Origin of the sequence: Kribbella sp. NPDC050820, from assembly GCF_040653975.1 — a bacterium.
Taxonomy (GTDB): domain Bacteria; phylum Actinomycetota; class Actinomycetes; order Propionibacteriales; family Kribbellaceae; genus Kribbella.
On the sequence record NZ_JBFAHB010000063.1, the window covers coordinates 1 to 52,802 of the forward strand.

48 protein-coding genes are annotated in these 52,802 nt (G+C 69.0%); 26 read left to right on the plus strand and 22 right to left on the minus strand.

Features of this window, described 5'->3' with window-relative positions; genetic code table 11:
* Positions 1-294 precede the first annotated feature (294 nt).
* On the plus strand, positions 295-561 hold the full coding sequence (locus AB0H36_RS36495; protein ID WP_360534474.1) for a hypothetical protein: 267 nt from the start codon (positions 295-297) through the stop codon (positions 559-561).
* 65 nt (positions 562-626) lie between these two features.
* On the opposite strand, the gene AB0H36_RS36500 is transcribed toward AB0H36_RS36495, so the two are convergent.
* From AB0H36_RS36500 to AB0H36_RS36515, 4 genes are all read right to left on the minus strand, one after another.
* A complete protein-coding gene (locus tag AB0H36_RS36500) occupies positions 627-896 on the minus strand; it encodes a hypothetical protein (protein ID WP_360534476.1) in 270 nt (89 codons plus the stop codon).
* Positions 897-1,129: 233 nt separating this feature from the next.
* Positions 1,130-1,546 (minus strand): OsmC family protein, encoded by a 417-nt coding sequence (locus tag AB0H36_RS36505; RefSeq protein ID WP_360534478.1) that lies wholly within the window; start codon positions 1,544-1,546, stop codon positions 1,130-1,132.
* A complete protein-coding gene (locus tag AB0H36_RS36510; RefSeq protein ID WP_360534480.1) occupies positions 1,497-1,970 on the minus strand; it encodes a hotdog domain-containing protein in 474 nt (157 codons plus the stop codon). Before AB0H36_RS36510 ends, AB0H36_RS36505 begins: the two co-directional genes overlap by 50 nt.
* A 122-nt stretch (positions 1,971-2,092) precedes the next feature.
* Positions 2,093-2,398 carry a hypothetical protein gene (locus AB0H36_RS36515; RefSeq protein ID WP_360534482.1) on the minus strand — a complete coding sequence of 102 codons (306 nt, stop codon included), beginning with the start codon at positions 2,396-2,398 and terminating at the stop codon, positions 2,093-2,095.
* A gap of 96 nt (positions 2,399-2,494) precedes the next feature.
* Here AB0H36_RS36515 and AB0H36_RS36520 point away from each other — a divergent pair, with 96 nt between their 5' ends.
* Positions 2,495-5,221, plus strand: a complete 2,727-nt coding sequence (locus AB0H36_RS36520; protein ID WP_360534484.1) for a BTAD domain-containing putative transcriptional regulator — start codon at positions 2,495-2,497, stop codon at positions 5,219-5,221.
* Between the two features lie 48 nt (positions 5,222-5,269).
* Here the strand turns inward: AB0H36_RS36520 and AB0H36_RS36525 are convergent, their stop codons facing one another.
* Positions 5,270-5,695, minus strand: coding sequence for a DUF6228 family protein (locus AB0H36_RS36525; RefSeq protein ID WP_360534486.1), 426 nt, complete (start codon positions 5,693-5,695; stop codon positions 5,270-5,272).
* 132 nt (positions 5,696-5,827) lie between these two features.
* On the opposite strand from AB0H36_RS36525, the gene AB0H36_RS36530 reads away from it, so the two are divergent.
* Positions 5,828-6,193, plus strand: a complete 366-nt coding sequence (locus AB0H36_RS36530; RefSeq protein WP_360534488.1) for a hypothetical protein — start codon at positions 5,828-5,830, stop codon at positions 6,191-6,193.
* 692 nt (positions 6,194-6,885) lie between these two features.
* On the opposite strand, the gene glnA is transcribed toward AB0H36_RS36530, so the two are convergent.
* Entirely contained in the window at positions 6,886-8,310 is a 1,425-nt protein-coding gene (gene glnA / locus AB0H36_RS36535) for a type I glutamate--ammonia ligase (protein WP_360534490.1), read from the minus strand.
* A 191-nt stretch (positions 8,311-8,501) separates the two neighbouring features.
* Here glnA and AB0H36_RS36540 point away from each other — a divergent pair, with 191 nt between their 5' ends.
* The gene (locus AB0H36_RS36540) at positions 8,502-8,963 is read left to right on the plus strand and encodes an RDD family protein (RefSeq protein ID WP_360534492.1); all 462 of its coding nucleotides are present in this window, start codon (positions 8,502-8,504) and stop codon (positions 8,961-8,963) included.
* Positions 8,964-8,966: 3 nt separating this feature from the next.
* On the opposite strand, the gene AB0H36_RS36545 is transcribed toward AB0H36_RS36540, so the two are convergent.
* From AB0H36_RS36545 to lipA, 3 genes are all read right to left on the minus strand, one after another.
* Entirely contained in the window at positions 8,967-10,262 is a 1,296-nt protein-coding gene (locus AB0H36_RS36545; RefSeq protein WP_360534494.1) for a cyclopropane-fatty-acyl-phospholipid synthase family protein, read from the minus strand.
* Between the two features lie 315 nt (positions 10,263-10,577).
* A complete protein-coding gene (locus AB0H36_RS36550; RefSeq protein ID WP_360534495.1) occupies positions 10,578-11,276 on the minus strand; it encodes a DUF4191 domain-containing protein in 699 nt (232 codons plus the stop codon).
* Positions 11,277-11,293: 17 nt separating this feature from the next.
* The gene (lipA, locus tag AB0H36_RS36555; RefSeq protein ID WP_360534497.1) at positions 11,294-12,250 is read right to left on the minus strand and encodes a lipoyl synthase; all 957 of its coding nucleotides are present in this window, start codon (positions 12,248-12,250) and stop codon (positions 11,294-11,296) included.
* A gap of 57 nt (positions 12,251-12,307) precedes the next feature.
* Between lipA and AB0H36_RS36560 the strand changes: the two genes are divergently transcribed.
* Together AB0H36_RS36560 and AB0H36_RS36565 are read left to right on the plus strand one after the other, a co-directional pair.
* On the plus strand, positions 12,308-13,696 hold the full coding sequence (locus AB0H36_RS36560; RefSeq protein ID WP_360534499.1) for a sensor histidine kinase: 1,389 nt from the start codon (positions 12,308-12,310) through the stop codon (positions 13,694-13,696).
* Positions 13,693-14,370, plus strand: coding sequence for a response regulator transcription factor (locus AB0H36_RS36565; protein ID WP_360534501.1), 678 nt, complete (start codon positions 13,693-13,695; stop codon positions 14,368-14,370). Before AB0H36_RS36560 ends, AB0H36_RS36565 begins: the two co-directional genes overlap by 4 nt.
* Here AB0H36_RS36565 and AB0H36_RS36570 read toward each other — a convergent pair.
* On the minus strand, positions 14,328-15,512 hold the full coding sequence (locus tag AB0H36_RS36570) for a low temperature requirement protein A (protein WP_360534503.1): 1,185 nt from the start codon (positions 15,510-15,512) through the stop codon (positions 14,328-14,330). The two genes, AB0H36_RS36565 and AB0H36_RS36570, sit on opposite strands and share 43 nt — an antisense overlap.
* A gap of 132 nt (positions 15,513-15,644) precedes the next feature.
* Between AB0H36_RS36570 and AB0H36_RS36575 the strand changes: the two genes are divergently transcribed.
* From AB0H36_RS36575 to AB0H36_RS36595, 5 genes are all read left to right on the plus strand, one after another.
* Positions 15,645-16,385 carry an SDR family oxidoreductase gene (locus tag AB0H36_RS36575; RefSeq protein WP_360534505.1) on the plus strand — a complete coding sequence of 247 codons (741 nt, stop codon included), beginning with the start codon at positions 15,645-15,647 and terminating at the stop codon, positions 16,383-16,385.
* Positions 16,382-16,582 (plus strand): hypothetical protein, encoded by a 201-nt coding sequence (locus AB0H36_RS36580; RefSeq protein ID WP_360534507.1) that lies wholly within the window; start codon positions 16,382-16,384, stop codon positions 16,580-16,582. Before AB0H36_RS36575 ends, AB0H36_RS36580 begins: the two co-directional genes overlap by 4 nt.
* 175 nt (positions 16,583-16,757) lie before the next feature.
* Positions 16,758-17,639 (plus strand): ATP-binding cassette domain-containing protein, encoded by an 882-nt coding sequence (locus AB0H36_RS36585; protein WP_360534509.1) that lies wholly within the window; start codon positions 16,758-16,760, stop codon positions 17,637-17,639.
* Positions 17,636-18,808, plus strand: coding sequence for an ABC transporter permease (locus AB0H36_RS36590; protein ID WP_360534511.1), 1,173 nt, complete (start codon positions 17,636-17,638; stop codon positions 18,806-18,808). The genes AB0H36_RS36585 and AB0H36_RS36590 overlap by 4 nt, the downstream gene beginning before the upstream one ends.
* 109 nt (positions 18,809-18,917) lie before the next feature.
* Positions 18,918-19,883 (plus strand): LysR family transcriptional regulator, encoded by a 966-nt coding sequence (locus AB0H36_RS36595; protein ID WP_360534513.1) that lies wholly within the window; start codon positions 18,918-18,920, stop codon positions 19,881-19,883.
* A gap of 18 nt (positions 19,884-19,901) precedes the next feature.
* Here the strand turns inward: AB0H36_RS36595 and AB0H36_RS36600 are convergent, their stop codons facing one another.
* Complete coding sequence (locus AB0H36_RS36600; RefSeq protein ID WP_360534515.1) at positions 19,902-21,398, minus strand: hypothetical protein; 1,497 nt, start codon at positions 21,396-21,398, stop codon at positions 19,902-19,904.
* A 110-nt stretch (positions 21,399-21,508) separates the two neighbouring features.
* Here AB0H36_RS36600 and AB0H36_RS36605 point away from each other — a divergent pair, with 110 nt between their 5' ends.
* Both AB0H36_RS36605 and AB0H36_RS36610 read left to right on the plus strand, forming a co-directional pair.
* Positions 21,509-22,813 (plus strand): sulfatase-like hydrolase/transferase, encoded by a 1,305-nt coding sequence (locus AB0H36_RS36605; protein ID WP_360534517.1) that lies wholly within the window; start codon positions 21,509-21,511, stop codon positions 22,811-22,813.
* A gap of 47 nt (positions 22,814-22,860) precedes the next feature.
* Positions 22,861-24,243, plus strand: a complete 1,383-nt coding sequence (locus AB0H36_RS36610) for a sulfatase-like hydrolase/transferase (protein ID WP_360534519.1) — start codon at positions 22,861-22,863, stop codon at positions 24,241-24,243.
* 461 nt (positions 24,244-24,704) lie between these two features.
* On the opposite strand, the gene lipB is transcribed toward AB0H36_RS36610, so the two are convergent.
* Positions 24,705-25,418, minus strand: a complete 714-nt coding sequence (gene lipB / locus AB0H36_RS36615; protein WP_360534521.1) for a lipoyl(octanoyl) transferase LipB — start codon at positions 25,416-25,418, stop codon at positions 24,705-24,707.
* Positions 25,419-25,550: 132 nt separating this feature from the next.
* Here lipB and AB0H36_RS36620 point away from each other — a divergent pair, with 132 nt between their 5' ends.
* Entirely contained in the window at positions 25,551-27,788 is a 2,238-nt protein-coding gene (locus AB0H36_RS36620) for a protein kinase (protein WP_360534522.1), read from the plus strand.
* Between the two features lie 163 nt (positions 27,789-27,951).
* Here AB0H36_RS36620 and AB0H36_RS36625 read toward each other — a convergent pair whose 3' ends face one another.
* From AB0H36_RS36625 to lpdA, 3 genes are all read right to left on the minus strand, one after another.
* Entirely contained in the window at positions 27,952-28,842 is an 891-nt protein-coding gene (locus AB0H36_RS36625) for a TIGR01777 family oxidoreductase (protein ID WP_360534524.1), read from the minus strand.
* 515 nt (positions 28,843-29,357) lie between these two features.
* On the minus strand, positions 29,358-31,298 hold the full coding sequence (sucB, locus tag AB0H36_RS36630) for a 2-oxoglutarate dehydrogenase, E2 component, dihydrolipoamide succinyltransferase (RefSeq protein WP_360534526.1): 1,941 nt from the start codon (positions 31,296-31,298) through the stop codon (positions 29,358-29,360).
* Between the two features lie 139 nt (positions 31,299-31,437).
* Positions 31,438-32,817 carry a dihydrolipoyl dehydrogenase gene (gene lpdA, locus AB0H36_RS36635; protein WP_360534528.1) on the minus strand — a complete coding sequence of 460 codons (1,380 nt, stop codon included), beginning with the start codon at positions 32,815-32,817 and terminating at the stop codon, positions 31,438-31,440.
* Between the two features lie 156 nt (positions 32,818-32,973).
* Between lpdA and AB0H36_RS36640 the strand changes: the two genes are divergently transcribed.
* A complete protein-coding gene (locus AB0H36_RS36640) occupies positions 32,974-33,291 on the plus strand; it encodes a hypothetical protein (RefSeq protein WP_360534530.1) in 318 nt (105 codons plus the stop codon).
* Here AB0H36_RS36640 and AB0H36_RS36645 read toward each other — a convergent pair.
* Positions 33,288-34,058: a carbon-nitrogen hydrolase family protein gene (locus AB0H36_RS36645; protein ID WP_360534532.1), complete on the minus strand. Its 771-nt coding sequence runs from the start codon at positions 34,056-34,058 to the stop codon at positions 33,288-33,290. The genes AB0H36_RS36640 and AB0H36_RS36645 overlap by 4 nt on opposite strands.
* Positions 34,059-34,087: 29 nt before the next feature.
* Between AB0H36_RS36645 and AB0H36_RS36650 the strand changes: the two genes are divergently transcribed.
* Positions 34,088-34,726, plus strand: coding sequence for a GntR family transcriptional regulator (locus tag AB0H36_RS36650; RefSeq protein WP_360534534.1), 639 nt, complete (start codon positions 34,088-34,090; stop codon positions 34,724-34,726).
* On the opposite strand, the gene AB0H36_RS36655 is transcribed toward AB0H36_RS36650, so the two are convergent.
* A complete protein-coding gene (locus AB0H36_RS36655) occupies positions 34,713-36,005 on the minus strand; it encodes an MFS transporter (protein ID WP_360534536.1) in 1,293 nt (430 codons plus the stop codon). The genes AB0H36_RS36650 and AB0H36_RS36655 overlap by 14 nt on opposite strands.
* Positions 36,006-36,098: 93 nt before the next feature.
* Between AB0H36_RS36655 and AB0H36_RS36660 the strand changes: the two genes are divergently transcribed.
* Entirely contained in the window at positions 36,099-36,776 is a 678-nt protein-coding gene (locus AB0H36_RS36660; RefSeq protein WP_360534538.1) for a DUF2848 domain-containing protein, read from the plus strand.
* Between the two features lie 2 nt (positions 36,777-36,778).
* Complete coding sequence (locus AB0H36_RS36665; protein WP_360534540.1) at positions 36,779-37,111, plus strand: cupin domain-containing protein; 333 nt, start codon at positions 36,779-36,781, stop codon at positions 37,109-37,111.
* Here AB0H36_RS36665 and AB0H36_RS36670 read toward each other — a convergent pair.
* Positions 37,100-38,596 (minus strand): leucyl aminopeptidase, encoded by a 1,497-nt coding sequence (locus AB0H36_RS36670; protein ID WP_360534542.1) that lies wholly within the window; start codon positions 38,594-38,596, stop codon positions 37,100-37,102. The two genes, AB0H36_RS36665 and AB0H36_RS36670, sit on opposite strands and share 12 nt — an antisense overlap.
* Positions 38,597-38,694: 98 nt before the next feature.
* Here AB0H36_RS36670 and gcvT point away from each other — a divergent pair, with 98 nt between their 5' ends.
* From gcvT to AB0H36_RS36710, 8 genes are all read left to right on the plus strand, one after another.
* Positions 38,695-39,798, plus strand: a complete 1,104-nt coding sequence (gene gcvT / locus AB0H36_RS36675) for a glycine cleavage system aminomethyltransferase GcvT (RefSeq protein ID WP_360534544.1) — start codon at positions 38,695-38,697, stop codon at positions 39,796-39,798.
* Between the two features lie 65 nt (positions 39,799-39,863).
* Positions 39,864-40,070 carry a BTAD domain-containing putative transcriptional regulator gene (locus AB0H36_RS36680; RefSeq protein WP_360534546.1) on the plus strand — a complete coding sequence of 69 codons (207 nt, stop codon included), beginning with the start codon at positions 39,864-39,866 and terminating at the stop codon, positions 40,068-40,070.
* Entirely contained in the window at positions 40,018-40,908 is an 891-nt protein-coding gene (locus tag AB0H36_RS36685; protein ID WP_360534548.1) for a hypothetical protein, read from the plus strand. Before AB0H36_RS36680 ends, AB0H36_RS36685 begins: the two co-directional genes overlap by 53 nt.
* A 404-nt stretch (positions 40,909-41,312) precedes the next feature.
* The gene (locus AB0H36_RS36690; protein ID WP_360534550.1) at positions 41,313-42,320 is read left to right on the plus strand and encodes an ABC transporter permease; all 1,008 of its coding nucleotides are present in this window, start codon (positions 41,313-41,315) and stop codon (positions 42,318-42,320) included.
* Positions 42,321-42,361: 41 nt separating this feature from the next.
* Positions 42,362-44,116: an ABC transporter substrate-binding protein gene (locus AB0H36_RS36695; protein WP_360534552.1), complete on the plus strand. Its 1,755-nt coding sequence runs from the start codon at positions 42,362-42,364 to the stop codon at positions 44,114-44,116.
* Between the two features lie 98 nt (positions 44,117-44,214).
* The gene (locus tag AB0H36_RS36700; protein WP_360534554.1) at positions 44,215-45,207 is read left to right on the plus strand and encodes an ABC transporter permease; all 993 of its coding nucleotides are present in this window, start codon (positions 44,215-44,217) and stop codon (positions 45,205-45,207) included.
* A complete protein-coding gene (locus AB0H36_RS36705; RefSeq protein WP_360534556.1) occupies positions 45,204-46,304 on the plus strand; it encodes an ABC transporter ATP-binding protein in 1,101 nt (366 codons plus the stop codon). Before AB0H36_RS36700 ends, AB0H36_RS36705 begins: the two co-directional genes overlap by 4 nt.
* A gap of 19 nt (positions 46,305-46,323) precedes the next feature.
* The gene (locus tag AB0H36_RS36710; RefSeq protein ID WP_360534558.1) at positions 46,324-47,385 is read left to right on the plus strand and encodes a dipeptide ABC transporter ATP-binding protein; all 1,062 of its coding nucleotides are present in this window, start codon (positions 46,324-46,326) and stop codon (positions 47,383-47,385) included.
* A 43-nt stretch (positions 47,386-47,428) separates the two neighbouring features.
* On the opposite strand, the gene AB0H36_RS36715 is transcribed toward AB0H36_RS36710, so the two are convergent.
* The 4 genes from AB0H36_RS36715 to AB0H36_RS36730 all read right to left on the minus strand — a co-directional run bounded on the left by AB0H36_RS36715 (position 47,429) and on the right by AB0H36_RS36730 (position 52,078).
* Positions 47,429-48,643 (minus strand): low temperature requirement protein A, encoded by a 1,215-nt coding sequence (locus tag AB0H36_RS36715; RefSeq protein ID WP_360534560.1) that lies wholly within the window; start codon positions 48,641-48,643, stop codon positions 47,429-47,431.
* An 87-nt stretch (positions 48,644-48,730) separates the two neighbouring features.
* Complete coding sequence (locus AB0H36_RS36720; protein WP_360534562.1) at positions 48,731-50,035, minus strand: sugar ABC transporter permease; 1,305 nt, start codon at positions 50,033-50,035, stop codon at positions 48,731-48,733.
* A complete protein-coding gene (locus AB0H36_RS36725; RefSeq protein ID WP_360534564.1) occupies positions 50,032-50,847 on the minus strand; it encodes an ATP-binding cassette domain-containing protein in 816 nt (271 codons plus the stop codon). Before AB0H36_RS36725 ends, AB0H36_RS36720 begins: the two co-directional genes overlap by 4 nt.
* Positions 50,848-51,007: 160 nt before the next feature.
* Positions 51,008-52,078: a substrate-binding domain-containing protein gene (locus AB0H36_RS36730; RefSeq protein ID WP_360534566.1), complete on the minus strand. Its 1,071-nt coding sequence runs from the start codon at positions 52,076-52,078 to the stop codon at positions 51,008-51,010.
* Positions 52,079-52,802: the final 724 nt, after the last annotated feature.

Consider the following 52,802-nt stretch of genomic DNA (forward strand, 5'->3'; position numbering starts at 1 on the left):
CGCAACCAGGCGAAGCGCGCGGCCCGCATTATCAGCGCCTGGGCCGACCCCTACCTGGCCGACCAGTGACAGTCAGCCGCGCTGCCTCTCACGACCCAGCCCGTCGGAGTAGTCAGTCCCGCCGACGTGTGCTCAGCCGAGTACCCGGATAGCGACGTGTTACAGCCCATTGAGCCAAGGGCCACATGGTTTCCACGACGCCATCGACTCAGGCAGCGCCTGCCAAGACATCCTCATTTGCCGCCGAGAGTGAAGCCAACCATGCCGACCCGGGCGGGCGGCTAGGCTGCGTCCGTGACGGCCGCACCGGATGCCAGCGTTGGACTCAGGGCCGCGGAACGCCTGGTGCGGCTGGGAACAACCGAGATCCAGCCGGGCCTCAGCGAGACGGAGCTGGCTCGGGTCGAGCAACGATTCGGGTTCGAGTTCGCCGACGACCATCGAGCCTTCCTCACCGCCGGCCTGCCCGCCCCGCCAACTGATTCGCGACAGGCTAGAAGCCTGGCTACCACCAGGACGCCGGCCAACGCACGGATCAGCCGATGTGCGGTCGATGGCTGACCACTCTTTGATTCACGAGCGTGGCCGATCGGTACCTGGCACTACCGAACGACCTGCCTTGGCCGCTACTCCGACTTGCGCCCGAACACTCGCTTGGCGACGGAGCCGGTGCCGATAGCGGCGAACAGGGCGACAAAGACCCCCGAGGGAATGCTGCTGAAACTCGAATCGACGCCGTGGAAGGTCGCCGCGCCTCCATAAACGCCGACGAAGAGCACGGCCACCCACATCGCGACGATCGCCAGCGTGGCCCACATCTCGCGAACAAGGATCCGTGCAGCCCAGCCTCCACGTGGAGACCGAACTGAAGACTGATCTTGCATGGTTGTTGTCATGACTGCCTCCTAAAGGTCCACTCCTAGTCGATCCGGTGGCTAAACCCGCCGGTAGAGCCGGAGGTCAGCCACCGTGTAGGCAGGAGGGCCCAAGCGGCTACGCCCAGAGACAACGAGGCTTCGCGGCTGTCGTGCTGTCGCGCCAAGATCCGCACATGCCGCCGACAGCGAAAGCTCGGAACTGCCGATGAGCGGATAACCTTCTGGAGCCTGGGCGCCGCAGTGGGCGACAGCTATGCGCGAGCTTGCCGGGGTGTCACGTTAGACCTCCGTACGGTGGCTCCAGCCCGGATGGCGCGCGGGATCTCGGCAACGTTGTCGACGTGGTCCAACAGCCGGGCAAGCCCCTGGGCAGAAGCGGGCGAACTCAGCTCGGCGGAGTAGGTGATGCCGGTCGATGTCCACGCTTCGGTGTCGAAGCCTCCGCCGGCCGATACCCGGACTCCGTCAATCTGCAGGCCGAGCGTGGCGGCCTCGCGGTATATGTCATTGAGAACGCACGCAGCTGCAGCGAGGTGCAATAGATGGACTCCGCTGAATGACGCCTCGACGGTCACTCCCCCCGACGTCCAGCGATGCGGGAACTGGATTGCGTGGGCGTCATCCGACCTGAACGGCCCCGTGCCCACTACGACGTCGAACTGGTCCATCGGCTGCCCCTTGTGCGTCCTGCGTCATTCGACCCGGATGTCTGCTGCCGGCCTTGCGCAGGACCGGCCCGGCGGAGGAGAGCTTGGCGACGGCGCGGGCTACAGGTGTGCACCGCGATGGGCGCAACGTCGTGCGGTCGAGCTTGATCACCCGGCGTCCCTCGGCGTAGATGGTCGGCTCGTTGGGGGATAGAAGGCGGAAGTCATCGACGGCAGAGGAGCTGCCGATGTGCTTGAGCCAGAAGTGGACGAGGACGTCGTCTGTCCCGCGAATCGGCGCACAGTAGCTGATGCTGAACTCCTTGACGACGTTGAAGGCGTCTGGAGTGATGGGCCGACCCTCTCGAAACGTGTGGCCACGTTGTTTCCAGAAGGTGGCCAACGCGCGCTCGACGAGTAACGCGTACCGGGCGTTGTGGACCATCCCATCGGGTCGAGGTCGTCGAAGTGCACCGGCAACAGCTCCGCATGCCCGTAGTCGATCGACAGTTCGGTGGCGAAGGCGGCGGTCATCACACGAGCCCCGGCGTCGGATCGAACCACGGATCAGGTCGACTGGACAGATGCGTTCTCGGGTCGCAGCGCGAGCACGACGTCGGCGACGTCACGCATGGATTCCTCGACGCGGTAGACGTCACAGATCGAACGGGCGAGATCGCCGGTCATGAACCGCTCCATCGACGCGGCGGAGTCCCAGACGTACACGCCGCCGTACTCACCGCTCCGAAAGCGCAGATAGTACTTCTGCAGTAGCCCGGGAATGGCGAGGTACTCGCGTGCGCGGAGGTGGAAGAGCTCTGTGATGCGCTCGTCGGACAGCGCGGACCGGAAGCGGACGATGTGGATGACCATGGTTTCCTCCTTGGTCGTGGCACCATCAGCCTGACTGCGCCTCCTGGACTCGGGCTGGAGTCCCGCTGGAGCCGGCGCTGTCCGTACGCTTCGAATATGGACTACCAGGTGCTGGGCCATCTGCGGGTGCTCGACGAAAACGGCGCCGAGGTGCAACTGTCCGCACCCAAGCTGCGGACCCTGCTGGCTCTATTGCTGGTCCACCGGGGCCACCCCGTCAGCGTTGATCGGATCGCGCAGGCCCTGTGGGGCGACCTATTGCCCAGCTCCGCTGCCAACCTGGTCCAGGGCTACATACGTGACCTGCGCCTGCGGCTCGGCGCCGAGGAGGTCGCGACGGTCCCTGGAGGGTATCGGCTCGACGTGAGATGGGGGACGGTCGACGCGGAACGCTTCGAGGATCTGGTGCGCGCCCGCAGGTATGAAGAGGCCCTCGCGCTGTGGCATGGCACTGCCCTAGAGGAGTGGGTCGAACAGCCCTGGGCGCGGGCCCACGCAGCGCGGCTGGAGGAGATGCGCCTTTCCGCCGCAGAGGAACGCTTGGCGCAGGAGGTCGACGCGGGCCAAGCATCCGCGGTGGTTGCCGAGCTCGCGGCGCTCGTCCAAGAGCACCCGTTACGTGAGCGGTTTCGCGTCCTCATGGTGAAAGCGCTCTACGCCTCTGGCCGGCAAGCCGACGCGCTCGCGGCCTACGCTCAGGCTCGCCGCGATCTCGCTGACGAGGTGGGGCTGGAACCGGGGCCAGAGTTGCGTGCCGTGGAAGCCGCCGTACTGGCGCAGGACTCCTCACTGGTGCCCGCACCCATCCGCTCCGCCGCGGCTCCGCCGGCACCGGTGACCGCGCTGGTTGGTCGGGATAGCGAACTTGCCTCTATACGGTCGGCGCTGGCGGTGTCCCGACTCGTGACGCTGAGCGGACCGGGCGGGATCGGCAAGACCAGGCTCGCGGTCGAGGTCGCCGCGGCGCCCCCGGAGTCTGGACCGGTGTGGTTTGTGGAGCTCGCACCCGTCCTGGTCAGCGACGCCGTCGCCAGGAGTGTGGCACGAGCGCTCCAGTTGGCGGAGTCACCAGGGCAGGAGATCGATCTCATTGGCGACTACGTGTCCCGGCGGCCGGGCTTGCTTGTTCTCGATACCTGCGAACACGTCGTCGAGGCGGTGGCGAGGCTGGCGACCCGCGTGCTGTCACGGTGCCCGGACCTGAAGATCCTTGCGACCACCCGCCAGCCGCTACGGGCTCCCGGCGAGCAGGTCGTCCAGCTGAGCGGGCTCGACGAGGTTGCTGGCGCCGACGTGTTCACAGCACGCGCCCGTGCCGCGAATCCCGCGGTGGAGCTAGACCCCGACCGGGTGCGGGCGATCGTCGGCAGACTGGAGGGGGTTCCGCTGGCGCTCGAGTTGGCCGCGGCCAGGATCGCCTCATTGTCGCTGGAGCAGCTCGCCGATAGTTTGAGTCAGCCGCTGGACGCGCTCGCGGGTGACGCCCTCGCGGGTGATCCGAGGCATCGCACAATGCGGGCCGTCATCGGCTGGAGCCACAACCTACTAGACGAACGAGATCGGGAGGCTTTCGCCGCTCTGTCTGTGTTCCTAGGATCCTTCGACCGCGAGGCTGCCGGCGCAGTTGTGGACGACGGTCCGGACGCAGTCGACCACCTGCTGGGGCGCTCGCTGCTCACCCGGGATGTCGACCTGCTCGGACAGGCTCGTTACCGCTTCCTCGGCCCGGTGCGACAGTTCGCCGAAGAGACGGCGACACCGACAATGCGCGACAACGCCCTGCACCAACACCTCGACTACCACGTAGCTCTCGCGGCACGAGTCAACGACCGGATCCAGACCCAGGAGGCGACGGCGTGGGCCGCGGTCGCGCGCGCCAGCGCGGAAGACCTGCGAAAGGCGGCCACCTACGCCATCTCCGAGCGTCTGGCATCCGCGGGTCGCCTCGTAGCCGACCTGTACTGGCCTTGGTTTCTGGACGGCCAACTCTCGGAGCTCCGCTCATGGGCGAGCGCGGTCCTCACCGGCGATACCGACGCTCATGTCCGAGCCCGCCTGCTGCGGATCCTGGCTTCGACTGCCCTCGCCCAAGGCGATACGGCCGTAGCTGTTGGCTATGCGGCCCGTCAGCTCGACGCTGCGATGGCCCTGCGGGATCTGGAGCTGGTGGCCCTGGCACGGAACCTGCTCGGGATGGCCGCCTGGGCCCGGGGTGACTATGCCGCCGCTGGTGGGCACCACCTGGCTGCCATGGACGAGGCGCGGAATTGCGGCCGTCCGTGGACGCTTGCCCTCGTCACAGCGCTGGCCGGTCGGTCCGTGCACGCGACCGGCGACCGAGAGGCCGGCGAGGAGTTGCTTCGAGACGCTGAAGCCCAAGCCGAGAAGGTCGGTGAACCAATGGTGTTGGGGAGCGCGCTGGACTACCGAGCGCATGCGGAGTTCGCACTGGGACGCGACAGGGAGGCCACCCGTTTGGCATCGCGCAGCCTTGCGGCGTACCGAAGCATCGGCTATCAAGAGGGCATTGCCTCGGCCGGCACGTTGGCGGCTCAACTCGCTGTCTTGGCTGGCGATTACGAACAGGCAGAGACCTTGCTGATCCAGGCCCTTGATGTGTCCCGGCGCCTCCGCCATCTCGGCGGCACGGCATCCGTCCTGGAGGCGATGGCCGTGCTGGACTACGACCGAGGTGAGCACCAGCGGGCAGGCCGATACCTTGACGACGCCCGCGCCCTCAGGGATCAAACCGGTACCGTGCCCTCGCCGGCGCTGCACGATCAACTCAGCCGAGTCCAACAATCGCTCGCACTTGAACGATAAACGGACATCCGGTTCTGCCGCCGATCGCGCTTCCGACTTGGGGCCGCGCTACGAGACCAAGTCGCCGAGTTGAGCGACGAGACCTCGCATGTCCTCGCCGGCGTCAAGGGTCACCACGACGGACGCCTCCCACGCGCCTGGTTCGTAGCCCCGTGGGCCACGGATGATGAACCGGAGACTGACGTGACCTCGTCCGTCATGCATAGCGTCGATACGGAGGTCGTGCTCAAGTGACTCCCAGGCGCGTACGCCGTCCCATCCTTGGTACGACTCCGCCAGCCCAGCTGCCCACCACACGATCCCGTCACCATTGAGCGTCCGGACCCAGGCTGCCGCGTTGACGCCATCATCGGCAAGCTCGCACCGAAGGTCGAGCACCTCGTCGTTCCATGGCCTGTCGGCGCTACTCAGACGGGCGGATCCACGCCCTGGTTCGGCGGTGATTTCGACACCGTCGTCCAACTGTCTCAACACGAGGTAGAGCATGCCACTGGTGCCGGCTCGACGCGGGACGGCAGCGCGCTCCCAATGCGGGTGCGATCGTCGCCGAGTTCGGCCAGGATCCGTGCGCCGGTGTTGTCGGCCAGTCCGGGGAAGCTGGTGATGATGGCGTGGTCGGAGTGCTGCTGGAACGCCTCGGCGGGTGGCTTTCCCGAGTTCGTCGACGTTGCGGCACTCGGTGTCGAGGGCCGCGAGGAGGGCGAGTGCCTGGCGGCCCATGGCGTGTTTGACCAGGTCGGGTTGCCGCGGCTGGGGCTCGCGGAGCGCGGCGTGGAGTTGTGCTGCGGTGGTGTCATGCGGTGCTGGCGGCCGGCTCGGCGCAGCGCGGCGGCGATCCGTGCCTTCGATAGCTTGGCTGCCGCGGCGGGGGGTGGTGCGATTGCCAGCAGTGCGCGGGCGTCGTTGTTGGCGAGGTTGCTGGCGTTCTTGCCGGCGACGGTCTCGCTGATGCGCTTCTTCGCGAGCAGTTGACCGGACTCGTCGATCAGGGCGATGTCGTGATGGCCTTCGGCTCAGTCGATCCCGCAGAACACCTTCACCTGTCTGTACCCTCCTCCTAGCCGGTGTTCAGTCCGGTTCGGACCCTGGCGAGAACGCGCGGCGCCCTGATGACGAGACTCTGCGGTCTTCCCTCCGATGAGCCGTTCGCGATCCCAGCGATCCCCACGGCCCCGGTCTGCGGATCAGAGCTCGAAGGCTCCCGATGAACGAGGTATCTACCGTGCGGGCGGGCTCGAACCACGACCAACGCTCCCGGCGTGCAGGCCGGTGTGGCGACGTTCGATCCGGATGTGGAGGTGTCAGGCGAGCGCGGCAGATCCAAGCTCTCGCAACGCTCAGTCCAGCGGTGCAGACCAGTCGGTGGCCCGCACGGCGCCGAGACGTGCAACGGGCCCTGGTCCTCGCCTCGCCAGACGGCCACGATCCTCGCGATCTTGTACTCACGGGCAGTCACCATTGCCGCGATGGCAGCGTGCTCGGCACAGAATCCCGTACCGGAGGCGGTGTCGATACAGACACCGACGTACACCCTGCCGGTGTCAGTACACGTCGGTTACGCATGCCAACGTGAAACGGCGGCGGACCATGGGAGACGTCGGAAGGACGTTCCCAGGTCGGCCGCCGTTTCGGCCACCTACCCGCGGGTCAGCGGGCTACGTGGATCACACGTCGTAGTAGAGCTCGAACTCGTGGGGGTGGGGGCGGAGCTGGATCGGGGCGATTTCCTGCTCGCGCTTGAGGTCGATCCAGGTCTCGATCAGGTCCTCGGTGAAGACGCCACCCTCGAGCAGGAAGTCGTGGTCGGCCTCGAGGGAGTCGATCACGGCCGGCAGCGAGGTCGGCACCTGCGGGATGCTCGCGTGCTCCTCCGGCGGCAGCTCGTAGAGGTCCTTGTCGACCGGGTCGACCGGCTCGATCTTGTTGCGGACGCCGTCCAGGCCGGCCAGCAGCTGGGCCGAGAAGGCCAGGTACGGGTTCGCCGACGGGTCGGGGCAGCGGAACTCGATCCGCTTCGCCTTCGGGTTCGACCCGGTGATCGGGATCCGGATGCAGGCCGAGCGGTTGCGCTGCGAGTACACCAGGTTGACCGGCGCCTCGAAGCCCGGCACCAGGCGGTGGTAGGAGTTCACCGTCGGGTTGGTGAAGGCCAGCAGCGACGGGGCGTGCTTGAGCAGGCCGCCGATGTACCAGCGGGCGACGTCGGACAGGCCGCCGTACCCGGACTCGTCGTAGAACAGCGGGTCGCCGCCGTTCCACAGCGACTGGTGGCAGTGCATGCCGGAGCCGTTGTCACCGAAGATCGGCTTCGGCATGAAGGTCGCGGTCTTGCCGGCCGCCCAGGCGGTGTTCTTGACGATGTACTTGAACTTCATCACGTTGTCGGCGGACTTCAGCAGCTCGTCGAAGCGGAAGTTGATCTCCGCCTGGCCCGCGGTGCCGACCTCGTGGTGGGCGCGCTCGACGATCAGGCCGGACCGCTCCAGGGCCAGCGTGATGTCGTCGCGCAGGTCGCCGAAGTGGTCGGTCGGCGCGACCGGGAAGTAACCACCCTTGTAGCGGACCTTGTAGCCGCGGTTGCCGCCGTCCTCGACCCGGCCGGTGTTCCAGGCGCCGGCGATCGAGTCGATCGAGTAGTACCCGGTGTTCTGCTTCGTCTCGAACCGGACGTCGTCGAACATGTAGAACTCGGCCTCGGGCGCGAAGAACGCGGTGTCCGCGATCCCGGTCGACTTCAGGTACTCCTGCGCCTTGCGGGCGATGTTGCGCGGGTCGCGGCTGTACGCCTCGCCGGTCAGCGGGTCGTGCACGAAGAAGTTGATCGCCAGCGTCTTGGTGCCGCGGTACTCGTCGATGAACGCGCTGGTCGGGTCGGGCAGCAGCATCATGTCCGACTCGTGGATCTGCTGGAAACCGCGCACGGACGAACCGTCGAACGCCAGGCCCTCTTCGAAGACCTCGGGACCGAACGACGACACCGGGACGGTGAAGTGCTGCATGATGCCCGGCAGGTCGCAGAACCGGACGTCGACGATCTCGACGCCCTCGTCCTTGACGTAGGCGAGCAGCTCCTCAGCGCTGGAAAACATTCGTACTCCTCGGGGTGGCTCAGAGATTGCATCTGAACGTAAGGCCCCCCGGTTTCCCGGCGGTGACCCTGATGTTTCGCGGATGTTACGCCCAGCGTGTCCGCGCTGACCCACTGGTGTACGGCGCTTACGCCCTGAGATATCCCGGTCCGCTGTGACCGGTGCCCGGACGTGTCCGTAGGCTAGCCATCATGGCACCATCCGCGCAGCCTGGCACAGGACCCACCGAAGAATTCCGGTTTCCGGGCAACCGCCTGGGACTGCCCGAGGACGGCCCGGGCGCGGTCGCGGGCTGGGGCCGCCGGGTGCTCGCGCTGCTGGTGGACTGGCTGATCGCCGGGCTGGTCGCGTCCGCGATCACGTCCAAGCCGATGTGGGCAGGCGGCAACGACTACAGCACCTCGCACCTGGTCACGTTCTTCGCGATGACCGCGATCCTGACCGGGCTGCTCGGCTACACGATCGGTCACCGGATCTGCGGGGTCCGGGTGGCGCCGGTCCGCGGCAACACGACCCATCCCGGGCCGCCAGGGCTCGTGGCCGGGCTGATCCGTGCCTTCCTGCTCTGCCTGCTGATCCCCGCCGTCGTCTACGACCGCGACCGCCGGGGTCTCCACGACCGCGCGGCCAGCACAGTCGTCGTACGGCGGTAGGCCTCAGCGCCTGGTCAGGCGGATTTGCACGTCGTCGAGGTACCCGGTGCGGAAGCCGGCCTCGGAGTACGCCAGGTAGAACTCCCACATCCGCCGGAACGTGTCGTCGAAGCCGAGCCGGGCGATCTCCGGCCAGCGCTCGATGAACCGGTTCCGCCAGATCCGCAGCGTCCGGGCGTAGTCGGCGCCCAGGTGCCGCAGCACCTCGGGGCGGAGCCCGGTGTGCTGGGCGGTGACGTCCTCGATCACCTTGATCGACGGGATCAGGCCGCCGGGGAAGATGTACTTCTGCACCCAGGTGAAGGTGTTGCGGGTGGCCAGCATCCGCGCGTGTGGCATGACGATCGCCTGCACCACGGCCACCCCGCCGGGCGCCAGCCGCCGCTCGATCGCGTCGAAGTAGACCGGCCAGTACTTCTCGCCGACCGCCTCGATCATCTCCACGCTCAGGACCGCGTCGAACTCGCCGATCTGGTCGCGGTAGTCACGCAGCGCGACCTGCACCCGGTCGCCGACCCCGGCTTCGGCGATCTTGCGCTGCGCCAGCAACGCCTGCTGCGAAGCGATCGTGATCGCCGTCACCCAGGCGCCACGCTGAGCGGCGCGGATGGCGAGACTCGCCCAACCACAGCCGATATCGAGCACCCGGGACCCGGACACCACTCCGGCGGCGTCGAGGATCGCGTCGAGCTTGTTCAGCTGCGCCTGAGTGAGCTCGTCGTACGACGCTGTCGCCAGCTCGGCCGCGGACGTGCCCAGCCCTGGATTGCCGAAGTACGCCGCCGAGTAGGTCAGGGTCGGGTCGAGGAACTCGGAGAACATCGCGTTGCTCAGGTCGTAGTGCCGGCTGACGTTCTGCCGGGCGCCGGCCCGGTCGTTCTCCTGGTCGCCGGGCTGGGACCGGGTGACCAGCCAGCGCAGCGACTGGGCCCACTTCGGCAGCAGGTGCCGGGTCTCCTCGTTGCTGAACCGCTCCGCGAACGGGACCAGCAGGTCGGCCAGGTCGGTCCCGGGCTCCGGATCCCAGTCGCCGGCCAGGTAGGCCTCGCCGAACCCGGACCCGGCGTCGTGCCCGAGCCGGTCCAGGAACGCCGACGTCCGGTGCACGCGCATCGCCGGGCCGCCCAGTCCGTACGAGCGGTTGCTGTCCAGGTGGATCGTGGCCGGCAGGTCCTTCGCGACCATCCGGATCGCGGCCGCGGCGCCCGCCCGGCGGACCGGGTTCGACCGCGGGCGGGCCAGTGTGGGCCACGTCTCGGTCGCCGGCTGGTGCACAGCCACCGGCAGGAGATCCGTCATGGTCGTCAACCTCGTGTCCTCGTTCCGTCCTGGTCGCACCTTAAGGCCAACCAGCCACCCCACTGCGCGACACGAAGGCACACTCGTGCCACGTCACGACAGATCAACTGCTGAGCGGCTGCCGAGTTACCGGCATCTCACCCACAGAGAGCGCTCAGGCACCCTCGGACGCCCGCTGGCCGAGGATCAGCCGGTTCCCGTCCGGGTCCTCGGCCCGCGCGACCCGCTCACCCCACGGCCGAACCGCAGCCCGACGTACGCCGGCTTCCCCTCCGGCGGTCCTTCGACTGACGAACGAGGAGGCGCTGAATCTACTCAGCGGCCCTTCATGGCCTGGCGGGCGCCCTTGAGGCTGGTCGGGATCGGGCCCTTCGGCATCGGCACCTGCGGGCGGACGGCGTCCAGCGCCTTGAGCCGCTGCAGCAGGTCGGTGATCTCGGACGGCTGCAGCGCGGCCGGCAGCTTCATCACGTGCTTGGTCAGCTTGCGGATGTCGATCTCGTCCTCGCCCTGACCGGCCACGATCTGGATCACCGGCGCGCCGCCGGCCACCCGGGTGTGCTTCTTGCCCTCGGCCTGCAGCAGGTTCTTCACCCGGCTCGCCTGGCCCTCGCCGACCAGCACGATGCCCGGCCGGCCCACCACGCGGTGCACGATGTCGGCGTTCTTGGTGACCGCGACCGCGGGCGTCACGTTCCAGCCGCGGCGCAGCGTCTGCAGCGCGGACGCGGCCGCGCCGGCCTGGCCCTCGATCTGGCTGTACGCGGCCTTCTCGACCCGGCGGCCGAAGATGATCGTGGTGGCCAGGAACGCGAGCGCGACACCCAGCGGCAGCCAGACCAGCAGCGGCCCGACGAAGATGGCGAGCGCGACGAACACCGCGACGATGCCGAGGAAGATCCCGGCGAGCACCAGTCCGATCTTCGGGTCGGACTTCTTGGTCAGCTGGTACGCCGACCGGATCTGCTTGAGCCGGCTGGTCTTCTTCTCGGCGGGCGCGTCGTTCTTGGCCATCTCTCCCAGATCCCTGTTTATGCGTTCTGTGCGGCGTTCGGGGCCGCGGAGCTCATCCGCGACTCCACAGCCTGACGGTACAGCCGACCGGCCCGGTACGACGAACGCACGAGCGGACCGGACATGACTCCGACGAAGCCGATCTGCTCGGCCTCGGCCTGCAGTTCGACGAACTCCTCGGGCTTGACCCAGCGCTCGACCGGATGGTGGCGCACCGAGGGGCGCAGGTACTGGGTGATGGTGATGATCTCGCAGCCGGCGGCGTGCAGGTCGCGCAGCGCCTGGCTTACCTCGTCGCGGGTCTCGCCCATGCCGAGGATCAGGTTCGACTTGGTCACCAGGCCGTAGTCGCGGGCCTGGGTGATGACGTTCAGCGAGCGCTCGTAGCGGAACCCGGGCCGGATCCGGCGGAAGATCCGCGGCACCGTCTCCACGTTGTGCGCGAACACCTCCGGCCGCGAGGAGAACACCTCGGCCAGCTGCTCCGGGACGGCGTTGAAGTCGGGCGCGAGCATCTCGACCCCGGTGCCGGGGTTCAGCTCGTGGATCTGGCGGATCGTCTCGGCGTACAGCCAGGCGCCGCCGTCCTCGAGGTCGTCGCGGGCCACGCCGGTCACGGTCGCGTAGCGCAGGCCCATGGTCCGGACCGACTCGGCGACCCGGCGCGGCTCGTCGCGGTCCAGCGCCTCGGGTTTGCCGGTGTCGATCTGGCAGAAGTCACAGCGCCGGGTGCACTGGTCGCCGCCGATCAGGAAGGTGGCCTCGCGGTCCTCCCAGCACTCGAAGATGTTCGGGCAGCCGGCTTCCTGGCACACCGTGTGCAGCTGCTCGGACTTCACCAGCTTCTGCAGCGCCTGATATTCCGGGCCCATCTTCGCCCGGGTCTTGATCCACTCGGGTTTGCGCTCGATCGGGGTCTCCGCGTTGCGCACCTCGAGCCTGAGCAGTTTCCGTCCTTCTGGGGCGATCGTCACGCCCTCCAGGGTACGCGTCCCCAGGACAGCACCGATCGGCCCGTAGGCTGATGGACTATGTCGACCACGGCCGAGTCCCCGGCCGAACGCCGTACCGGGGAAGTGAAGGTGTCCGAGCCGGGGACGCCGCCTGCGACCGGAACTACCGTCCGTGGCTGGGTGCGGCCGGCGCCGACGGCCAAGGAGCAGAAGTACGACGTCCTGCTCGGGATCGGCATGGCGGTGGCAGGCGTGATCGGGGCCGAGCTGGCCCGCGGGGTCGCGCCGAACCCGGTCAGCCTGGGCATCGGCGGGGTCGAGGCGTACGTGCTGAGTGCCGCCGTCGCGCTGCCGCTGTGCTTCCGGCGCCGCTGGCCGATCCCGGTGCTGCTGATCGTGTCAGTGCTCTTCGTGGTCGCGGGCGAGCGGGCCACGTTCGCCTTCGCCAGCAACCTGGTCACCCAGGCGGCCCAGTTCATGGCGATCTATGCGGCGGTCGCGTGGTCGCGGGACCGGCGGCTGATGAAGGCCGCGGTCGGCCTGGTCTTCGTCGGGATGTTCGGCTGGCTCGTGATCAGCTTCGTCCAGGCGCTGCGGAACGACGATTTCAAGGGCGCCAACGACGGCCTGCTCTCGCCGTACGTCTCCGGGGTGATCCTCACCCTCGCGCTGAACGTCCTCTACTTCTTCGGCGCCTACTTCTGGGGGCGGACCGCGTGGGGTACGGCGCGGCAGCGGTACGAGCTGGAGCAGCAGGCGGCCGAGCTCGCCTCGCAGCAGGAGGCCAACGCCCGCCGCGCGGTGATCGACGAGCGGCTCCGGATCTCGCGGGAGCTGCACGACGTCGTCGCCCACCACATCAGCAGCATCGGCGTGCAGGCCGGGGGAGCGCGCCGGGTGATGGATGCCGATCCGGACGCGGCGAAGAGCGCGCTCAGTGTGATCGAGAACTCCAGCCGTACGGCGGTCAACGAGATGCGTCAGCTGCTCGGCATGCTCCGCGCGGCCGACCCCGACCTGGACGTCGACTCGCCCGCCGCCAAGGAACCGCAGGCGGGTGCCGACCGGCTGCCCGCGCTGATCGCAGACGTGAACGGCGAGGGCCTGTCGGTCGGGTTCCACCAGATCGGCGCGCCGGTCCAGCTGCCGGAGACGGTGTCGGTCTCGGTCTACCGGATCGCCCAAGAAGCGCTGACCAACGTACGGCGGCACTCGACTGCCCGCACCGCGCACATCACGCTGCGTTATCTCGGTGACTCGGTGGAGTTGGAAGTGATCGACGACGGCCGGCCGAAGCACGCGCCGGTCGGCAGCCGGCTCGGCCACGTCGGGATCCGTGAGAGGGTCGGACTTCTCGGTGGCGAGACCGAGATCGGCCCGCGCCCGGTCGGCGGCTTCCGGGTCCGGGTCCGGATCCCGCTCGACCCGCAGCACCGACCGTTGGCCAAGGAGGAGAATTCGGCATGACTCAGACCGCCGCCCCGATGCGTGTGCTGCTCGTGGACGACCAGGATCTGGTCCGCGCCGGGTTCCGGATGATCCTGTCGGTCGAGCCGGACATCGAGGTGGTCGGCGAGGCCTCGGACGGCGAGAAGGCGATCGAGCTCGCGCTGGCGCTGCGGCCGGACGTCGTACTGATGGATGTGCAGATGCCCGGGATGGACGGCATCACCGCGACCCAGCAGATTGTCACCGCGGACGCCGGCAAGGTCGTGATCCTGACCACGTTCGACCGGGACGACTACCTGTTCGAGTCGCTCGGGGCCGGGGCCAGCGGATTCCTGCTGAAGAACACCGCGCCGGAGGATCTTGTCGACGCGATCCAGGTGGTGCACTCCGGGCACGCCCTCCTCGCCCCCGAGGTGACCAGGCGCGTCATCAAGCGGTTCACCGGCGGCGGCGAGCGCGTCTACCGGCCGGACCTGCTCGAGGAGCTGACCGACCGCGAACGCGAGGTGCTCGGCCTGATCGCCCGCGGCCTCACCAACACCGAGATCGCGTCCCAGCTGTACGTCGGCGAGGCGACCGTCAAGACACACGTCTCCCGGGTCCTGCTCAAGCTCGGCCTCCGCGACCGCGTTCAGGCCGTCGTCTTCGCCTACGAGTGCGGACTGGTGACCCCGGGCGACGACGCGAGCTGATTCGCGCGGGCCATCACCAGGGCGACGAGCAGTACGGCGACGCCCGAGACGGCAACCACCACGGCGACCGGCGGCAGCACGAGCGGCAGCAGCAGGACGAGTGCGACGCTGCTCAGGATCAAGGCAGGCGAGGTGACCGGCGGGTCGAAGATCGGCGCGTGCACCAGCCAGAGGGTGAGCAGGTAGACCGCGACCGGGATCGCGACGGCGAAACCGACGGTCGTCGACGTGGAGTGGTGCGCGGCCTCCTCGACGGCGACCTCGAGCCCGGCCCCGACAGCGGCGAGCGCGGCGAACAGGAAGAAGTGACCGTAGCCCCACCGGTACGACGCGGCTCGTCGCTTGCTCAGGCCGTGGCCGGCGGGGTGCAGGAAGTACAGCCACCAGAGCGCGAAGAGCAGGACCAGCCCGGCGCCGGCGACCAGGATGAACGAGCTGCTGATGTCACCGGCCGCGAGTGCCCTCTGGACGCCGCGACTGGCCGCGAGCACGCTCTCGCCGAGCAGGATGATCACGAACAGCCCGTAGCGCTCCGCGATGTGGTGCGGGTGCCAGGTGGTGGCCCGCGGCCGCTCCGCCCACAGCGGTCCGGCGAGCTCGAACACGACCAGTACGACGAACAGCCACAACGCCATGTCGGTCAGCAGCAGCGTCAGGATCCAGCACGCGTTGAGGATCAGGATCCCGCTGCCGTAGCGGAACGCCGTACGCCGCCGCTGCGGATCCTCGTAGCCGGCCCGGAACCACAGGGCGGCCAGGCCGATCCGCATGATCAGGTAGCCGAACGGCACGGCGCGGTAGTCCGACTCGGCGATCGCGGCCGGGACTCCGGCGGCCAGCACGAGCACCCCGGCCATCTGCAGCATCGTCAGCAGCCGGTAGAGGACGTCGTCGGTGTCGTAGGAGGAGGCGAACCAGGTGAAGTTCATCCAGGCCCACCAGATGCAGAAGAACACCATCAGGAACTCGACCACCGCCGGGTGACCGTCGGCGATGCCGTGCGCGAACTCGGCGGTCACGGCGGCGACCGCGACCACGAAGGTGAGGTCGAACAGCAGCTCGAGCGGGCTCGCGGTGCGGTGCGGTTCGTCGATCGGCCGCGCGGTCATCCGGATCCGGAAGCGGCTGGGTGCAGTGGGCAACGGTCTGGGTCCTCTCGGTCTCGAGCGAAGACAGCACAGACCCGCCGGTTGTGACCGTCACAAGCTCGCGGGCTGTCTTGTCATAGCTGGCGACCGGTCGCCAGCGGGGTGTCCGGGGACAGGAGAGTGGCTGTGAAGATCGTGGTGATCGGTGGCACGGGGCTGATCGGTTCGAAGGTGATACGGCGGTTCGAGGCACACGGGCACGAGGCCGTCGCGGCGGCGCCGAACACCGGGGTGAACACGCTCACCGGCGAAGGCCTGGCCGAGGTGCTGGTGGGCGCCGCAGTGGTTGTCGACCTCTCCAACTCACCGTCGTTCGAGGCCAAGGCCGTGATGGACTTCTTCACCACGTCCACCACGAACCTGCTCGCTGCGGAGGCCGAGGCCGGCGTGGGCCACCACGTCGCGCTGTCGATCGTGGGCACCGAGCGGATGCCGGAGAACGCCTATTTCGCCGCCAAGCTGGCGCAGGAGAAGCTGATCAAGGAGTCCGGGATCCCGTACTCGCTGGTGCACGCGACGCAGTTCTTCGAGTTCGTCAAGGCGATCGCGGACACCTCGACGCAGGACGACGGCGTACACATCCCGCCGGTGGGCTGGCAGCCGATGGCCGGTGACGACGTCGCCGACCAGGTCGCCAAGACCGCCGTCGGCGAGCCGCTGAACGGGCGCCGGGACATCGCCGGGCCGGACCGGTACCGGATGGACGAGTTCTTCCGCAAGGCGCTGGCGGAGCTGGGCGACAAGCGTGAGGTGGTCACGGACCCGGACGGGACCTACTTCGGTTCCAAGGTGACGGAGGACTCGCTGGTGCCGATCGGCGAGGCCACCCTCGGCCGGATCCACTACGGGGAGTGGAACCCGTCATGAGCGGTGACTTCCTGCACGAGCTCCAGCACGAGGTCGAGGCGGACCTGAGCATGGCCGAGGCCAGCCACCCGGAGGAGCAGGCCGCGCTGCCGCCGAGCGAGTGGACGACCGACCCGGCGGAGCTCGCGTACGAGCAGGCCGCCGAGCGCAGCCTGCTCGGCGCCGTCGAGGCGCTGGAGGGCGACGCCACCGCCTGACCTCCCCAGGTCGGCCCCCAGTGGTCACCAGGTCCGCCGTACGGATGACCTGCGTGATCACCCTGGGGGCCGACGTGTGGGTGGGCACCGTGTCACTAACTTGGAACCACTTCCGGGCGGAAGCGACCAGGCGTGGGCCTGGCCGAGGGGGCCGAGGTGACAGGAACGGTGACGGATGCTGAGGGTGGCTGGGCTGACCCGGCGATTCGGTGAGCAGCTGGCGCTGAACGACGTGAGTTTCGACGTCGTGCCAGGACGGATGACCGGGTTCGTCGGAGCGAACGGCGCCGGTAAGACGACGACGATGCGGATCATCCTCGGCGTGCTGGGCGCGACCGCGGGGACGGTGCACTGGCGCGACGAGCCGCTGACCAACGCCGTACGGCGTGACTTCGGCTACATGCCGGAGGAGCGCGGGCTGTACCCGAAGATGAAGATCCGCGACCAGCTGGTGTTCTTCGGCCGGTTGCACGGGCTCGACCCGGACCGCGCGGCCGAGCGGACCGACAAGCTGCTCGAGCGACTCGGGCTGGGGGAGCGGGCGACCGACGTACTCGAGACGCTGTCGCTCGGCAACCAGCAGCGCGTGCAGATCGCGGCCGCGCTGGTGCACGAGCCGATCGCGCTGGTCCTGGACGAGCCGTTCAGCGGCCTCGACCCGCTCGCGGTCGACGCGATGGTGGACCTGCTCCGCGAGGAGGTCACCGCGGACGTGCCGGTGCTGTTCTCCAGCCACCAGCTCGAACTGGTCGAGCGGCTCTGTGACGACCTCGTCGTACTCTCCCGTGGCAAGGTCGTTGCCGCAGGCCCCGTTGCCGAGCTGGCCGCCGGTCCGTCGCTGACCTACCGGCTCGTGGTCGACGGCGACGCCGGCTGGCTGCGCGACGTCCGCGGCGTCCAGGTGCGCGACGTGGCCGGCGGTACGGCGCTCTTCGACGTCGACGACGACGCGGTGGCGCAGCACGTTCTTCAGCAGGCGATCAGCCGCGGACCGGTCCTGGAGTTCGGGCCGGAGCGGGTGGCCTTGAGCGACGTCTTCCGGGAGGCGACCCGATGAACGACCGGACCCTGGACCGGGCCTGGGTGCTGATCGCCGAGCGCGAGATCACCACCAAGCTGCGGGACAAGACCTTCCTCGGATCGACCGCCGTGATGCTGGTGCTGGTCCTGGCCGCGGTGATCATCCCGGCGCTCATCGCCGGCAACGGCGGCCCCGACAAGATCGCCGTGATCGACGACGGCGGCACCCGAGTGGTCCAGCAGGCGTCGACCACGAAGGGCGGCGACGGCTACGAGGTCACCCGGGTGGCCGACCGCCCGGCCGCCGAGCAGCTCGTCACCGACGGCGAGGTGAAGGCGGCGCTGCTGCCTGGCGCCGACGGGTACGTCGTACTCGGCAAGGACCGGGTCGACTCCAGCCTCGAGAACGGCTTGCGGGAAGCCGCGGTGAGCGTCGGGATGGAGGCCAACGCCTCGCGCGCCGGTCTGACCCCCGACGAGCTGCGCGCCGGCACGAAGGTCGAGCTGGAGCTGCTGAAACCGGGGCCGCTGCCCGACATCGTCGCCGACTTCGTCAACATCGGCCTCGCGCTGGTGTTCTACATGACCGCGCTCGGCTTCGGCATGATGATCGCGCAGAGCGTGGTCCAGGAGAAGGAGAGCCGGGTCGTCGAGATCCTGGCCGCCGCGGTGCCGATCCGCTCGCTGCTGTGGGGCAAGGTGCTCGGCAACACCGCGCTGGCGCTGTCCCAGATCGTGGTGATCGCCGGGGCCTCGGTGATCGGGCTGGTGGCGACCGACCAGCTCGACATCCTGAAGGTGGTTGCGCCGGTGGCCGGCTGGTTCGTGGTGTTCTTCGTGCTCGGGTTCGTCGCGCTGGCCGGGCTGTGGGCGGTGGCCGGCTCGCTGGCCACCCGGCAGGAGGACCTCGGGTCGACCACGCTGCCGGGCCAGATGATCCTGATGATCCCGTTCTTCTTCTCGGTGTTCGCCGGGTCGTCGGCCAAGACGGTCGCCTCGTTCGTGCCGATCGCGTCGTCGATGGCGATGCCCGGCCGGATGCTGACCGAGAACGTGCCGGTCTGGCAGCCGCTGGTCGCGATCGCGATCCTGCTGGTCACCACGGTCCTGATCGTCCGTCTCGGCGCCCGCCTCTACGAGCGCACGCTGCTCCAGACCGGCCGCCGCCTCGGCTACCGAGAGGCACTGGCGCTCAAGTCGTCCTGACTTATCGTCACAGCCGGGGCCGGCGTTACACGGTTGGTCCCGGCTGAGACGAAACCGCAACACAAGGAAACTGTGTGCTGTGCGTGCACCTGGACTACGGTCTCAGCCCATGAACGTCGAGCTGCGCCACCTGCGGGTGGTGGTCCTGGTGGCTGAAGCGGGGTCCGTCGGACGGGCCGCCCGCTGGCTGAAGGTCAGCCAGCCGAGCCTGACCGCGCAGCTCAAGCGGATCGAGGCCGCGTTCGGCGGCGAGCTGTTCGAGCGGTCCCGCACCGGTGTCACCCCGACCGCACTCGGCCGGTACGCCGTCGACCGCGCCCGGGCGATCCTGGTCGACGTCGACCACCTGTCCGCGACCGTGTCGGCGATGACCGCGGTCGAGTCCAGCGCCGTACGGCTCGGCGGATTTCCCACCGCACCGATGTCCGGCATCGCCTCGCGGCTGCGCGACCACGGTGAGATCGAGCAGGTCAGCATCGAGGTCGAGTGGTCCACCAGCGTGCTGCTGCAGCAGCTGGAGAGTGGGCGGCTCGACTTCGCGCTGCTGCGGGAGTTCCCGGCGTTCGAGCTCCGGATGCCGAACGGTGTCGAAGCGTGCACGGTCGTCGAGTCCGAGTCGGCGTACGTCGTGATGGCCGCCGACCACCCGTTGGCGGTCGCGTCCCGGCACCGCGGTGAGATCGAGCTCTCGGCGCTGTCCGGTGAGGAGTGGATCGGGGAGCCGCCGGACGACAGCGGGTTCCATGTGCTCTTCCGGGCCGCGTGCGAGCAGGCCGGGTTCCAGCCGAGGGTGGAGCACCATTCGGTGGACACGTCGGTGCTGATGGGGTTCGTGACGAGCGGTCAGGGCGTGGCGCTGATCTCGCCGACGTCGTACCGGATGCTGTCCAGTGACGTCACCACGCGGACGCTGGTCGGTGACCCGATCCACCGCCGGCTGATGCTGGCGTGGAGCACGGACTCACCCCGGGCGCAGATGGCGCCGGACGTGCTGAAGATGGCGACCGCGGCGTACGACGAAGCCTTCGCAGAACATGCCCGCCGCGACCAGGTCCAACGCATGCACGTTGCCTGATCGCGGCGGCGGACTCGCTCAGGCCCCCGCAGGCCGAATACTCACCTGCGAAGGATTCTCGAACGCACTGATGAACAGTTCCCCCGTGTCCTCCGGATCCTCCATCCGCTCCCGATACTGCTGCCCCACCTGCTCCCGCACACCCGGCACCGGGCCAGCCTGAGCCGAGTTCTTGGACTCCTGCTCGGGCTTCTGCGGCGCGTCCGGCTCCGGCTGTTGTGCAGGCTCCTGAGCCCCAGCAACCGGCTTCTGCTCCCCAGCCACGACGGTGTCGTCGTCAGCCCCAGCATCCGCCCCAGCCACCGCCCCCTGCCCCCCAGCCCCGGCTCCAGCTCCAGCTCCAGTCCCAGCATCAGTCCCGGGCCCGGCACCAGCACCAGTCCCGGTCGACTCACGGGCCGTGTTCACGGGCGCCGCGACAGTCGGCTGCTCGTCCTCAGCGTCCGACGGCTGCTGCGACGCAGCTGACTGCGTCGGCTCTTCCGCCACCGCTGTCTGCTGCTCGTCCGCCGCCGTTCCCGCCACAACGGTCTCGTCGTCGCCCGCCTTCACCGGCGCCGCCACAGTCGGCTGCTCGTCCTCCGCCTGCACGTCCGCAGCTGCCGTCTCCGCGTCCGGCTTAGCCGGCACCGCCACCCCCGGCTGCTCCGCCGCCGCGGGTGCTGCCGGTGCCGGCGCCGCGAGCGTCTGCTCGGTGTCCGGCGTCGTACCTCCCGCGACCGTCTGGCTGTCTACCGGGGCCGCGGCGACCGGCTGTGTGGGAGTGGGCTCGACCGGAACCTGCGTCGTCTCGTCGCGGTCGGTTGGCACGAGGACCGTCTCGTCGGCGGACTCGTTGCTCCGGGCATCCTCCTCGAACCCCGGGAACTGCGCCGTCTGCTCCGCCCCGGACGTCGGGAACGTCGTGGTCTGCTCCTCCGCCTGACTCCGCGGCCGCACCGGCTCCGGGTCCTCATCGAACAGATCGTCGTACCGGTTGCTGTCCCCGTACGCCCCGCCGTACCCGGCAGCCGCCGGATAGGTGCTCCCGGCAACCGGGTACACAGCCGCCGCCTCAGCCTCCTGCTGCGCCTGCGCAGCCTCCTGCTCCCGCTGCAGCCGGTCGGCCTCCACCCGCTCCCGCCGCCGGCGCCGCATGCTCTGCACGATCAGCTGGATGCCGAAGACCAGCGAGATCACCGTCAGGATCGGTACGACGCCGTTCAGCGTGTACTGCCTCGACCCCTCGATCATCCCGGTGGTCACGCCGGGGACGTCGTTGAGGAAGTTTGTCGTCCGGTTCGGGATCCAGAGCCAGCAGTAGACCAGCGTGCCGAACGCCGCGAACGCGCCGAGCGCGGCCGCGCCGGAGAAGTACGACACCACCGTCCAGAAGATCAGCGCGCCGATGCCGTAGGCAAGCGCCATCTCCTTCGTATTCAGCTCGATTCCACCGGGCGCCGCCAGCACTCCGAACACTGCCGGCCCAGCGAAAGCGACCGCCACCCCGAGCAAGAACCCAAGAAATTTGGACACACCACCACGGTAGCGGCGTTGTGCCGTCACACCCCGCAGACACTTCGCAACCGCAGCCGCCGACACGTCCGGCCCGAACGAACCGGCAATCGCTTGCCTAAGGTGGTCCCGTGAACCGTCCGAACATCCTGGTCGTCCTGTCCGACGAACACACCGCCGCTGCCGCGGGCTGGGCCGGCCACCCGCAGGTACGAACGCCGCACCTCGACCGCCTCGCCGCGCAGAGCGTCTCCTTCGACCGCGCCTACACGAACAGCCCGATGTGCGTCCCGTCGCGGCTGTCGCTGATGACGGGGCAGTACGTCCACCAGATCGGGGCCTGGGACAACGGTGTCATCCCCGGCCCGGACTTCCGGTCGTGGGGACATCACCTGAGCGACTACCAGACCGTGATCGCGGGCCGCACGCACTTCAACGGCCCGGACCGGCTGCTCGGCTTCGACCGCCGGCTGACCGACGACCTCGACTTCTGGGTCGACCACAGCGGCCGACCTCCTCGTCGTACGGCGGAATGGCAACGGCCGACCAACTCGCACGTGACTGAGCACGGCGCCGGCGACCACGTCCACACCCGGCACGACGTTGCGGCGACCGACGCGGCCCTCGACTTCCTCCGTGACCCTGGACCGCAGCCGTTCCTGCTCTATGTCGGCTACATGCACCCGCACTTCCCGCTGGTGGCGCCGCCGGAGTTCCGCGAGCTCTACGATCCGGCGGACGTCGAGTTGCCGCCGACCTGGGACGAGCCGGTCGCTTCGCAGCATCCGGTGATTTCGCTGCTGCGGCACGGGTTCCGCAACGACGAGCCGATCACCGAGGAGCAGGTTCGTGAGGCGACGGTCTGCTACAGGGCGCTGATCAGTCATCTCGACCACCAGATCGGCCGGCTGCTGGCCGCCGTACCGGAGGACACGGTCGTGATCTACACCAGCGACCACGGGGAGATGGCCGGCCACCACGGCATCTGGCAGAAGCAGTGCTTCTACGAGCCGTCTGTTCGCATCCCGTTGCTCCTCCGGCATCCGTCGCTCACGCCGGCCCGGACCACCTCACACGTCAGCCTGGTCGACGTACTCCCAACGCTCCGCGACATCGCTGGCCTACCGACGGATCCAGCTCTGCCCGGCCATACGCTCCTGGACGCCGTCGACCGCCCCGTCGTCTCCGAGTACCACGCCCAAGGCATGCTCGATGGCGGCTACATGCTCAAGTCCGGGCGCTGGAAGTACTGCTACTACGGGTCGGCGCATCCGCCGCAGGTCTTCGACGTCGAGGCGGATCCGCTCGAGGTCCACGACTTGTCTGCCGATCAGTCGCTGGTGGACAAGCTCGACGCCGAGTTGAGGACGGTCCTGGACCCGGATCGGACCGATGTGCTGGCGAAGAACGACCAGGCCGCGCGTGCGGCCCGGTGATCCATCGGCCGTTGAGCCGTTGACTCGTTGAGGAGAGGAACCGCCCGGTGGCTGCCCCGAACATCCTGCTGATCGTGTCCGACGACCATGGGTACGCCGACCGGAGTGCGCTCGGAGTGCATCCGGACGTGCGGACGCCAGCCCTCGATCGCCTTGCGGCCGAGGGAGTGAGCTGCACCGACGCCTACGTCACGGCGCCGATCTGCAGTCCGTCGCGTGCGGCGATCATCTCGGGGCGGTACCAGCAGCGGTGGGGTGGTAAGTGGTTCGACTCGGCCGCCTTCCCGGCGGACGACGTACCGACGCTGGCGGAGATCCTGCGTGACCAGGGATATCGGACCGGGTACTTCGGCAAGGTGCACTACGGAGGCGAGTCGGTGGGGGAGCGGGGTTGTCCTCCGCATCATGGGTTCGAGGAGACGCTGTACGGGTTGGCGGGGCAGTCGTACGGGCGGCTGAACTACCTCCACCATTCGGATGCTGCGGTCTCGTCGTACGGACCGGCTTCGACCTACATGGCGGTGCAGCCGTTGCTGTCGGGAGACGAGCCGGTCGAGCACGAGGGCTTCCTGACTGCTGAGCTCGGGCGGCGCGCAGCGTCGTTCATCGAGTCGACCGACGATCGGCCGTACTTCTGCATGCTCGCCTTCAACGCCGTCCACAACTTCTGCTGGCAACTGCCCGAGTCCGAACTCGCGGCACGGGACCTGCCGGCGTTCCGCGACTGGTCTCCGGAGGTGAACGAGTCCTACACCGAGTGGTACGACGACGTGATCGTGCCGAACCTGCCGCACGGCCGCGAGTACTACCTCGCGCAGCTCGAACTGATGGACGCGGAGATCGGCAAGCTACTGTCCCTGGTCGATGACAACACGATCGTCGTCTACACCACCGACAACGGCGGCTCGACCTGCAACTTCGGCGACAACACTCCGCTCCGCGGCACGAAGTACACCCTGTGGGAAGGCGGAATCCGAGTCCCGATGCTCTGGCGCTGGCCCGCCCACTTCCCAGCCGGCCACCAAACTGACGCCCTGATCAGCACCCTCGACCTGGTCCCCACCCTCGCCGCAGCCGCAGGCACCTCAACCCCCGCTGTGGACGGCCTGAACCTCCTACCCGTCCTCTCCGGCGCCGCCGACACCGCCCACGAAACCCTCCACTGGGACTGCGGCTTCCAATGGTCAGTCAGATCCGGCCCCTGGAAACTCACCTGGGTAGCCGACACCCCCGAAGTAGCCCACCTCAAGTCCTACGAACACGCCCCCATGGGCACCGGCTGGCACCTGTCCAACCTCTCCGAAGACCTCCCCGAACACCAAAACCACTTCCACACGGAACCAGCCCTAGCAGCCACCCTCCACACCCACCACAACACCTGGCGAACCACCGTAGGCCTCCCCCCACTAACCACACCCCCACCCTCCTAACCCCACCCCACGCACCGCCGCCCCAACCGCCACCACCCCCACCCACGCCAGCACGCCGAGAGCCACCCCAGTCATCAGCTCGCCGAGCCACCGCCCCGCTCCAGCCGCCAGCACGCACAGCACCGCCCCCGCTCCGCCGCCAACTCGCCGAGCGAGCACCGCGGCACGCCCCGCCCGCCAGCTCGCCGGGCGTGCACCGCCCCGCCGCCGGCCCGCGCGGCACCGCCCCGCGCCACAGCCGGCACCCCGGGCACCGGCCCGGCCAGCACCCGCGGCACCGCCCCTGCCCGCCAGCACGCACGACGCCACCCCGGCCCGCCGCCAGCACCCCGGGCACCGCCCTCACTCCAACCGCTCACATTCGGTGCTTTGCCTAGCCGCCGGCCAGTCGCCCGAAAGCCAACCCGCAAAGCACCGGATGTGAGCTACCCGCACCCAGGCACAACCCCCCGGCAGAAACCTCAGACAGTCAGCCCATAAGTGATCGCAGTAGGCGCCTCTTCGTGCCCAATGTCCGGCGTCCGCTCGTATTCGTCCCAGGCCAGCATCCGTCCAAGATGCCGCCGTACCGACTCCAGCACCTCAGTCACCGGCACGTCCCGCCCAAGCTCCTTCGACAGCGTGGTCACATCGGCGTCCGAGATCCCACACGGCACGATCCGGTCGAACCACCCCAGATCGTTGTCGCAGTTCAGCGCAAACCCGTGCATCGTCACACCCTGCGCGACCCGGATCCCGATCGCCGCGATCTTCCGCTCCCGCCCGCGATCGTCCGCCGCCACCCAGACCCCGCTGCGCCCCTTGACCCGCCCGGTCTTCACCCCAAGCTCGGCACAGACCGCAATCAGCGCCTCCTCCAGCCGCCGTACGTAATCCACCACGTACACATGCGACGCCAGCTTCACGATCGGGTACCCCACCAGCTGCCCCGGACCGTGCCAAGTGATCTTCCCGCCGCGGTCGACGTCCACCACCGGCGTCCCGTCGAGCGGCCGCTCGTGAGGCTCGGTCCGCTTGCCCGCCGTGTACACCGGCGGGTGCTCGAGCAAGATGACCGTGTCCGAACCGGTGCCCGCGGCAACTTCCGCGTGCAGCCGCCGCTGCTCGGCCCACGCGGCCTCGTACTCGACCGCGCCGGCGCCGAACCCGGCCTCCACAAAGCTGATCTCCCTCACGCCCTCGAGTGTATGCGGCCCGTTCAGACGCCGTACGCCGCCGTCCACAGCCCACCGCCGTACGGCGTTCGCCCCGGGCCGCCTGTGGATAACTTCCGGGCCGCGGCCGGCGATTCGTGCACTCTCTAGGGCATGGCACTCGAAGACATCGCTGGCTACAGCCTGCGCCGCAAGCTCGGGTCCGGACCAGCCGGCTCTGTCTGGCTGGTTCGCGACCGCGCTTCCGGCCGCAACGCCGTGCTCAAAAGCGTCCCGATCACCGCAATCTCACACCCGGAGGAGCTCCGTGAAGACCTCAAGATCCTGCAGCGCATCGACCACCCACACCTCGCCCGCCTCCACCACGTCCGCGAGACCGCCGAGGAGTGGCTCCTCATCAGCCAGTACGTCGCAGCCGGCACACTCAGCGCCCTCCTCATCCGCCGCGGCCCGCTCACCCCTGGCGAGCTCGTCACCCTCCTGACCCCACTCGCCGAAGCTCTCGCCTACCTCCACCGCACCGGCCTCACCCACGGCCGCATAACCCCCACCAACATCCTCTTCGACACCGAAGGCCGCCCCGTCCTAACCGACCCCGCCCTACACCCCCACCTAACCGCGCCCACCCCCACCAACACCGCGCGTTCTGGCGTTGCCCCCACCGAAAGCGCCCGCACCGACACCGCCCGCACGGCACATGCTGCGACCACATCTCCCACGTCACCTGATCCCACCGACACCGCGCACCCTCGCATCACCGACCCCGCCCGCACCGGCGCTACCTCCAAAGCGCGCCCTAAAGCGACCGCATCCTTCACGTCACCTGGTCCCACCGACTCCGCGCGCCCTGGCACTGCCTTGACTGACGACCTCAAGTCCTTGGCCGACGTAGCTCACCAGTCCGGCGCCGACCCCGCCCTCTTTACCCCCGACCACCTCACCAACCCCCGAACCCTCCCGACCATCGCCACCCCCACCCCCATCAACCTCGCCTTCACCGAAGACCCCACCCCGGCCGCCACACCCAAGAAGCCCTCAACCCCCGACGACCCGATCGACCACTCCCGCACCCCACTATCCCCACGCCCACGCCCGCCGGAGCCAACCGCCTCACCCACCATCAGCCCCAAACCACCCCAGCCACCCACGCCCAAACCCTCCCCACGCCCCACCAAGCCCACCCGCCGCAACTCCTCCCGCCCCAACCGCGCCCGCCCATCCCCACCAAACCCCCTAGACCGCCTAACCACCCCCACCGCACCCGTCAACCACACACCCGACAAGCGCCCAACCGTCCCCGCCGACGACAAGCGCCCAACCCTCTCCGCCGACGACAGGCGCCTAACCCTTCCCACAGCCGCCGAGCGCGCAGCCTTTCCCGCAGACGACGAGCGCCCAGCCCTCCCCACAAGCGACGAGCGCGCAGCCCTCCCCGCAGACGACGAGCGCGTAACCCCATCCCCCGTCTGGAATGACAGCGCCCACAGATCACCGATCACTCTGACCCACCAGACCCGCCGCCGCTCCCGTCCCCGCCCCTGGCGCCGAAGCCACACGCGCTGGCCGCGCCGAAAGCACACCCGCCCGCACAACCGCACGCCCCCCGCAACCCCCTCCGCCCGGCTTCAAACAAGCAACTCCACCGACCCGACTCGACCACCGGCCCCGAGGCAGGCCCGCCCCGCCCTCCGACATCCCGTCCTCCGACACCCCGTCCTCCACCGCCTGTTCCCACGCCGCCTGGTCCAGCGCCGCCTCGCCCTCCGCTACCCGGTCCCGGTCCTGCGCCGCCCGGTCCTCCGTCATCCGGCGTACGGCGTCCTGGCCGCAGCAGCCCTGGGAGCCGTAGTCGTGCTCATCCTCGGCCTGCTAACAGTCAGCGCCTTGGGCAACGACCCGGCCGGCACAGCCGCCGCCACCCACCAATCCCCAGCCCCAACCGACCCAGCCCCGAGCAACCCCGCCGTAACCAATCCCGCCTCACCGACGTCCCCACCATCCGCGGACCCAACGAAGTGGACCCAAACCCTCCAAGCCCTGGACACCCAACGAGCAAAGGCCTTCTGGACCCTGGACCCCACCCTGCTCGACACCATCTACGTCCCCGGCTCAGCCCCCTGGAAAGCCGACCAAGCCCTCCTCACCACCTACCGCAAACACCAGATCCGAATCCGCAACCTCACAATCCACATCTCGAAGACGACTATCGAATCCCAAACCCCCACCGAGGTCGTCCTTCACATCACCGACCACCTCACCACCGCCCAAGCCCTAACCCCCACAGGCACCACCACAAACCTCCCACCAGCCACCCCCACCCCCCGCCGAATAACCCTCACTACCACCCCAACCACCCCCACCTGGCGAATAACAGCCATAACCCCCGCCTGACCGCGAGCAGCGCGGAGTTTCCCACCTAGTGCCTAGCCCGCGACCCCAACAGCCCGGATCGTGATCGGGCCGGCTGTTGGGGGTGTTGTTCGGTGGTCATGGTTGCTCGGGGCTCGGGAACCCAGTAGTTGTTGCCCTGCTCAACCGGTCGCTCTCCGCACCTCTAGGTGGTGAGGGCGGCGGAGATGGCTGTGGGGGCGGTGGGGTGGTGGAAGGTGAAGTCGGTGGATTGGAGGCGGGTGGGGAGGGCTCGGTTGCTGCCGAGGAGTTCCCAGGCGAACTCGCCGAGGACGGTTTTCATGAGGAAGGCGGGGATGGGGAAGAAGGCGGGGCGGTGCAGGGCGGTGGCCAGGGCTTCGGTGAACTCCTGGTTGGTGGCGGGGTTGGGGAGGGTGACGTTGACGGGGCCGCTGATGGTGTCGTGTTCGGCGACGTGGCGGACGGCGCGGAGCCAGTCGGTGAGGGAGACGACGGGGAAGTACTGCGTGCCCGGACCGAGCCGGCCGCCGAGGCCGAGGCGGAACGGGAGGGAGAGGAGTTGGAACGCGGGTGCCTTGCGGTCCAGGACGACGCCGGTGCGGAGGGAGGCGACGCGGCTGCCGGCGACGCGGGCTGGCTCGAGTGCGCCTTCCCACACCCGGACGACCTCGGCGAGGAAGCCGTCGCCGAGTTCGGAGTCCTCGGTGAGGATCCGGTCACCGCAGTCGAGGCCGTAGCCGCCGACGCCGCTCTGCGTGATCACGACCGGCCGGCGGTCGAGCTGCGCGGCGGCCGCGGCCAGGGTGGACGTCGTACTGACGCGACTCTCGCGGAGCACCTTCCGGTACGTCGGGGTCCACGGGCGACCGATGTTCGCTCCAGCCAGGTTGACCAGGACGTCGGGGTCGCCGAGGGCGGTCGGGTCGAGGTCTCCGCGCGCTGGGTCCCAGCGGACTTCGTCAGGTTTTGCGGCGGTACGGCGTACCAGGCGGATGACCTGGTGTCCGTCGGCGGTGAGGTCGTGGGCGAGCGCCGTACCGAGGAAGCCGGAGGCGCCGGCCAGCACGTACTTCATCCTGCTGCTCCTTGAGGATCGTCCTGCCACCGCAGTACCCGACGGGAAACAACTCCGGGGTCAGACAGTAACCGGGCGGCTGTGTGCTCCGTGCACTGGCTCTCCGGAGGAACGGCAGACAGGTCGGGTACTGGCGCGATCGGTGGACGCACTGGGTGCGGGACTGAGGAGGCCGGACAGGCGGGGCGGTAGGCCGAGCTGAAAGCGAGGGTTTGCGGGGCTGCGGTGGGGCGGGTGGGAGGCGCGGGGCGGTGGGCAGGGGAGGCAGGGGTTGCGGTGGGCTGGGGACGCGAGGGCTTGCGGGGTCGGGTTGCGGTGGGCCGGGTGGGAGGCGAGGGGTTGCGCTGGCAGAGGTGGCGAGGGGTTGCGGGCGGCGGTGGGGACGTGAGGGGGTGCGGTGGGCGGGGGACGCGAGGGCTTGTGGGTTTGCGGTGGGTCGGGTGGGGGCGGTGGGGGAATGAGACAGCGCCGGCTCGTCTTGGGGACGGGCCGGCGCTGGTGGTGCTGGGTGGGGATCAGACGTCGAACTGGGCCTCTTCGAGGCGCTGCTTGACGGCGGTCAGGTAGCGGGCGGCGTCGGCGCCGTCTACCAGGCGGTGGTCGTAGGTGAGGGCCAGGTAGACCATCTGGCGGATGGCGATGGTCTCGCCGAGCTCCGGGTGGGTGATGACGACCGGGCGCTTCACGACCGCGCCGGTGCCGAGCATGCCGACCTGGGGCTGGTTCAGGATCGGGGTGTCGAACAGGGCGCCGCGGCTGCCGGTGTTGGTGATGGTGAAGGTGCCGCCGGCCATCTCGTCCGGCAGCACCTTGTTGTTGCGGGTGCGGTCGGCGAGATCGGCGATCTTCTTCGCCAGGCCCGCGATGTTCAGGTCGCCGGCGTTGTGCACGACCGGGACCATCAGGCCCTTCTCCACGTCGACGGCGATACCGAGGTGCTCGGCGGCGTGGTACGTGATCTCGCCCTTCTCCTCGTCGATCGAGGCGTTGAGCTTCGGGTACTGCTTCAGCGCGTCGACCGCGGCCTGGGCGAAGAACGGCAGGAAGGACAGCTTGACGCCCTCGCGGGCCTCGAACTCGGCCTTCTTCGCGTTCCGCAGCTTGGCGATCTCGGTGACGTCGACCTCGACCACGGTGGTCAGCTGGGCCGAGACCTTCAGCGAGTTCACCATGTGGCTGGCGATCGCCTTGCGGATCCGGCTCATCTTCTCGGTGGTGCCGCGGAGCGGGCTGATCGTCGCCGCGGCGGCCGGAGCCGAGGCGGCCGCGGGTGCGGCGGCGGGGGCTGCGGCGGCTGCCTTCTTGGTTTCGGCGGCGGCGATGACGTCCTGCTTGCGGATTCGGCCGCCGACGCCGGTGCCCTGTACGGCGTTGAGGTCTACCTGGTGCTCGGCCGCGAGCTTGCGGACCAGCGGGGTGACGTAGTTGGGGCCTTCACCGTTGGGGGAGGTCGTTTGGGTTGCGGCGGGTGCCGATGCGGCCGGGGAGGTCGCGGGGGCTGAGGTCGCTGCGGCCGGAGAAGAGGCGGAGGGGGCGGGCTGGGCGGGGGCCGCCTGGGCAGCCGGGGCCGCTTGCGGAGCCGGGGCGGCCTGGGGGGCCGGGGCGGCCTGCGGAGCCGGGGCTGCGGTGGGGGCCTGGGCCGGTGCCTGAGCTGGGGCCGGTGCTGCTGCCGGGGCCGGCGCCTGGGCCGCGGGGGCCTGGGCGGGGGCTTCTGCGGGAGCGGCGGGGGTCTCGGCGGGGGCCGAGGCTGCGTCGGCGGAGCCTACGATGGCTAGTTCGGCGCCTACCTCTACGGTTTCGTCTTCGGCGACCTTGATTTCCAGGAGTTTGCCGGCGACGGGGCTGGGGATCTCGGTGTCTACCTTGTCGGTGGAGACCTCGAGGAGGGGCTCGTCTACTGCTACGTCGTCGCCTACCTGCTTCAGCCAGCGGGTGACTGTTCCCTCGGTCACGCTCTCGCCTAGGGCGGGGAGGGTGACGGGGGTGCCTGAGGCGGGTGCCGATGCGGCCGGGGAGGTCGCGGGGGCAGAGGTCGCTGCGGCCGAAGAAGAAGAGTTCGAGGCCTGCTGCTCGGCGGGGGCGGCCTGGGCGGCGGGGGCCTGCTGCGCTGGTGCGGCCTCGGCGGCGGGGGCCTGCTGGGCCGGGGCGGCTTCGGCGGCGGGCTGCTCGGCGGGGGCCTCCTGGGCGGGAGCGTCCTGGGCGGAGCCGGTGGATTCGCCGGCGTCGCCGATGACGGCTAGTTCGGCGCCGACCTCTACGGTCTCGTCCTCGGCGGCCTTGATCTCGAGCAGGGTTCCGGCCACGGGCGAGGGGATCTCGGTGTCGACCTTGTCGGTCGAGACCTCCAGCAGGGGCTCGTCGACGGCAACCGTGTCGCCGACCTGCTTGAGCCAGCGGGTGACGGTTCCTTCGGTGACGCTCTCCCCGAGGGCCGGCAGGGATACAGAGGTCGGCATGACGGTCGTTGCTCCTTCGTCAGATCGGTCGAGGTCAGCCTACGGTGCCGCCGGAGCGAGCCGGATCCGGGTCAGCGGACCCAGCGCGCTCCCACGGGCTCAAACCTACTCGGACGGGCCAGTGGTCCGTCCGCGGATCTCAATCATGGAAATGCAGGGGCTTGCCGGCGAGTGCCAGGTGGGCTTCGCCGAGGGCCTCGTTCTGGGTGGGGTGGGCGTGCACGAGCGGCGCGACGTCGGCCGGGTACGCCTCCCAGTTGTAGATCAGCTGGGCCTCGCCGATCAGCTCCCCGACACGGGAGCCGACCATGTGCAGCCCGACCACGGCGCCGTCCTTGGCCCGGACCAGCTTCACGAAGCCCTGGGTCTTCAGGATCTGGCTCTTGCCGTTGCCGCCGAGGTTGTAGTTCAGGACCTCGACGTCGCCGTACTTGTCCCGGGCCTGCTCCTCGGTCAGGCCGACCGAGGCGACCTCGGGCTCGGAGTACGTGACGCGCGGGATGCCGGCCTCGTCGATCGGGGTCGGCGAAAGCCCGGCGAGGTGCTCGGCGACGAAGATGCCCTGCTGGAAGCCGCGGTGCGCGAGCTGCAGGCCGGGGACGATGTCACCGACCGCGTACACGCCCGGCACGGACGTCTGCAGGGTGGAGTCGACGGTCACGAAGCCACGGTCGAGCGCGACGCCGACCTCCTCGTAGCCGAGGCCGCTGGTGTTGGGGCCGCGGCCGACCGCGACCAGCAGCACCTCGGCCTCGATCACCTCGCCCCCGGCGACGGTCACCCGGACGCCGTTGTCCACCACCTCGACGGACTCGAACGGCGTCCCCGTCTTGAACGCGATCTTCCGCTTCCGGAACGCCCGCTCGAGGGTCTTGGAGCAGTCGGCGTCCTCGGACGGCACCAGCCGGGGCAGCGCCTCGACGATGGTGACCTTGGTGCCGAAGGAGGTCCACGCGGAGGCGAACTCGACCCCGATCACCCCGCCGCCCAGTACGACGGCGGACTCCGGGACGCGGTCCAGCGTCAGCGCGTGCTCGCTGGCGATGACCCGGTTCCCGTCCAGCTCGAGGCCGGGCAGCGACCGCGAGTACGAGCCGGACGCCAGGATCACGTTGCGCCCGGTGTACGTCGTCCCCGCAACCTCGACCGTGGTCGGAGAAGTGAGGCGGCCTTCGCCCTCGATGACGGTGATGCCGCGGGCCTTCAGCTGGCCCTGCAGACCCTTGAAGAGCCGGTCGACGACGCCGTCCTTGTACTTGTTCACCCCGCCCATGTCGACACCCTCGAGCGTGGTGCGGACGCCGAACTGCTCACCCTCGCGGGCCGAGTCGGCCACCTCCGCGGCGTGCAGCAGCGCCTTGGTGGGGATGCAGCCGCGGTGCAGACACGTCCCGCCGACCTTGTCCTTCTCGATCAGCGCCACCGACAACCCGAGCGTCGCGGCACGCAGTCCGGCGGCATAGCCACCGCTGCCGCCACCGAGTATCACCAGGTCGTACGTCGTACCACTCTCAGTCACAGGTTCCTCCGTGGGTCTGGTCGGCGGGCGGCCCGGATCGCGGGCAGGGCCCACGTCATCCTTTCACCGCTGCCGTCGTGCGCCACCCCCGGGCCACCCGGAACCGTTACAGGAGATTTCGTGCCCCGAGTTGCCCGGATAGGGGACACTTGCCCCATGAAGTGGTTCGGTCGCCGGCAGAAGCCGGGCACGATGCGCCGGTCGGACAACCCCGACCAGGCGCACCTGCGGGAGTTCGCCCAAACCCGCCAGGGCGTCGAGGGCTTCGTCGAGCCGCGGACGGCGGTGACGGAGTACACCCTGCTGCTGGTGGCCATCGACGGCGAGTGGACCCGGCGCCGGGTCCCCTCGGTCGAATGGGCGCACAACTTCGCCAACAAGCTGGGGATCCCGTCGTACGACGCCGCCGTCGTCGGCTACCCGCCCCGGATGCGCGAGTACAACGCCCGCATGAAGAAGAACGGCCTCGCCTAGAGGATGGGGACCCGCTGTCGCACCCCCGAGACCACGGAGGTGTCGACAACCCCGTGCAGGATGTCAGCCGCAGCGCCAAGCCGCGAAGCCGTCTGGCCCAGCGGAGTGGTCAGGCTGCTCCGCCCGATGCCGAGCGGATCCGTACCCACCGGCGGCACATAGGCCTGGCCGCACGCCAGCACCCAGGCCTGCGCGTCCGCAGCCCGCGCCCGCGTCAGCAGGTCCCACTGCTCCTCCTTACCCGGCCCCGCACCCCACGACGCCGGTACGACGACCAACTCCGCACCCAGCCGCCCCAGCGCCGTGAACTGGTCCGCGAACCGCAGGTCGTAGCAGGTCGCCAGTCCGACGGTCACGTCGCCGTACCCGAACGTCACCAGCTCCTTGCCCGGGGCAACGGTGTCCGACTCACGCGACCCGAAGGCGTCGTACAGATGGATCTTCCGGTACGACGTCTCCACGCCAGGCCCCGTGACCAGCAAGGTGTTGTGCACCCGGCCGTCGTCAGCCGGCTCGAACAGCCCGGCCACGACCACCACGCCGAGATCCGCGGCCACCTTGCGCAGCCCGGTCGCGAACGGCCCGTCCAGCGGCTCGGCGACAGTCCGCAGATCGGTGCCGAAACAGGCCAGCACAGCCTCCGGCAGCACGACCAGCGAGGCCCCGTCGGCGGCGGCCCGCCGTACTGCGTCCGTGGCGGTGACGAGGTTGGCGACCGGGTCCGGACCGGCCGAGACCTGGGCGGCGGCAACGCGGAGAAGTGTCATCTGGTCCTCCAAGGCTGTATACATTGAGTATGCGATTGAGTGGGGACTCGGGCCGGGATCGCGCCTACCAGTACCTGCGGGGGACGGTCCTGAGCGACCCTGCGGTCTCCGGGACGTTCATCAACGAGCAGGCCGTGGCGACCGAGGTCGGGATCTCCCGGACCCCCGTCCGCGAGGCACTGCTCATGCTCGCAGCCGAGGACCTGGTCCAGCTGGTGCCGCACCGGGGCGCCTTCGTGGCGCCGGTGCCGGGCCGGGAGATCGCGGAGATGATGCAGGCCCGCGGGGTGATCGAGACCTGGGCCGCGACCACCTCGCTCGCGGCCGGTATCGCGCCGGTCGACGCGATGTCCGCCGTACTCGAGCAGCAGCGGTCGATTGTCGACAACGGCGACGCCAAGGAGTTCATCGAGCTGGACAGCCAGTTCCACGCGCTGCTGGTCGACGCGGCCGGCAACTCGGTGCTGGCCCGGCTGTACGACAACCTCCGGGCCAAGCACGTGCTGCTCGGGGTCGTCGCTCTGCAGCGCAGCGCCACCCGCCGGCAGGAGGTGCTCGAGGAGCACCAGGCCATCGTCGACGGGTTGGCGGCGGGCAAGCCGGAGGCGGCCGAGAAGGCGATCCTCAGCCACCTCGACTCCACCGGCTCGCTGCTCATGCAGGGCTGACAACCAGAGCCTCGTCGTTCACCGCGCGGCCCAGCCGCAGACCCACCAGCGTGACCGAGCAGGCCACCACGATGTACGCCGCGATCACGTAGCCCGTCCCCGCCTTCGCGAGGAAGTACGTGAACGCCAGCGGCGCCAGCGCGCCACCGATCACGCCCGCGAACGTGTAGGCCAGCGACGACCCCGTGTACCGCAGCCGTGCGGTGAACTGCTCCGACACGAAGGCAGCCTGCGGCCCGTACATCAGCGAGTGGAACAGCAACCCGATCACCACCCCCGCCAGCACGGTCGCAAACGACGACGCCATGGCGAAGAACACCACCGACCAGACCGCCCCACCGATGGCTCCGACGGCATAGATGGTACGACGTCCATACCGGTCGGAAAGCCAACCAGACAAGGGAATCAGCCCGACCTGGAACGCCGATCCGATCAGTACGGCGGTCACCGCCGCGCCACGACTCATCCCCAGCTCCTTGGTCGCGTACGTGAGCACGAACACCGCGAACATCGCGTAGAGAACATCCGGTCCGACCCGCGCCAGGATGGCCGCGATCAGCGGCCGGGTCTGCGTCTGCAGCACCTCCGACACCGGCGCCGTCGGCCGATCGCCCCGCGCCTCGAGCTCCCGGAACACCGGAGTCTCCTCCAGCTTCGTCCGGATCAGCAGCCCGAAGGCAACGAGTACGGCGGACAGCAGGAAGGCGACCCGCCATCCCCAGCTCAGAAACGCTTCCTCGGACAACGCACCGGCAAGAACAGCAAGTACGCCGTTCGCCATCAACGTCCCGAGCGGCGGCCCCACCTGCGCCGCTGACGCCCAGAACCCGCGCTCGCCGGGCTTGCTGAACTCACTACTCAGCAGCACGGCTCCACCCCACTCGCCGCCCACGCCGACGCCCTGCGCGAAGCGGAGCGCGACCAGCAGCGTCGGCGCGATCGCCCCGGCCTGAGCGTGGGTCGGCAGCAGGCCGATGAAGAACGTGGCCACGCCGATCAGCAGCAGCGTTGCGACCAGCACCCGCTTGCGGCCGATCACGTCGCCGAGCCGGCCGAAGAAGATCCCGCCGAGCGGACGGGCGACGTACCCGACCGCGTACGTCGCGAAGGCCTGCAACGTGCCGGTGAGCGGGTCACTGCCGGGGAAGAACAAGTCGCCGAAGACGAGCGCGGCCGCGGAGGAGTAGACGGCGAAGTCGTACCACTCCAGCGAGGTGCCGGACAGGCTGGCGGCGAAGGCCTTGTAGAGGCCCCGGCGTTCTGACGGGGAGTTGGACATCGAGGTGGACCTCCTTGGGGGGATGCTCCATACTCGTTGTATACGACGTGTTCACGCAAGCGCTGACTGCAGAAATTTCGGAGGAGTCACCAGATGAGCCAGACCCTGCGCTTCACCCTGCCCGACGGCAGTGAGCGGGAGATCGCCGTCCGCTACGCCCTGAACGCCGGGTACGCCGGACGCGACACCGAGCAGGTCCAGCACCACGTGGACGAGCTGGCCGAGCTCGGCGTACCGGCGCCGCGCCGGATTCCGACCCTGTACCCGCTGTCCGCGTCGCTGGTCGGGCGGCCGGAGGTTGTCCAGGTCGCCCACGCCAAGACGTCGGGCGAGGCGGAGTGGGCGCTGGTGGTCGGGGAGAGCGACGTGCTGCTCACGGTCGCGTGCGATCACACCGACCGCGCGCTCGAGGTGCACGGTGTTGCCTGGAGCAAGCAGTCCGCGCCGGATGTGCTCGGCGACGTGGCCTGGCCGCTCGCCGACATCGAGGACGAGCTGGACCAGTTCACGCTGAAGGCGTGGGTCCGGCACGGCGACACCGAGCAGCTGATTCAGGACGGCACCCTCGCCCAGTTGCTGCCGCCGGCGTACTGGCTGAAGGAGCTCGGCGACCGGGTCGTCCCGGGCACCGTCCTGCTGAGCGGGACGATCCCGATGATCGCGGGCGTCGACCAATTCGCCGACGCCTGGCGGGTCGAGCTCACCGACCCGCGCGGCCTCACGAGCCGGATCAACTACACGGTCGAAGAGCTCGCGCCGGCCTGGGACTGACAATGAAGGCCGAGCGGGAATTCTTCGCGACGACAGAGCTGACCTGGACCGACGCAGGGGGCGGGATCACCCAACGCATCCTCAGCCAGGACCCCGAGGACGGGACGCTCACGCGCATTGCGCGCTGGGCGCCCGGCACCAGGTCGGGCGACGAGGTGATCAGGCACGAGTACGTCGAAGAGGTGTACCTGCTCGAGGGTGAGCTGACCGATCTCACCCTCGAGCGGACGTTCGGCCCCGGCGACTACGCTTGCCGGCCGCCGGGGATGCCGCACGGCCCGTACACGACGGCCGGCGGCTGCGTGATGCTCGAGATCCGCTACTCAGCCGGCTGAGGCGGCCAGCTCCACCAGGGTGCGTACGGCGTAACCGGTGCCGCCGGCCGGGGTGTAGCCGGACGCGGAGCCCTCGTTGAACGCCGGGCCGGCCACGTCCAGGTGCACCCAGTCGATGCCATCAGCAACGAAATCGCCGAGGAACGCGGCCGCGGCCAGCGCGCCGCCCCACGGCTCGCCGGTGATGTTGGCCAGGTCGGCGACCTTGGAGTGCGACTTCAGCTTGTCCAGCATCTCGGCCGGGATCGGCAGCGGCCACATCGCCTCGCCGGCCGCGACCGCGGCGTCCACCACCCGGTCCCGGGCGGTGTCGGTGTTCGCGAACGCGCCGGCCACCTTGGTGCCCAGGGCAACGACGCAGGCGCCGGTCAGGGTGGCCACGTCGACGATCAGGTCCGGCTGGTCCTCCGACGCCCGGACCAGGGCATCGCCGAGGACGAGCCGGCCCTCGGCGTCGGTGTTCAGCACCTCGACGGTCTTGCCGCCGTACATGGTCAGGACGTCGGACGGGCGGGCCGCCGAGCCGGACGGCATGTTCTCGGCCATCGCGGCGTACGTGGTGACCTGGACCGGCAGGCCGAGCCGGGCGATCGCGACGGTCGCGCCGATCACCGCGGCGGCGCCGGCCATGTCGGCCTTCATGCTGATCATCCCGCTGGCCGTCTTCAGCGACAGGCCGCCGGAGTCGAAGGTGATGCCTTTGCCGACGAAGGCCAGGTGGGTGACCGCCTTCTTCGGGGTGTAGCTGATCCGGATCAGCCGCGGCGGGTTGGCCGACCCCTGGCCGACGCCGAGGATGCCGCCGTACCCGCCCTTGGTCAGCGCCTTCTCGTCCAGCACCTCGACCTTGACGCCGTGCTCCTTGCCGAGCTTGGCCGCCTCGGCGGCGAAGTCGGCCGGGTTCAGGTCCGACGGCGGCGTGTTCACCCAGTCGCGCACCTGGCGGACCGCGTCGGCGGTCACCTCGGCGCGCTCGAGCGCGGTCCGGGCGTCCTTGTTCCGGGCCAGGTCGGTCAGCACGGTCAGGTTGCCGGCAGTCTCCGGGGCGGAGTCGGAGGACTTGTACGCCGTGAACGCGTACCGCCCGAGCAGGGCGCCCTCGGCGATCGCGCGGATGCAGTCGGCGTCCGGGGTCGGCAGCGCGAAGGCGACCGACTGCGACGTCTTGGCGGCCCGGACGCCGGCGCCGGCCGCCGTCCGCAGGTCCTCGGTCTTCAGCGCACCGTCAGGCGCCTCGCCGAGGCCGACCGCGATCAGGGTGGCCGACTTGCCCGGCTTCGGCCCGGGCACCTTGGTGACCTCGCCGGCCTTGCCGGTGGCGCCGAGACCGGACAGCACCTCCACCAGCTTCCCGCCGTACGCGGCGTTCAGCGACTCGGTGCCGGCCGGCAGGGTGACACCGCCGCCGACCTTGACCACGCCGATGACGACGGCGTCGGTCCGGACGCCGGCCGCATCGGCCTTGCTCAGGGTGATGGTGCTCACGAAAATCTCAGTCCTCCTTGACCGGCGGGCGCAGCGGCCGGTCGTGACGGTACGTGAATGCTGCCTCCGCATGCTACGCGTCGGGTAAGTTCCGCTCCATGACCCCGTCTGATCTCAAGAAGTCCCCGCTGCACGAGCGCCACGTCGCCCTCGGTGCGAAGTTCGCCGAGTTCGGCGGCTGGGAGATGCCGCTGGAGTACTCCGGTGTCGTCGCCGAGCACACCGCGGTCCGCACGTCCGTCGGTGTCTTCGACGTGAGCCACCTCGGCAAGGCGACCGTGCAGGGCCCGGGCGCGGCGGCGTACGTGAACTCGTGCCTGACCAACGACCTGGGCAAGATCGCGCCCGGCCAGGCGCAGTACACGCTGTGCTGCAACGAGCGCGGGGGAGTGGTCGACGACCTGATCGCCTACCTGCACGCCGACGACGACGTGTTCCTGATCCCGAACGCGGCCAACACCGCCGAAGTGGTCCGGCTGCTGCAGGCCTCCGCGCCGGAGGGCGTGGTGGTCACCAACACGCACGACGACTACGCGATCCTCGCCGTCCAGGGCACGAACAGCGACGACGTGGTGAGCGCGATCGGGCTGCCGACCGGGCACGATTACATGTCGTTCGCGACCGCGGACTTCGCCGGTACGACGGTCGTCGTCTGCCGGACCGGCTACACGGGTGAGCGCGGTTACGAGCTCGTCGTACCGAACGCGGCCGCGGTCGCGGTGTTCGACGCGCTGCTCGAGGCCGGGGCGCAGTACGGGATCGTGCCGGCCGGGCTGGGCGCGCGGGACACGCTGCGGACCGAGATGGGCTACCCGCTGCACGGACAGGACATCTCCCCGGACATCACGCCGGTGCAGGCGCGGTCCGGCTGGGCCGTCGGCTGGAAGAAGGAGCACTTCTGGGGTGACGAGGCGCTCCGGGCGGAGAAGGAGCGCGGCGCGGCCCGGGTTCTGCGCGGCCTGCTCGCGGCCGGCCGGGGCATCCCGCGGCCGCACATGACAGTGCTCGATCAGTCCGGCACGGCGCTCGGTGAGGTGACGTCCGGCACGTTCTCGCCGACGCTGAAGAAGGGCATCGCGCTGGCGCTGCTGGACGCGACGATCAAGGAAGGCGACCAGGTCGTAGTCGACATCCGTGGCCGCCAGGAGGCGTTCGACGTGGTCAAGCCGCCGTTCGTCACGGTGCACGTGCGGGAGAGCTGACCAGCGGCTGGGCGGCAGTCTCTGCTGCCGCCCGCCGCCTGATCGACCTGCTGTGGCCGGATGCCATGCCGAACAACCCGAGGCGGGCGCTGCAGGTCTACATGTCGCGGCTGCGGTCCGTGCTGGCGGCCGAGGCGCGTCTGACGACCGCCGAGCCGGCGCGGGAGACGTTCGCCGCGGCGACGATGCTGGCGCTGTACCGGTCCGGTCGACAGGCTGATGCCCTGGCCGCGTACGCCGAGCTGGTTTCTCGCGATCCGCGACGACCGTGAGACCCGGTACGAGGTTCTCCAGTCGGCCAGGGATGCTGTTGCTGGAGGCAACGAGGCCGAGCTCGAAGCAGAGCTCGACAGATCCTTGTTCGGCGCCTTGGCACAGGCCGGGACACCCCCGGAAGGCCTGCTGCAGCAGGCGGAACGGGGACTCGCGTCGGCCGAGCGGACCGGGCGCGTGGCCTTGCGCATCGCCGCGATGAACCAGCTCGCCTGGGCCTCGTCGGCGCAGGGAGACTTCCAGCGGTCGTTGCAGGTTGCGGAAGCGATAGTCGCGCTGGTCGACGGGGCCCCCGAGGCCGAGTCCTCGCGACCGCGAGCGATGGACCAGTTGGGCGGAGCGCTCGTGATGCTCGGCCGGATCCCAGAAGGCCAGAAGGCCCGGCGGGAGGCTTGTGCACTGAGTGCTCCGGGCACCCGGCTGCACGCGATCCGCCTTGTCATGCTTGCCGAAGCGCTGCTTGCGGACGACGATCTCGGTGCTTCGCACGTGTCCGAGCTGACGACGATCGTGGCGGAGGCGCGCGAGATCGTCACCCGGATAGGGGACGAGCTCGGCACGGCGCACGTCGACAACACCGAGGCCCAGTTGCTGATCCTCATCGGAGACCGGGACGGCGGAGACACCTTGTTGCAGCGGGCCGCCGAGGTGCTGACCCGACGCCCGGACGCGTCCGGGGCAGCAGCCAACGCGATCGGCCGGGCCCGGCTGAACGTCGCGCGCGGACGGCCCGCCGAAGCTCGCCGAATCCTCGAGACCGCGATCGCCGACGACCCCGCCGTCGGACACGCAGTCCAGGAAATCCAGCACCAGCAGAGACTCCTCGGCTGCGGCTGAAAGCCCCGCCGGCCTGTTGAACAGCTCACATTCACCCGAATTTGCTACTCAGCGTAGCGTCGACAGTCCGCAAGATTTGACTACGCTGTGTCAAAACGTGGCACAAAATGGACGCTGGCGAGGCTGTGCCGATGCTATTCGCAGCCGAATGACTGCACAGCGTGATTCTTCGATGGAAAAGTTCGGTTCCTTTTGAAGTTCCGGTAACGATTCGTGCATTCGAACCCAAGGCCGCTGGCTAGGGGTCGATGGCGTCGGGCAGGCTAGCGCGCGGTTGAGGCGGGGCCGGTCGTCAACTGAATTTGACGCGAGCCCGCCATCGGCCGAGGCTCTACCCCGATCTACAGATCGTGGCTGGTCCCCTCCCCGTACGAAATCTGGCTGACAGAGCTGACGGAGCGCGAATGAGCATCGGTTCACCCGACTCGACAGTTGGTGTCGAGGACCACCCGGCATCCGCCGAGCCGGTTCGGGATTCCGCCGTACCGCACGGCAAATCGCCGACCCGGATCGCGATGGACCGGCTCCGCAAGGACAAGGTCGCCGTCACCTGCGCCGCCATCGTGCTGTTCTTCATCCTGGTGGCGGTGCTCGCGCCGGTGCTGACCAAGATCGAGGGCGGTGACATCGGCACCTTCCACCCCGAACTGGTCGACGAGTACGGGTTCCCGACCATCGTCGCGAACGCCGAGCACTGGTTCGGTGTCGAGCCGAAGACCGGCCGGGACAACTTCGCCCGCTGGGTGTACGGCGCCCGCCCGTCGCTGATCGTTGCCTTCACCGCGACCGCGTTCGGCACCATCGTCGGCGTCGTGATGGGCCTGCTGGCCGGCTTCCTCGGCGGCTGGGTCGACCGGGTCATCTCCTGGGTGATCGACTTCGTGCTGAGCCTGCCGTACCTGCTGTTCGCGATCGCGATGGTGCCGATCGTGGAGAGCATGCGCAGCGGGTCCTTCAACCTGTCGCCGGGTGAGCAGGCCTCGACCCGGTTCTTCGTGCTGATCTTCGTGCTCTCGTTCTTCGGATGGGCGGGCCTGGCCCGGATCATCCGCGGCGAGGTGCTGTCCCTGCGCGAGCGTGAGTTCGTGCTCGCGGCGAAGGCGATCGGTGTCCCTACGTCGCAGGTGCTGTTCAAGGAACTGCTGCCGAACCTGGTCGCGCCGATCGTGATCTCGGCCTCGCTGGCGCTGCCGGCGTACGTCACCGCCGAAGCCGGCCTGTCCTTCCTCGGTGTGGGACTGATCGAGCCGATCCCGTCGTGGGGTCAGACGATCGCCACCGCGACCAACTGGTTCAAGGCGGATCCGCTGTACCTGTGGCTGCCCGTGCTGGGCATCACGGCGCTGGTGCTGTCCCTCGCCCTGCTCGGAGACGCCGTCCGCGACGCCTTCGACCCCAAGACCCGCCGGTAGCCCGGCGTTGCCCCAGCGGCAGAAAAGGAGAATCACGACAAATGCAGTGGAAACGGATCACCGCCGTTGTGGCGACGGTCATGCTGGCCGCGGTGGCTTGCGGCAGCCCGTCGTCGAACAACAACAGTGACGCCAACACGGGCGACGCGGGCACGGCCCAGGAGAAGGCCACCGACGCGACGGCCAAGGGCCCGGCGAAGGAGCTCGAGGGCGCGAAGAAGGGCGGCACCATCACCGTCCTGTCCGACGTCACGCCGGACACGCTGGACCCGACGAACATCTACTTCACCGACGGGAACCAGATCGGCAAGCTGATGTACCGCGCGCTGACGCAGTACAAGCTGGACGAGAAGACCCAGAAGCCGACCCTGGTTCCGGACCTCGCCGAGGACCTCGGCACCAAGTCCGCCGACGGCCTCACCTGGACGTTCAAGCTCAAGCAGGGCATCAAGTACATGGACGGCACGCCGGTGAAGGCGGCCGACTACGCGTACGCGATCAAGCGCTCCTTCGCGCACGACCTGTACGACGCCGGACCGACGTACCAGAACGAGTACTTCAAGGACGGCAAGACCTACAAGGGCCCGTACGCCAGCGGTGACAACTACGCCGGCGTCGAGACGCCGGACGACAACACGCTGATCATCCACCTGGCGAAGAAGTTCGACGACCTGCCGTTCTACGCCGCCTTCCCGATGTTCACGCCGATCCCGAAGGCGAAGGACACCAAGAAGAGCTACGACCTGAAGCCGATGGCGACTGGTCCGTACATGGTGGACCTGTACAACCCGGGCACCGAGCTGAAGCTCAAGAAGAACCCGCACTGGGACCCGAACACCGACCCGGTGCGCTACCAGTACCCGGACGCCTGGGACTTCAAGTTCGGCCAGGACACCCTGAAGGTGCAGCGCCAGGTGCTGGCCAGCTCCGGTCCGGACGCGAACGCGATGAACTACTCCGACCTGGACGCCAGCCTCATCCCTGAGCTCAAGGACAAGAGCCAGATCGTCAGCGGCGCCCAGCCGTGCACCCAGGTCTGGGGCCTGGACACCCGGAAGATCCCGATGGACGTCCGGCAGCTGATCGCCAAGGGCTACCCCTTCGACACCTACCGGAAGGTGGCCGGCCTGAGCCCGGAGAGCGCGATTCCGGCCTCGACGATCCTGCCGCCGGCCGTTCCCGGCCACGAGAAGTACGAGCTGCCCGGCCTGACCGGCAAGGGCAAGGGCGCCGAGGACCCGGCGGTCGCCGAGGAGATCAAGTCCAAGCTGAAGGAGCTCGGCAAGGAGAACTTCGAGCTCAGCTGGTACTACTCCAACGACGACAAGATCGCCACCCAGGTCAACCAGTTGCGCACCCAGGTCTACACCGCGGCCGGCTTCAAGGTGAACGCGATCGGTGTCCCGAAGGCCAAGATCCGGACCATGCGCAACGACCCGGCCGCGCCGGTGAACATCGGCCAGGGCCCGTCGGGCTGGTGCTCGGACTGGCCGTCCGGTGGTAGCTGGTTCCCGGTCCTGTTCCGCTCCGACGCCGTCGAGCTGAGCAACAGCATCGGCATGATCCAGGACAAGACCCTGGACGCCGAGATCGACCGCGTGAACGGCCTCGCTCCGGACCAGCAGCTCAAGGAGTGGCCGAAGATCGACAAGACGATCATGGAGAAGTACCTGCCGCTGATCCCGCTGTACTACACGGCCAGCTACTACCCGGTCGGCAAGAACCTCGGGCACGTCGTCAACGACCCGACCCAGGGCCTGCCGGAGTTCACCTCGATGTACCTGAAGCAGCCCTGATCCGGACTGCCGTAGTACCTGCAGTCTGATCATCTGATGGTGGGGTGGTGACCGGGCCCCGGTCCGGTCACCACCCCGATCGGTGAGGAGAAACCCTCGTGCTCTACTTCGTGGCGCGCCGGCTGGTGAGCGCGCTCAGCGTCGTGCTGGTCACGCTGATCGCGACCTTCACGCTGTTCTTCGTCGCCCCGACCGACCCGGCCGCGGCGATCTGTGGTGATCGCAACTGCACCCAGGAGCGATACAACGAAATCAAGGCGAACCTGCACCTCGACCGGCCCAAGGTTCAGCAGTTCGCGGAGTACACGGTGGGCATCGTCGCCGGGCGGACCTTCGAGACGGCCGGCGTGAAGCAGGAGTGCAACGTGCCCTGCCTGGGCTTCTCCTTCAAGAACGACCGGCCGGTCACCCAGATGCTGAAGGACCGGCTGCCGGTCACGGTCTCGCTGGTGCTCGGGTACGCCGTGATGGTCCTGACCATCGGTGTCTTCGTGGGCTCGATGGCTGCGAAGAGACGGGGCACCGTCGGCGACCGCGCGCTGATGAGCAGCACGCTGATCCTGAGCTCGGTGCCGTACTACATCGTCGCCCTGATGGTCTCGCTGTACCTGACGATCCTGTACCCGGTCCTGCCGCGCGGCGGCTACACGCCGTTCAGCGACAACCCGGGCGCCTGGTTCGCCGGCCTGTTCACCCCCTGGCTGGTGCTGGGCATCTACAACTGCACGCAGTACGCGCGCTACTCCCGCGGCTCGATGGTCGAGGCGCTCAGCGAGGACTACATCCGGACCGCCCGGGCCAAGGGCCTGTCGGACCGGCAGGTGACCTACAAGCACGCGCTGCGCTCCGGGATGATCCCGGTGATCACGATCTTCGGCCTGGACATCGCCGGCAGCCTGGCCGGCGCGATCTTCACCGAGCGGATCTTCGACCTGCCCGGCCTGGGCAACCTCGTGCTGGAGAGCCTGAACAACTACGACCTGCCGGTGATCATGGGCACCGTCCTGGTCGCCTCGGTGATCCTCGTCGCGATGAACTTCCTCGTCGACGTCGGCTACAGCCTGATCGACCCCCGAGTGAGGCTGACATGAGCATCAATGATGAGCTGAAGCGGCCGTCGGTCGTCACCCGCGAACGCCGTCAGGGGGCGATCAACCCCAGCGGCGAGACGCCGTACCTGGTGGTCCGGGACCTGACCGTGAAGTTCCCGACCGCCGACGGTGTGGTCAGCGCGGTGAACGGACTGAACTACTCGGTCCCGCTCGGGCGCACGCTGGCGATCGTCGGTGAGTCCGGCTCCGGCAAGTCGGTGTCGAGCATGGCCGTGATGGGCCTGCACGACCGCCGGCGGACCCAGATCACCGGATCGATCACGCTCGGCGGCGACGAGATCGTCGGCCTGCCGGAGAGCGAGCTGATGAAGGTCCGCGGCGACGCCGTCGCGATGGTCTTCCAGGACCCGCAGTCCTCGCTGCACCCGCTGTACCCGGTCGGCAACCAGATCGTCGAGGCGTACCGGGTGCACCACAACGTCAGCAAGGAGGTCGCGAGGAAGCGCGCGATCGAGATGCTCGACCTGGTCGGCATCCCGAACCCGCAGCGCCGGTTCTCGCAGTACCCGCACGAGTTCTCCGGCGGGATGCGGCAGCGCGCGATGATCGCGATGGGCCTGGTCAACGACCCGAAGCTGGTGATCGCCGACGAGCCGACCACCGCGCTCGACGTGACCGTGCAGGCGCAGATCCTGGACCTGCTGAACAACCTGCAGAAGGAGTTCGGCTCCGCGATCGTGCTGATCACCCACGACCTGGGTGTGGTCGCCGAGATGGCCGACGACGTGCTGGTCATGTACGCCGGCCGCTGTGTCGAGTACGGCACCGCCGAGGACGTGCTGGCCCGCCCGCGGATGCCCTACACCTGGGGCCTGCTGGAGTCGATCCCGACCGTCTCGGCCGCGAACGAGCGGCTGCGCCCGATCAAGGGCCTGCCGCCGAGCCTGCTGAACCTGCCCACCGGTTGCTCCTTCAACCCGCGCTGTCCCTACAAGGACCGGGTGAAGGGCGAGCGCTGCACCACCGACCTGCCCGAGCTGATGCCGGTCGACGGCGCCGGCGCCCACACGTCCCGTTGTCACCTGCACGACAAGGCCTCGATCTACGAGGCCGAGGTCGCGCCGAGACTGGGCTGAGCGGGGGCTGAGGAGAGAGATGAGCGACAACGTGCGTACGGTCGACGCCGTGCCGGCGGCCGCGGGAGCCCCACTGCTGCAGGTCCGCGATCTGAAGATGCACTTCCCGATCAAGGAAGCGGCTGCGCTGGGCCGGACCAAGAAGGTGGTCCAGGCCGTCGACGGCGTCAGCTTCGACCTGAAGGCCGGCGAGAGCCTCGGCCTGGTCGGCGAGTCCGGCTGCGGCAAGTCGACCACCGGCCGGATGATCACCCGGCTGCTGACGCCGACGGCGGGCGAGATCAGGTTCAAGGGCACCGACATCGCGCAGCTGAGGGAGCGGGAACTGCGCCCGTTCCGCCGCCAGTTGCAGATCGTCTTCCAGGACCCGTACAGCTCGCTGAACCCGCGGCAGACGGTCAGCAACATCATCAGCACGCCGCTGCGGGTGCACAACCTGGTCAAGAAGGGCAAGGAGCTCGACCGGGTCCAGGAGCTGCTCGAGCGGGTCGGCCTGAACCCCGAGCACCACAACCGGTACCCGAACGAGTTCTCCGGCGGCCAGCGGCAGCGGATCGGCATCGCCCGGGCGCTCGCGGTGGAGCCGGAGGTGATCATCGCCGACGAGCCGGTGTCCGCGCTGGACGTGTCCATCCAGGCCCAGGTGATGAACCTGCTGGAGGACCTGCGCCGCGACCTCGGCATCGCGTTCGTGTTCATCGCGCACGACCTCGGTGTGGTCCGGCACTTCTGTGACCAGGTCGCGGTGATGTACCTGGGCAAGATCGTCGAGCAGGGTCCGCGGGAGCAGATCTACGGCGCTCCGCAGCACCCGTACACCCAAGCGCTGCTGTCCGCCGCACCCGACCTGGGCACCATCCGCGGTGTCCCGCCGAAGGAGCGGATCCGGCTGGTCGGCGACGTACCCTCGCCGATCGACCCGCCGAGCGGCTGCCGGTTCCGAACCCGCTGCTGGAAGGCCGAGGACATCTGCGCGACCCACGAGCCGCCGCTCGAGGCCAAGCCGCAGTCCCCGGCCGGGCACTCCGCCGCCTGCCACTTCGCGGAGCCGAAGGTGGACCTGACGGCCGCCACAGCCTGAGCTCTTCGCAGAAGGCCCCCGCACTGCGGGGGCCTTTCTTTCTTCAGGTGTGCTGCTCGCCGTGCTTCAATTCGTCACGCTCCTGCGCGAACCGGATCGACTCGAAGGTGACCAGCCCGGCCAGCAGGACAGTCAGTACGGCGAGCTGCCCGAGCGCGGGCACCTTCGCGACCAGCGGTATGGCGACCAACACGAGCGCAGCGGTGACGAGCCGGGACACGCTCAACCGGTGCATCGTCCGCCACTTGAAGCCGACGTGTCCGAGCAGATAGAAGATGACGCCGACGAACAGCGCCCAGAGGCCGATGCCCTTCAGGGGGTCGTCGAGGCTGTGGTGCTCGGTGTCACCGACGTACTCGAGCACCTTCTTCAGGCCGAGGGCGAGCAGGATGATTCCGGCGATCATCGGGAAGTGCAGGAAGGTGTACGCGTCGCGGGCGAGGGCCGCCCGGGTGTCCTCCGGCTCGGACGCCAGCGCGTGCTCGCCGTACAGAACAGTCGCGTCGAAGTAGATCCACCACAGTGCGGACGACACCATCAGGCCGAGCACGGAGGCGATCAGGATCGGCCACGAGATCGGCAGGTCGGTCACGCCGACACCGATCGCCACGATCGACTCGCCGAGCGCGATGATGATGATCAGCCCGTGCCGCTCGGCGAAGTGCGTCGCGGAGTGGAACCGCCAGCCGTGCGCGTCGATCAGGTACGTGCCGCCGTAGTCGACAGCGAGCGCGGCGGCCCACAGCAACGTCTGCGTCCGGCCGTCGTACTGCGAAGCGACCAGGAGCAGCGCGCTGGCGCCGAGCATCGAGAGGGAGAAGCGGAGCAGCGTACGGCGTAGCTGCTGGTCGCCCTCGGCGATCAGCCAGAAGAGCACCAGGTGGAGTGCCCGGAAGAGGAAGTACGCGCCGGCGATGACCACCGGTCCGGGCAGACCACCCGGTAGGTCGTGGAAGGCCTCCGGGATCGCGAGTGCGATCAGGAACATCGCCGCCATCGCCGCCAGCATCACGCCGCGGACTGCGCCCTCGTCGGCCTTGACCAGGTTGCACAGCCAGGAGAAGCCGATCCAGCTCCACCACAACAGCCCGGTCAGCAGGAGGCCGCGGCCTACGCCGTGCCAGGTGAGGTCGTGGGCCATCAGCGCGGTGACCTGGGTCAGCGCGAAGACGAACACCAGGTCGAAGAACAACTCCAGCGTCGTGACGGTATGACCCTCGCCGGTCTGCTCCGCCTTGATGGGTCTTCTGGACTTCATGCGGCACATCCTGCCACCAGAACAGGCTGCCGGAATGGAAACGGCGGGCTCCCACCTGGTCAGGGTCAGGGGAGAGCCCGCCGTGCTCTAGGCGCGGCCGTGAGCCTGGCGGCTGCGGCGGCTGAGGGAGTCGATGGTGACGGCGATCAGCAGGACGCCGGCGGTCACCATGTAGCGGACGCTGGAGTCGAGGCTGAGCAGGGCCAGGCCGTTCGAGATCGACATGATCACCAGGGCGCCGAGGAGCGCGGAGTACGCCGAACCGCGGCCGCCGAACAGGCTGGTGCCGCCGATCACCGCAGCCGCGATCGCGTTCAGGTTGGTGTCCGCGCCGCCGCTGCTCTGGTTCACCGCGACCAGCCGCGCGGCGGCCAGTAGTCCGCCGACCGCGGCGAAGGTGGAGCAGGCCGCGAACACCGACAGGTAGATCATCCGGACGTTGATACCGGCTCGCCGGGCAGCCTCCACGTTGCCGCCGACGGCGACGACCGAGCGGCCCCAGCGCGTCCGCCGGATCGCGAAGTCGGTCGCCACCACGAGGCCGAGGAAGAGCAGGAACATCGACGACACCCCGCGGTCGCCGTTCAGGATCACGACCGGGATCAGCAGGACGACGGCGAGCGCGGCGGCCTTGATCGCGATGACCGAGTTCGGCGCCGCCGACAACCCGGCCGCCACGCGGGCGGCTCGGCCGCGCAGCCTGGTCAGCACGTACACCGCGACGACCACCGCGACCAGCCCGTAGGCCAGCGCGGGGGAGAGGAAGCTGCGGGTGGCGAACCCGACGAGCGCGGAGTCGAAGGGCAGGTTCAGCGAACCCTCCTTGCCGAGCACCAGCAGCTGCAGGCCAAGGAAACCGAGCAGGCCGGCCAGCGTGATGACGAAACTCGGCACGCCGAACCTGGTGTAGAGCGCGCCGTAGAAGAGCCCGATCACCAGCCCGAGCGCGACCCCGACCAGCAGCGACAACGCCAGCGGCCAGCCCTTGTTCACGAACGTGACCCCGAGTACGGCGGCCGACAGCCCGCTGACCGAGCCGACCGAGAGGTCGATCTCGCCCAGCAGCAGGACCAGGACGATGCCGATGGCAATCACCCCGACGGACGTGGTCTGCAGGGTGAGGTTGACCAGGTTGCGGCTGGACAGGAACGAGCTGTTCGCGATCTGGAAGACCGCCCAGATGATGATCAGGCCGACCACCACCGGGACCGAACCGAGGTCGCCGGACCGCAGCCGCGCGGTGAACGCCGAGACGGCGCCGCTGATGCCGTGGCTGGCGATCAGCCGCTCGTCCTGCAGGTCGGCGGGCAGCTCGGTGCTGCCGCCGTTTCCGTTTCCGCTGCTCGGGCGTGGAGCGTCCTGCGGCCGGATCTCGGATCCGTGCAGCGTCATGATGCGGTCCCCTCCTCACGGGTCCGGCGCGCTGCGCGCTCAGAGACCGCGTTGTCCGTGGCGCCGGTGATGGCGGCGATGATGTCCTGCGTCTTGGTCTCGCTGACCACGAAGACGCCGTTGTTCCGGCCGAGCCGCAGTACGGCGACCCGGTCCGCGACCGCCATCACGTCGGCCATGTTGTGGCTGATCAGGATCACCGCGAGACCGCGCTCGCGGAGCCGCTCGACCAGGTTGAGGACCTCGGCGGTCTGAGCCACGCCAAGAGCCGCGGTCGGCTCGTCCAGCATCACGACCTTGGGCTGGCCGAGCAGCGAGCGGGCGATCGCGACGGTCTGCCGCTGGCCGCCGGACAGGCTGGCGACCGGGATCCGGACCGACGGGATCTTCGCCGACAGCTGCTGCAGCAGCTCCCACGACGAGCGTTCCATCTCGACCTCGTCGAGCACCTTGCCGGTGCGCAGCTCGCGGCCGAGGTACAGGTTCGCGACCACGTCGAGGTTGTCGCACAGGGCCAGGTCCTGGAAGACCGTGGCGATGCCGAGCTGCTGCGCCTCGGCCGGACTGCCGACCCGCACCTCCCGGCCGTCGAAGACCATCGTGCCGTCGTCGGCGGTGTAGACGCCGGCGATCGTCTTCACCAGCGTCGACTTGCCGGCGCCGTTGTCGCCGACCAGGGCCAGCACCTCACCGGCCCGGACGTCCAGCTCGATGTTCTTCAGGGCCTGCACCGCGCCGAAGCGCTTGGAGATGCCCCGCAGCGACAGCACCGTGGTGGTGCCGACCGGGGCCGGTGTGGGGGTGACAGTCACTCGATCAGCCTCCTGGGCTTTGTCTTCAGGCCATGATCGCGGCGTTCCGCCGCCCGGGACAGCCTTCTTGGTTCCGGAACCGCCCGGCATCGCCCCGCTCCCTTCGCTCCTCAGTCCAGGCCGGGAGGCCCCATGAAGCGGGGCGACACCAGGGGGCGGGTCAGCTGAGGCCGGCGGCGGTGCAGGCGGCGGCGAACGACGCGGTGCAGATGTCGGTCACCTTGTAGATGTTGTCCTTCACCACGGTGTCCTTGATGTTGGCCTTGGTGACCGCGACCGGGTCGAGGATCGTCGACGGCACGCCGTTCTTGTCCGTGGTCGATTCCGGCTTGCCGCCGTTGGCCAGCGCGACCGCGCCCTTGGCGGCCGCCTCGGCCTGCGGCTTCACGGCCTTGTAGATGGTCATCGCCTGGTCGCCGGCCACGATCCGCTGGATCGCGGCGAGCTCGGAGTCCTGGCCGGTGACCGGCGGCAGCGGGGTGACGCCACCGCCCTTGAGCGCTGCGATCGCGCCGCCCGCCGTACCGTCGTTGGCCGCGTACACGCCGACCAGGCCGTTCTTGATCGCGCTGAGCTGGCCCTCCATCCAGGCCTGCGCCTTGTCCGGGCTCCAGTCCGGGGTGTCGAACTCGGCGGCGACCTTGTAGCCGCTGGCGTCGAGCACGCTGTGCGCGCCCTTCTTGAAGTCGGCCGCGTTCGGGTCGGTCGGCGAGCCGTTGATCATGGCCAGGTTGCCGGAGGTCTTGCCGGCCGCCTTCAGGGCGTCGACCAGGGTCTGCGCCTGGAGCTTGCCGACCGCCTCGTTCTCGAACGAGACGTAGTAGTCGGCGTTCTCGATGAACCGGTCGTAGGCGATCACCGGGACGTTCTGGCCCTTCGCGGAGGCGACCACCGCGGCGGCGGCCTTGCCGTCGACCGGGTCCAGCACCAGCACGTTCGCGCCCTGGGTCAGGGCCGCCTCGGCCTGCTGTTGCTGCTTGGCCGCATCCTGGTCGGCGTTGCTGTAGATCAGCTCGCAGTTGGCGCAGGCCGCCTTGAGCGCCTCAGTGAAGAGCGGCCGGTCCAGCGCCTCGTACCGGGTGGTCTTCGACTCGGGCAGCAGCAGCGCGATCTTCTTGGCCTCGCCGGAGCCTCCGGCGGCGGGTTCGTCCGACCCACAGGCCACCAGAGACAGGGCGAGGGCCGAGACGGTCAGGCCGAGCCCGACGAGACGGGATGGAGAGACGAACATGTGGCGGCTCCTTGACGTGATGGCCCGAGTAGGCCTGACCGAAGTCAAGCCGCGCGAAGCTTTGACGTCAAGACTTGAATTCAAGAAATAGACATATTGGCGTCACAACCCCGGAACTCAACCACCCACAACCGCCCCTCACCCCCCGAGCGGCCACGCGCGAGGTTGCCCACCGAACTCGGGGGTTGCCCACTGAGAATTTCGATGGGCAACCCCTCACCTGAGGGGGCAACCCCCCAGGTGAGGGGTTGCTCGGCCGATCGAGGGGTTGCCCCGCCAGGTGATGGGTTGCCCACTGAGAATTTCGGTGGGCAACCCATCAGTTGAGGGGTTAACCGGCTCTTGTGACACATGTGTGGGTCGGCTTGGTGCCCCAGTTCGCCACCCAGGTCGGTCGAGTGCACCCACCTCCGACCACTCCGCCCCTGCGAACGGGATCCCGATGCTGCGGACCGCCAGGCCATCACAATCACCACCTCCACCCCGGCACCCTGCCTGGCACCGTCGACGCCGACCGACTGTGATGGCCTGGCGGTTCGCCCCTCGACGCGCCCACACCCAACGGCGTGCGCCCGCTCACCCCGCGCCCACCCTTCCGCCAGAAGAGCGGATATCCGTCCGTGTTGTGCCTTCTCCTCTCGTGTATCGTGGGGGGAGTGACCACAACACCCCCTATAAACCCCCCCCGGGCCCCCCCCGCCGCGGCCCCCCCGCGGGGGCGGGG

Bases quoted from the DNA above. Each gene is read 5' to 3' on its own strand.
- AB0H36_RS36500 (WP_360534476.1), bottom strand. From the start codon at position 896: ATGACAACAACCATGCAAGATCAGTCTTCAGTTCGGTCTCCACGTGGA.
- AB0H36_RS36505 (WP_360534478.1), bottom strand. From the start codon at position 1,546: ATGGACCAGTTCGACGTCGTAGTGGGCACGGGGCCGTTCAGGTCGGAT.
- AB0H36_RS36510 (WP_360534480.1), bottom strand. From the start codon at position 1,970: ATGGTCCACAACGCCCGGTACGCGTTACTCGTCGAGCGCGCGTTGGCC.
- AB0H36_RS36515 (WP_360534482.1), bottom strand. From the start codon at position 2,398: ATGGTCATCCACATCGTCCGCTTCCGGTCCGCGCTGTCCGACGAGCGC.
- AB0H36_RS36520 (WP_360534484.1), top strand. From the start codon at position 2,495: ATGGACTACCAGGTGCTGGGCCATCTGCGGGTGCTCGACGAAAACGGC.
- AB0H36_RS36530 (WP_360534488.1), top strand. From the start codon at position 5,828: ATGGCGTGGTCGGAGTGCTGCTGGAACGCCTCGGCGGGTGGCTTTCCC.
- glnA (WP_360534490.1), bottom strand. From the start codon at position 8,310: ATGTTTTCCAGCGCTGAGGAGCTGCTCGCCTACGTCAAGGACGAGGGC.
- AB0H36_RS36540 (WP_360534492.1), top strand. From the start codon at position 8,502: ATGGCACCATCCGCGCAGCCTGGCACAGGACCCACCGAAGAATTCCGG.
- AB0H36_RS36545 (WP_360534494.1), bottom strand. From the start codon at position 10,262: ATGACGGATCTCCTGCCGGTGGCTGTGCACCAGCCGGCGACCGAGACG.
- AB0H36_RS36550 (WP_360534495.1), bottom strand. From the start codon at position 11,276: ATGGCCAAGAACGACGCGCCCGCCGAGAAGAAGACCAGCCGGCTCAAG.
- AB0H36_RS36560 (WP_360534499.1), top strand. From the start codon at position 12,308: ATGTCGACCACGGCCGAGTCCCCGGCCGAACGCCGTACCGGGGAAGTG.
- AB0H36_RS36565 (WP_360534501.1), top strand. From the start codon at position 13,693: ATGACTCAGACCGCCGCCCCGATGCGTGTGCTGCTCGTGGACGACCAG.
- AB0H36_RS36580 (WP_360534507.1), top strand. From the start codon at position 16,382: ATGAGCGGTGACTTCCTGCACGAGCTCCAGCACGAGGTCGAGGCGGAC.
- AB0H36_RS36585 (WP_360534509.1), top strand. From the start codon at position 16,758: ATGCTGAGGGTGGCTGGGCTGACCCGGCGATTCGGTGAGCAGCTGGCG.
- AB0H36_RS36590 (WP_360534511.1), top strand. From the start codon at position 17,636: ATGAACGACCGGACCCTGGACCGGGCCTGGGTGCTGATCGCCGAGCGC.
- AB0H36_RS36595 (WP_360534513.1), top strand. From the start codon at position 18,918: ATGAACGTCGAGCTGCGCCACCTGCGGGTGGTGGTCCTGGTGGCTGAA.
- AB0H36_RS36620 (WP_360534522.1), top strand. From the start codon at position 25,551: ATGGCACTCGAAGACATCGCTGGCTACAGCCTGCGCCGCAAGCTCGGG.
- AB0H36_RS36625 (WP_360534524.1), bottom strand. From the start codon at position 28,842: ATGAAGTACGTGCTGGCCGGCGCCTCCGGCTTCCTCGGTACGGCGCTC.
- sucB (WP_360534526.1), bottom strand. From the start codon at position 31,298: ATGCCGACCTCTGTATCCCTGCCGGCCCTCGGGGAGAGCGTCACCGAA.
- AB0H36_RS36640 (WP_360534530.1), top strand. From the start codon at position 32,974: ATGAAGTGGTTCGGTCGCCGGCAGAAGCCGGGCACGATGCGCCGGTCG.
- AB0H36_RS36645 (WP_360534532.1), bottom strand. From the start codon at position 34,058: ATGACACTTCTCCGCGTTGCCGCCGCCCAGGTCTCGGCCGGTCCGGAC.
- AB0H36_RS36650 (WP_360534534.1), top strand. From the start codon at position 34,088: ATGCGATTGAGTGGGGACTCGGGCCGGGATCGCGCCTACCAGTACCTG.
- AB0H36_RS36655 (WP_360534536.1), bottom strand. From the start codon at position 36,005: ATGTCCAACTCCCCGTCAGAACGCCGGGGCCTCTACAAGGCCTTCGCC.
- AB0H36_RS36660 (WP_360534538.1), top strand. From the start codon at position 36,099: ATGAGCCAGACCCTGCGCTTCACCCTGCCCGACGGCAGTGAGCGGGAG.
- AB0H36_RS36665 (WP_360534540.1), top strand. From the start codon at position 36,779: ATGAAGGCCGAGCGGGAATTCTTCGCGACGACAGAGCTGACCTGGACC.
- gcvT (WP_360534544.1), top strand. From the start codon at position 38,695: ATGACCCCGTCTGATCTCAAGAAGTCCCCGCTGCACGAGCGCCACGTC.
- AB0H36_RS36680 (WP_360534546.1), top strand. From the start codon at position 39,864: ATGCCGAACAACCCGAGGCGGGCGCTGCAGGTCTACATGTCGCGGCTG.
- AB0H36_RS36685 (WP_360534548.1), top strand. From the start codon at position 40,018: ATGCCCTGGCCGCGTACGCCGAGCTGGTTTCTCGCGATCCGCGACGAC.
- AB0H36_RS36690 (WP_360534550.1), top strand. From the start codon at position 41,313: ATGAGCATCGGTTCACCCGACTCGACAGTTGGTGTCGAGGACCACCCG.
- AB0H36_RS36695 (WP_360534552.1), top strand. From the start codon at position 42,362: ATGCAGTGGAAACGGATCACCGCCGTTGTGGCGACGGTCATGCTGGCC.
- AB0H36_RS36705 (WP_360534556.1), top strand. From the start codon at position 45,204: ATGAGCATCAATGATGAGCTGAAGCGGCCGTCGGTCGTCACCCGCGAA.
- AB0H36_RS36710 (WP_360534558.1), top strand. From the start codon at position 46,324: ATGAGCGACAACGTGCGTACGGTCGACGCCGTGCCGGCGGCCGCGGGA.
- AB0H36_RS36715 (WP_360534560.1), bottom strand. From the start codon at position 48,643: ATGAAGTCCAGAAGACCCATCAAGGCGGAGCAGACCGGCGAGGGTCAT.
- AB0H36_RS36720 (WP_360534562.1), bottom strand. From the start codon at position 50,035: ATGACGCTGCACGGATCCGAGATCCGGCCGCAGGACGCTCCACGCCCG.
- AB0H36_RS36730 (WP_360534566.1), bottom strand. From the start codon at position 52,078: ATGTTCGTCTCTCCATCCCGTCTCGTCGGGCTCGGCCTGACCGTCTCG.